The organism is Robbsia betulipollinis (assembly GCF_026624755.1).
GTDB lineage: Bacteria > Pseudomonadota > Gammaproteobacteria > Burkholderiales > Burkholderiaceae > Robbsia > Robbsia betulipollinis.
On record NZ_JAPMXC010000013.1, the window covers coordinates 1 to 57,671 of the forward strand.

Here is a 57,671-nt window from a genome sequence, read left to right on the forward strand (position 1 = left end):
CAGGGTATTATCCCGAGCCTTTTCTTCCCGAACAAAAGTGCTTTACAACCCGAAGGCCTTCTTCACACACGCGGCATTGCTGGATCAGGCTTTCGCCCATTGTCCAAAATTCCCCACTGCTGCCTCCCGTAGGAGTCTGGGCCGTGTCTCAGTCCCAGTGTGGCTGGTCGTCCTCTCAGACCAGCTACAGATCGTCGCCTTGGTAGGCCTTTACCCCACCAACTAGCTAATCTGCCATCGGCCGCCCCTATAGCGAGAGGTCCGAAGATCCCCCCCTTTCCTGCGTACAGCGTATGCGGTATTAATCCGGCTTTCGCCGGGCTATCCCCCACTACAGGACACGTTCCGATGTATTACTCACCCGTTCGCCACTCGTCAGCGGAGCAAGCTCCCTGNTACCGTTCGACTTGCATGTGTAAGGCATGCCGCCAGCGTTCAATCTGAGCCAGGATCAAACTCTTAAGTTTAATTCCTGTTACTGTTTTCTATTCTTTCGAATAGGTCGCTCAACTCAAGAATCAACAAGGCTTGAACATTGACCGAGGCCAACATTCTTTCCTTACTTTTTCTCTCGTGTGAGACTTCTTGATACTTTCGCATTCCCGCCACTCCGAGGAGCGGCGGGTGCGTCGCCATCAAGCGCCCACACTTATCGGCTGTAAATTTTTAAAGAGCAATGCAGCGCCAGGGACTTCGTCACCTGCCTACTGCTTGCTGCCGGTTAAGTACCGTGCAGCAGAGAAGCGAGATTATGTACCGCTTCTGCAATTTCGTCAAGCATTTTGTTTCGGCTTTCGCTGCCACATCCTGCTCGACCCGGCGGGTTCGGCATCCTGCCGGTCAAGCGTCAAACACCCGCTCCACCGTTGCCAAACCCCCGTCCCGCCTCGCTTTCACCGCCTGCGCCGCGCCGCTTTCGCGACACTCGCTGGTCTGTTTCTGCAGCGGGGAGGCGAATATTAGATCCGTTCCGCCATCCGTGCAAGCGGTTTTCGAAAAAAGGGGAAATTCGTGGAAATCGGCAGGGATCGCGGTCCGAGGCCGCTGTCGCCGCCTCAACGTCTCCGACGGTGATTGAACAAAACAAACAATCCCATCAGTACCAGAAAGGCCAGCACCAGCATCGCGGCGTTGAACAGCACGTCGGGATAGCCCAATTCCGCGACGTCGATGAAAAAGTAGGGATAGAAGTCCGAGCGGCTGCCGCGCCATAGCGTGATGAACAGGTAGGCCAGCGGGTAGACCAGCCACAGCAGACATTTGCGCAGGTCCAGGTGAAAGCGCGGGACGAACAGCACCCAGTAGAAGGCGCATAGCAGCGGCAGGATGCTGTGCAGGCTCTCGTTCAAAAGCCGTCGATAACCGGTAGGGGTCCACAGCCCGCGCAACAGAACGTTGTAGGCGAGGCCGACGAAAACGATATAGAGCACGATCGCGGTCACCACCGGCGGCCGGGAGACGAACCGCGCCGCCCGCCCGCGTCCGTCCTCCCGCGACACCAGGCATGTAAAACCGACGGCGACCACGAAAACGGTGAGATTGGTGAGATAGCTGCTCAGCCAGGCAAACGCGTCGAGCAGGCCGAGGCCGCGTGCCAGGGTCCGCTCGATCGTGAGGATCGTCTGCGCCGAGAAGGCCAGCCAGGCAACCGCGGCGATGAGGGCCGCCATCGCACGCGCGGCACGGCCACGCGGGGGTCTCGCCGTCCCGGGCGCGCGTTCCGTTTCGGATGACGCGGCGTCGGGTGTGACCGTCGATGGAGACGATGGCTTTGGCGAGAACGAGGGCGTCGGCATGCTTCGGTCTTATAGAGAGATGTCGTCTTCCGGTGCCGCACCGGGCATGCCTGGAATCGGCGCAAGCAGGGCATCCAGTTCCGCCACCGAAAGCGCGGGCAGCACGTTGCCGTCGTCCGTAAGGAGTCGCCCGGCGAGGGTCGCTTTCCGTTCCTGCAGGGCGACGATCCGCTCCTCGACGGTTCCGGCGGCGATCAGCTTGTAGACGAACACCGGCTGGCCCTGGCCCAGACGATGCGCGCGATCCGTCGCCTGCGCTTCGCTCGCCGGATTCCACCACGGGTCGTAGTGAATCACGGTATCGGCCGCCGTCAGATTCAGACCCACGCCCCCCGCTTTCAGACTCGCCAGGAACAAGGGAACCTCGCCGCGCTGAAAGCGCCCGACCGGCGTCGCGCGATCGCGCGTCGCGCCAGTCAATGTGACATATCGCAGACCGGCATGCTCCAGGGCCGTCGCGATCAATGCCAGCATTTGCGTGAATTGCGAAAACAGCAGGACGCGATGGCCTGCGGCGATCAGGGACGGCAGCATCGCCATCAGGTGATCGAGCTTCGCGCTTTGCCGCGTCGCGCCGGCGCCGTCGAACCTGACAAGGCGCGGATCGCAGCAAACCTGTCGTAATTTGAGCAGTGCGTCGAGCACGGCGATATGCCCATGCGCGGCGCCTTGTGCAGCCACCGCAGCGCGCACTTTCGCGCGGACGGCGACACGCACCGTTTCATAGAAGTTGCGTTGCGCGCCTTCCAGCGCGACCGAGCGCACGATCACGGTCTTGGCCGGCAACTCGCGCGCAACGGTATCTTTATGTCGTCTCAATAAAAACGGACGGATGCGGCATCGCAACAGGGCCAGCCGCACCGCGTCGCCATCCTGCTCGATCGGCTTGCGCCAGTACCGCCCGAACTCGCGGGCATTTCCCAGAAAACCGGGCATCAGGAAATCGAACAGCGCCCATAGCTCGCCCAGGTGATTCTCGATCGGCGTGCCGGTCAGACAGAGACGATGGCGCGCCCGCAATCCGCGAACGGCGCGCGCCGCATTGCTCCTCGCATTCTTGATGTACTGGGCTTCATCCAGGATCAGGAAATGGTATTCGTGCTGCGACAGCACCGCGTGATCGCGCCACAGCAGCGCATAGGTCGTGATGACTACGTCGTGTGCGCCGATCTGCGAAAAACGGCGCCGGCGCAACGGGCCCTGCAGAGCGAGCACCGACACACCCGGCGCGAAGCGGCACGCCTCGTCCCGCCAGTTCTGCACCAATGTCGTGGGAACGACGATCAGCACGGGCCGGTCCAACCGCCCTTCCGCTTTTTCCGTCAAGATATGCGCGAGCGTCTGCACCGTCTTGCCCAGGCCCATGTCGTCGGCGAGCACTCCCTGCATACCGCGGCGACGCAGACATTGCAGCCAGTCGAGGCCTTCGCGTTGATAGGTCCGCAAGGTAGCGTTCAATCCCGGGGGCGGCGGCATGAGTCCGGCGTCCTGGCACGGCACGCCTCCAGGCAGTCCTTCACAAGACGACTCCCCCTCGGGAAACCGCCAGCAACCGGTAGCGGTCAACTCGGCGATGCGCCCCAGATCGCGCGGATCCACGCGTAGCCGACCTCGCGCCATGTCCTTGCCGAATGCAGCAAACAGATCGATCAAAGAACGTATCACCGGCTTGAGCCTGCCAGCGCCAAGCAGCAGACGCGCGCCTTCCCCGGTGCGAAGCGCGACGGCCTCGTCATCGCCGATGCTTTCAAGGCCGCCGCCCAGCCAGCGCCGGTCGCGCCGAAATAGCTCGGCGAGCAGCGGTTCGAGACGTACTTCGTGCCCGTCCAGCAGGATGCCCATCTCGAGATCAAACCAGCCATCCGGTGCGCGTGCGATGCTGCCGCTCCATTCGTCGACAGGCGTCACGTCGAACGGGAAATCGGCCGAGATCCGCACCTGCCAGCCGCCGCGGCGCAGTTCCGGAACGACCCCGCGGACGAATCCGGTCCACTCGGCCGGATCGGCGAAGTACCATGCATCCACCGCCGTTCCGTGCGTCGGCACCGGACGCGTCGCGTTCGACGTCATGCCCGCAGCGAGCAGGGTCGCGATGCCGCGCCGCTCGGCATCCTGGTGACGCGTTATCTGGACCATCGTCCCGTCCGCGGTGGCGAGCAAGGTCGCCTGACTGTACGGCCTGACATCGATGCCCGCATAGTCGAACGAGAGCGTCCCATACGCTGCGCGACCGGCAGGGCGCACGGTGTATCCCCTCGCCCGCCCGGACGCGGCGTGCATCGCAAGCGTCAGTACGGGTACCGGCAGGACATCGACCCGGCGAATCGGACCCCGCCGAGATGCATCGGTTCGCATCGTCAAGCCGGCGAGCAACACCGCCACGACATGCTCGCAATTTACCTGCACCGCGCAACTGCACATGCCGTCGATGCCCCATGCGCCATCACGCTCCTCGATAAGCACCTCGACCCGATAAGGCTCCGGCGCCTCACCCTGGACACGGGCGCGCAAACCGCCACGTCCGGCATGGAAATCGGTCACCGCACGAGCGTACGCTCCGGCCTGTCTGATGCGCGCCGGCCCGTAGCTGTCGAGAAGCTGCGATTTCGTATAGGGAATCTCGGGAAACGACATGGCGGAGAGATCGGGTAATTGCTGCAAGGGATGAAGCCGTTTTTCAAATAGCGCCGCCGGACAGGACTTTTTTCTTCGATGCGGGTGCTCCCGGCAATCTGGAATCGCATGCTTTCGCTGCGCTATCCACAGGAAAACCGAATTTTTCGCGGCGGGCACGGCGCGTGCGGCAATGAAGACGGTTTCTCCTATACCGCGCGGCGTCCGCCGCGTAAACCCGTCGCACAAGCCAGGGCTCCGGTTTCCTGCCCTGAGACGTGAAGCAGCGCAACCAGTTGCTTCAACACGCAATGTCCCGGCACGTACCGCTGCGCTTGCTTGTTTGCAGGCGCGACCCGACCACGCGGACGATCGCGTGCGGCGCGACCGGAACGATCAGGAGAATCACATGTTCATCCATAATAAACGCCTCCAATACACTGTTCGCGTCGCGGGCCCGAATCCGGGACTCGCCAATCTGCTGCTGGAACAATTCGGCGGTTCGCAGGGCGAACTCGCGGCCGCATGCCGTTACTTCACGCAGGCTATCGCGGAAGACGATCCAGGCCGCAAGGACCTGCTGTTCGATATCTCGACCGAGGAACTCAGCCATCTTGAAATTATCGGTTCGATCGTCGCGATGTTGAACAAGGGAGCGAAAGGCCAGTTGGCGGAAGCGGTCGAGGAAGAAGCCGTTCTGTACCGCTCGATGACCGGCGGCGGAAACGATTCGCACACGACCGCCCTGCTTTACGGGGGCGGCCCGGCTCTGACCAGCTCGGCCGGCGTACCCTGGACTGCGGCGTATATCGATACGATCGGCGAACCCACGGCGGACCTGCGTTCCAACATCGCGGCCGAGGCACGGGCAAAGATCATCTACGAACGGCTGATCAATGTCACGGACGATCCGGGCGTCAAGGATGCGCTCGGTTTTCTGATGACGCGTGAAATCGCGCATCAGAAATCGTTCGAGAAAGCCCTGCATGCCATCCAGCCGAACTTCCCGCAGGGCAAGCTACCGGGCAAGCCGGAATTCACGAGCGTCTACTTCAATATGTCGGAAGACGACCCGAAGAAAGGGGAGGCAACCGCCTCGCCGCGCGGACCCTGGAACGAGGGCCCAGAATGGGAATACGTGGCGAAACCCCAGCCGGCCGTCGATGGCGGTGACGGTTTGGCGACGGTGATGGTCGCAGCGAACGACGCCGAAGTGCTGAAGGCGATGGCTGCGCGTACCGCATCCGATCCCGCCGCGGATCCCCTGACCGGCGCCGACCTGGGACAGGGCGCGGCAGTGACGAAGTAAAGGTCACGACAAAAACCTGGCGTCACCCGGTACGGCATCCCATGCCATACCGGAAAAAGAGAGGGGCCCGGAATCCTTATGGAATCCGGGCCCCTTTTTCAGGCGGAAGGTCAGAACGGCGAGCCGACGTGCGCCCTGCCCGTCCTGCCCCTTCCTGTTTGGCTTAAACCGGCTTGATCGTCGGGTTCGGCTGCAACGCGCTGGGCGTGCCCACGTTCGTCGTGCCGCCGACCGTCGTGCCCGGCAGGCCGACGCCCGTCGTCACGCCCGCGGTTTCGACGCCTGAAGTTCCCAGGTCCACTTTATTGACACCTGTTGCGCCACGCAGCTTCTCGCCTTCGACACGCTCGACTTCCACATCCGTACCGTGCAGGGTTTCGTTGATCGTCTCGGTATGTTCGGTGGACGTTTTGCCGACCACGACTTCCTCGACGACACGCGATGTCTTGCCGACCACAGCCTCTTCCGCCGTTTCACGGATTTCCACCGAGCCTTCACGCAGATCGGCGGCAGTCACCGGACGGTCCACCGGGCGACGCTCGATCGAGGCATGCTCTTCGCGCAGCGTGACCGACTCCGAGACCGGGGTCGACGTGGCACGCGAGTACACGCGGAAACCGCCCGTCTCGACGGCGCGCTTGCCCACCACGAGATCTTCCTTCACCACGGCAAATGCCTGGCGCTCGGCGTCGATCTCTTCCGGGGTGTAGGGCTTCGCGGTTGCTTCGTAGCCCTTGTAACCCGTGGTTTCCCAATGCGCGACGCGCGAATCGATGTCGACGGCACCGGTGCTTTCCAGCACGTTGCGAACGGAAGCCAATTGCGCCTCGTCGCGCACGTCGACCGACAGCAACACACCGCCGCGGCGAACCGCCTCGTGATAATGGCCGACTTCGTCCGGGCGCTCGTCGTTGCCGAACATATTGGCGAAAAACCGCTCGACGCCGGCCATCATGCCGTGGCCGGTATCGCCGGTGTGGTCGGGGGACGTCACGACGCGCGCATCGTTGCCCGCCAGCGAAGCGTCGCCAGCGCGGTCATCTTCATGCGTCTGAATGTCCGAGCGGGAAATACCGTTTTGTATCAGGCGTTCCTTCGCAACGTCCGCATCGGCAAACGAGTCAAAAATTCCAACGATAGTTTGAGCCATGATAGTGCCTTCCTGTTAGGTATTAAACCGTGAACATCAATTAGTCGAAATATCGTTCGTCGCCCGCTGCGGTGCCGGTACACCAAGTGGCAGGTCCTGTTCCACCCATTCGCCAGCCGTACCCTCGCGCCGCTCGACAAGCAGCTTTTCCTTGCGTACCTTCATTTGCCGTGTGGCGGTCTCGGCCACGACGGTTCGTGTGATACGCACTTCTTCCTTCAACATCAACCGCATTTCCACCACCGGCTGGTACTCGAACACGGGAATGACGAGTGTGTCGCCTTCCTGGCGCGGTTCGAACTCGGCGTCGACCACGCGGTTGATCACCACGCGCTCCACGTTGACGCTTTCGGTGCGCAAGGTGACGGGGATTTCCTGCATTTCCTCGTGGTCCACCTTGCGTACCCGCACCGCCCCGGTTTCCCGCTTTTCGATATCGATCACCAGCTGCTCGTCGATAACCGAAAAGGTGGTTTCGTCCGTGGTGTTCGACCGCGCGGTTGCTTCTTGCTCAATCGTCATGTTCCCTCTCCCGCAGCCGCCCGGATGCCGGTCACCGCAATACCCAGACTATTGCAATCGCCGTGCCTGCCGGCGAACATATCCGAAGAAGGGTTTGGCGAAACGTTCCAAAGGACCTCCCCAACTTGCTGAATCGACCGTGCAGCCGAGCGGAGACGCGTGATGGAGAAGGGGGAAAAATTTTCACTATTCTGTTTTTTTGTGAGCGCAATAAAAAAACGCCCCGCAGGTTTTCACCTGGGGGCGTTTTTTGCAGCGCATGCCAGTCTTCTTTACATCAATCCGGAATCTTGTCTACCGATGCCGGTTCGATCACCGCCACACCATTGCGTTGCTGGCGGAATGCCACCAGCGCCTGATAGGTCTTCAACCGGGCGCGCATGACGGACCCGAGCGGCCTGTGCGCAAGCAGGCTGTGCGCTGGCCGGAACGACAGCGCGTCGTTGAAGTAGGCGGCACGCGCCTCGCTGTGCGAGTTCTGAGCCGGCAGGATCAAGCGTGCCACCGCGACATAGGGACTGTCCGCTTCCGGCCATTCCTTCGATGCATCCTCGATCGGCATCTTCTCGGAATCGATGCAGAGCTGCACGCGCAGCTCGAACTCCGCGCCCTGCGCAGCGAAGAATTCACTGACGGCATGACGAAACACATCCGGATCGTCGACGTCCAGCGGTCCATCGCCCAGGGCGACCACCGCCGCGGAGAGAGGGAATACGGCGACTTTTGCAACATAGTCGCCGAAGCGCAGCGGCGCCTGGCTGTAGTACGGCTCGGATAGCGGGTGCCGGGGCGGATGTCCGAAAAAGTCGAGCATGGCGCTGTCCGCGCCCACCGCATGCAATACCTTGTTCGCCACTTGCGCGGTCACCGACACCGCGTGCTTGAGGGCCTCCGGCTGCGAAGTGCCCTTTTCCAGCCCTTTCATGCTGCGCAGGAAAGCCGCCGCGTCCGGATTGGGAAATACCGGGCCCGAGGCCAGCACGAAGTCCTGAGTGGCATCGTGATGTCCCGGGAGTTTCTCTCCCTGGACCCCGAACACCTTGATCGCCATGCCACGATGCGTCGAGACATTGTCCTTGAGAAGCTCGCCCGGGCCCTGCGCCAGGCGCACCACCACCGGATAGCTCTCCGGCATGGCGAACAGACCCTGGCGCAACGCTTCGGGGAGATCGTCGAGCACGCGCAGTTCGCCCTTCAGCAGGCCAGTGCTCTTTGCATGCGATGCGCGGACCGCATGGTCGTACCGGCCGGCGGTGATTTCGCTTTCGTGCGTCATCGAAGCGATGATCTTGTCGATCGTTTCCGCTTCATCGGGCTTCGGCTGCTCCAGGTCGTCACGATAACGAAGATAGGGACGCGTGGTTTCTGACATGCTCTTCTCTCGAAATGACGCTCAGGCCGCCGGCTTCAGGATGACTTTGGTCCAGCCGTCCTTGCGGGCATCGAAGTTTTCGTAGGCGCCCGGCGCGTCTTCCAGCGGCAATTCATGCGAGATGATCTGCGACGGCGAGGCCTTGCCCGCGGCGATAAGATCGCGCAACTTGCGGTTATAGGCCTTGACGTTCGCCTGACCCGTGGCGATGCGCTGCCCCTTCATCCACATCGAGCCGAAATCGAAGGCCAGCTTGCCTTCCTTCATCAGGTCGTCCGGCGAGCCCGGATCTTCCGCGACGAATACGCCCACCACGCCGATGCCGCCCGTGGGCTTCACGGCCTTGACGAGATTGTTCATGGTCAGGTTCGGCACTTCGTGGCCCTTGCAGCTGCACTGGTAGCCCACGCATTCGCAACCGCGATCCGCGCCCTTGCCCTTGGTCATTTCCAGGATTTGTTCCGCGGAGTTGCCTTCCGAATCGTCGATCGGAATGGCGCCCATCTTTTCCGCCAGCGCCAGCCGGTCCTTATGGGTATCCACCACCATGACCTTGCTTGCGCCCTTCAGATTGGCGGACATTGCCGCCATCAAGCCCACGGGGCCGGCACCATAGATCGCGACCGTATCGCCCGGTTCGACGCCCGCAAGCACGGTGGCGTGATAGCCCGTCGGAAAGATGTCCGAGAGCATCACGTAGTCGTTTTCCTTTTCCTCGGCGTCCGGCGGCAGCACCAGGCAATTGAAATCGCCGAACGGCACGCGCAGATACTCGGCCTGGCCGCCGCTGTAGGGCCCCATACCCGCAAAACCGTAGGCCGCGCCGGCCATGCCGGGATTCGCCGTCAGGCAGAAACCGGTCAGACCCTTCTCGCAGTTTTCGCAGAATCCACAGCCGATGTTGAACGGCAGACAAACCCGGTCGCCCACCTTGATGCGCTGCACGCCCGGGCCCACCTCGGCGACGACGCCCAGGTTTTCGTGGCCGAGGATGCGTCCCGTTTCCATATTGGTACGGCCCTCGTACATATGCAGGTCCGATCCGCAGATATTCGTGGTGGTGATCTTCACCAGCACGTCGGTCGCCTTTTCGATCTTCGCGTCCGGCATTTCCTTGACGGTGACCTTGCGCGGGCCTTCGTAGACGAGTGCTTTCATCGGTTGCTCCTGAGACGTTGAGGATGGCCGCCGCAGAAAACGCGACGGCGAATACGGGTTCTGTTGCAAACGCCGTACCCGCTCCGCGGCCATCGGGCTCAAGGCGCCGCAGGAAGATGCGGAGGGTCCGTGACGATCGACTTCAGCGCGGCAACGGGGTACGCGAGGGCGGACAGATCCGGACATGCGCGCTTCAAGGCGTCGTCGCCGCCGAACGCGGATTCCAGCGCCTGCGCGATATCGAGCAGGCGCCGGTCGCCGCGAAAAGGACCGACGAGTTGCAGCCCGAACGGCATACCCGCGTAATCCGTTCCGCACGGCAGGGACAGGGCCGGATGAGTCGTGAGCGTGACGACGTAGGTCAGCCCCAGCCAACGATAATAGTTCGCGAGGGGCTGACCATCCATGTCGGCGAGATGCGGCTCCGACCACGGGAAAGGCGAGATCGAGCAAGCCGGCGACACGATCAGATCGTAGTGCGCGAAGGACTTCTGGAAGCGCCGGAACAGACGCGTCTGCTCGGCGTGCGCCCAGACCCCGTCGGCCAGCGACATCGCCCGTCCCATTTCGTAATTGACGCGCGTATTGGGCCCGAGCAGTTCCGGGTCGCGCTCGTAGATCTCCTGGAAGCCCGCGATGAAATTCTGCGCGCGGATGATGTCGAAACACCGGTCCGCCTCGCCCAATTCGAACGCGACCGGCTCGCATACCTTGACGTAGCGCGACACGGCGGCGATTTTCCGGCGAAAGGTCTCGCGCATCGCGCCGGCGACCGCGCACACGCCGAAGTCCTCGGTATAGCCGATGCGCAATGACGCCAGATCGACCTCGCGCGCGCGCAGCAGCGCGAGCGGATCCCCTTCGGCGCCCAGCGGCTCGCTGCCGTCCAGGCCCGCGTTCGCCGCCAGTTGCAGGCGGGTGTCGGCGACGGTTCGCCCCATCGGTCCGGAGACGGTCAACGGCGACCATCCCAGCGGGCGGGTGTCGCCCGGCACCATGCCGGGCGACGGACGGAAACCCACGACCCCGCACAGCGCGGCGGGAATGCGCAGGGAGCCGCCCGTGTCGGAACCCGTGCACACCGGCAGCATGCCGGTCGCCAGCGCGACCGCGGAACCGCCCGAGGATCCCCCGGCATTCAGCATCGGGTTGAAAGGATTGCCGGTGGCGCCCCAGACGGCGTTACGGGTATTCGCGCCCGCGCCCATTTCCGGCGTGTTGGTCTTGGCCGTGAGAATCGCGCCCGCGGCCCGCAACCGCGCCACCATGACGTTGTCGTGTACGGGAACATGGGCGCGGTAGATCGGAGAACCGTACGTGGTCAGCACATCGGCGGTTTCCTCGAGATCCTTGACGCCCAGCGGCAGGCCATGCAGCAGGCCGAGCGCGTCGCCGCGCATCACCGCCTGCTCGGCCAGCCGCGCCTCGGCCCGCGCCCGCTCGAAACAGGTCGCGGCAACAGCGTTGACCGCCGGATTGAGAGCCTCGATTTGCGCGATGCACGCATCCAGCAATTCGACCGGCGACAGGCGCCGGCTGCCGATCAGGCGCCGCGCCGCGACCGCCGAGAGGGAAGTGAGTGATGTGTCCATGTCCAACCTTGTAGTGTGGTGTGAGGCACCGGGCGCGGGCATGGGCGCGGGCATGGGCGCCGGGCGCGAGGCGCGCGCCGCGCGAGGCTCAGCCGGCGGCGCGCGGCGCCGCCCATTGATCGACGCAGGCCACCAGCGCGTCGCGCGTATTTTCCAGATGCGAACGCGTCTGCGCCTGCACGGCCGACGCGTCCCCGTCCCGGTAGGCCGCGAGCAGCGCCGCGTGCTCGCGATTGTTGCTTTCCATGATTTCCCGGTCGACATGCATCGATAACGCCACATACGGACGCGCCACGCGCGACAGCGACGCGACCATCTCGAAAAGACGCGTGCGCGCCTGACTGGCGACGAAATGGTCGTGAAACGCCTCGTTCACCATCGACCACTGTTCCGGCGAATCGGTCGCGCTCATCGTTTCGTGACAGTGCGTCGCCGCCGCGAGATGCTCTTCCGTCATGTGCAGGCAGGCGCGCCGGGCGAGCATCGGCTCCAGCGTGATGCGCAGCTCATAGATTTCCGTCACGTCGGCGATCGTCAGGCTGCGCGTCACGACGCCCTTGTTGGCATCGATCGATACCAGACCCTCGGCACGCAGGTCGCGAAACGCCTCGCGCACCGGCGTCGTGCTGACGTTCAGGCGCCGCGCCACTTCCTCCTGCCGCAGATGCGTATTCTCCGGGTACCGCCCCTTGAGAATTTCCGTGCGCAGCGTCGTCAACACATATTGCCGGGCGCTCTGGAAGTATTTGCTCAAGGGCTATCTCACGACGTTCTCGACCCAGGCGGCGATCCGCAGCAGGGCCAGGTCCGCACCCATGTCTCCCACCAGTTGCAGACCCAGCGGCAACCCCGCCGCGCCGCGCCCGGACGGCACCGATACGGCCGGCACGCCGAGGAAGCTCCAGGGCGCGCAGAACGTCGCGTCGCCGGTATCGCTCAGACCCTCGGGCGCTTCGCCAGCCGCGGGAATCGTCACGAGCGCGTCGCAGCCGTCGAGGAAAGCGGGGAAAGCGCCGCGCAGGCGGCGCTGCATATCCAGCGCCGCCCGGTACGCTTGCGGCGGCACCGCAGCGCCCGCGGCGGTCAGGGCTTTCATGTGGTCGCTGAGCAGGTCCGGGTGCGAGGCGGCGAGCGGGCCGATGCCGGCGAACGCCTCGGCGCGCAGCACCGTTTGCAGCGCGTCGAGGATGGCGGGCATGTCGTCGAAAGGGTCGCGCTCGACCAACGTCACGCCGGCCGCGCGCAGACGCGCGAGCGCCTGCGCGAAGTTGGCCTGTTGCGCGGCGCTGGCCTTATCCCAGAAAGGCGTGCGCACGACGCCCAGCCGCAACGGCTGCGCGGCGGTGAAATACGCCTGCCATGCCGCGGCGCCAAGCAGCGCGTTTGCCTCGGGCCGTGCATCCGCATCGACGAACAATGCATAGGCGAGCGCGACGTCCTCGACGGTTTTCGCAAAAAACCCGACGTGGTCGAGCGACGGCGCCAGCGGATGCACGCCGTCGGTCGGCACCCGGCCATGGCTGGGCTTGTAGCCGACCACGCCGCAAAACGCGGCGGGCCGCAGGACCGAGCCGACGGTCTGCGTGCCCAGGGCGAGCGGCACGATACCCGCCGCCACCGCCGCGGCCGAGCCGCTCGACGAACCGCCCGGCGTATGCAGCCGGTTCCAGGGATTGACCGTCGGCCCCGGATGCCGCCAGGCGAACTCGGTGGTCACGGTCTTGCCGAATACGACGCCGCCGAAGGCACGGATCCGCGCGACGATCCACGCATCCGCGGCGGGCCGGAAATCCGCATAGATCGGCGACCCATACGTGGTGGGCATGTCGGCGGTCGCGATCAGATCCTTCACGCCGATCGGCAGGCCCGCCAGCGGCAAGGGCGCGAGCGCATGCGGGTCCTGCGCGCTGTAGTCTGCCGGCCGGAAGTAAAACGCCTTGAGCCAGGGTTCGACGGCGGCGGCGCGTTCCTGTGCGATGGCCAGCCGCGCGAGAGTGGCCGCCGCATCGCCCCGGGTCGCGTTCAACGTCGCGGCGAGAGAGGACGCCGGGCCCGTCGCCGGGTGTGGATCGTCGATGCGCATGGTGGAATCCGTGTTCCCTGTAGGCTCGCTTCCCGTTGGCATCCGGTTCACTGCGTCGCGCGCGGCACCCATCACTTCGCCGCCTGCGCGAAGGAATTGTCGACGGCACCGGCGTACGTCACGCTGCCGGGCTGGATGTTGCCGATGTATTCCTGGAGTTCGAGCGCGTTGCGAAACGCCTGTTCCGAGATTTCGGGGGTCGCCGCGTAGATCTTCTGACCAATCAGCCGCGCCACCGCGCTGTCGACGATCTTCTTGTCGAGCGTCGGGAATTCCGCTTCCGCGACGGCCCGGGCCGTGTCCGGCGACTGCTGGATCAGCGCCTCGGCCTCGCCGATCGCCTTGACGAAGGCGGCAACCATCTTCGGCCGGGTCTTGATCGTCGCCGCCAGCGTATCCATCGTCGAGAACGCATAGCCGCCCGGGTAGGCCTTCGGGAACGCGTACAGGATCTTGTATCCCGACGCGATGCCCTGGTCGACCTGCGGTTCGTACAGGGCGGCGGCCACCGCGCGTCCCGCGCTCACCGGCGCGAGTTCGGTGCCCAGTTGCACGGTGTTGACGTTCAGGTTCGCGAGCTTTTCCTGTTTGATCAGCCGCTGCAGCAAATAGGTGCTGGTCGACGGCGGCAACGCGGTCGACACCGTCTTGCCCGCGAGGTCCGCCACCTGCTTCAGACCGGAATTCGGCGGCGTGATGACCCACACCGGCACGCCCGCGACGATGTTCGCGACATTGACCAGGGTCGCGCCCTTGAGGTTCGCGAGCACCGCCGTCATCGGATCCTGCAGCGAGAAGTCGGCATGTCCGCCGATCACCGCGGCGACGCCCGACGCGCCGCTGCCCGCGGTGACCTTCTGCACGTCGAGGCCGTTCTTCGCGAAAAACCCCTTGTCGATCGCCACATACAGGGGCAGATACTGAATCGACTGGAAGGCCTGATACACCACCACTTTTTCCGGTGCGGCGGCCTGGGCGGCCGGCATGCCGAGGGCGGCGGCCAGCGGCACGGCGCAGCATGCCCGCAACAGCTTCAACGTTGTGTTTTCCATGAGACGATCCTTGCTTCGGCGAGTTGAACGATCCAGGTGAGCAGCGTGGCCATCAGCGTCAGGACGATGATGCCCAGCCACACCGTATTGAGGTCAAACAGGGAACCGGCGACGAACACCTCGTGGCCGAGGCCCGCCTGCGAAGCGATGTATTCGCCCACCACCGCGCCGATCAGCGCGAAACCGATGTTGACGCGCAGCGTCGAGAAGATCCAGGGCAGTGCGCCCGGCACGATCAGCTTGCGAAAGATCATGGCGGGTTTCGCGTTGAACGACAGAAACAGGTTCAGCAGATCGCGGTCGACTTCCCGGGCCGCCGCACACGACGAGATCATCGCCACGGCGAACGTGGAAATGCCGGCCAGCCAGACCTTCGAGGTCATGTCCGAGCCGAACCAGATGATGATCAGCGGACCCAGCGCGATTTTCGGGATGCTGTTGAGGATCACGGAGAAGCCCTCGGCCACGCCGGAGACGCGTGGGACGAACCAGAGCAGCAGGCCCGCGGCGATGCCCAGGCCGCTACCGATCAGCAGCCCCATCACCGTCTCGTAGAGCGTCGTCAGCGTGTCCGACACCAGCGTGCCCTGCGTCAGGCCGATCCGCGCGGCCCCGTAGATGCCCGACGGCGAACCGAACAGCTGCCCGTTGATCCAGCCGCGCGCGGCGGCCACCTGCCAGAGCACGACCAGCGCGATCATGATGAGCGTCACGATGCCCGCCGCCCCGGCCTTGTCGAAACGCCGGGCGCGCGTACGCCGCCTGGGCACGCCTGCCGCCACCGCTGCTTCGCTCATGCCGTCGCTCCCGCGTGCTGGATGGTGTTGCTGCGCAGTCCGCCCCAGATGCGGGCGTGATAGGTGCGGAATTCGGGCGCTTCGCGCGCCGATACCGCCGTGCGCGGGCCGTGCGTCGACAGCACGATGTCGATCTCGTCCTCGATGCGCGCCGGGCGACCGCCGAGCAGAATGACGCGGTCGCTCATCGCGATCGCTTCCTCGATATCGTGCGTGACCAGCACGACGCTCGTGCCGCTGCTGTCGCGCAGGGCCATCACGTCGTCCTCGAGCGCGAGACGGGTCTCGTAGTCGAGCGCCGAGAACGGCTCGTCGAGCAGCACCAGGGTCGGCTCGACCAGCAAGGTGCGCGTGAGTGCCGCGCGTTGCCGCATGCCGCCGGAGAGCGCGTGCGGGTACGCGTCGACGACCCCGCCCAGGCCGTAGCGCGCGAGCATGTCCCGGGCGCGCGCGACATCGGCCGGCGTGACCTTGCGGTACAGTTCGATGCCGAGCAGCGCGTTCTGCAGAATCGAGCGCCACGGCAGCAGCAGGTCCTTTTGCAGCATGTAGGCGATCCGGCCGGCGCTGCCGTCGGCACGCGGGCCGACGGCCACCCTGCCCGCCTGCGGCCGCAGCAGGCCGGATATCAGGTTGAACAGCGTGCTCTTGCCGGCGCCGCTACGCCCGACGATCGAGACGATCTCGCCGCTGCCCACGTGAAAATCGAGCTTTTCGAAGATGGCAACACGCGTGCCGTCCTCGGCCTCGAAAGCGTGACTGAGATGCGCGACCCGCAGACGCGCGTCTTCGCTCGCAAGGGCGCCGGCGAGCGGCCCGGCCCTGCGTGAGGACGCGGGTGAGGACGTGGGTGCGGACGGCGGAATCGTGTTCGACGGGTTCGTTGGCAGCGTCATGAATGGCAACCGATCCTTGCGATTGAATGCGTTGTGCACAATGCACAATGCGATCGCAAAAACCCGCTGGCAAGTCGCCATAAATGAAATGCCGACCCTGCGTCAGTATGACGCGCGGCGGCGTCCGTTCTCAGCCGGGCGGCTGGAAAGGGTGATGCCGGCGCCAATGCTGCGCGATGTCGATGCGACGCGTCACCCAGACGCGGTCGTGCCGCTCGATGTGATCGAGAAAGCGCTGCAGCGCGCGAAACCGACCGGGCCGGCCGAGCAGGCGGCAGTGCATGCCGATCGACAGCATCTTCGGTTGCGTCTCGCCTTCCACATACAGCACGTCGAACGCGTCGCGCAGGTAGACGAAAAAGTCGTCGGCGTTGGTGAAACCGGGGCTGACCGCAAAGCGCATGTCATTCGTGTCGAGCGTGTAGGGCACGACCAAATGCGGAACACGGGTTCCGGAGGCGGTGGCGACCTGGGTCCAGAACGGCAGGTCGTCGCCGTAGGAATCGGCATCGTAGGCGAAGCCGCCCTGCTCGACGACCAGACGGCGCGTGTTGATGCTGTCGCGGCCGGTGTACCAGCCCAGCGGCCGCACGCCGCACAGCTTTTCGATCGCCGCGATGCCGCGCGCCATGTGCTCGCGTTCGACCTCTTCCGGCACGTCCTGGTAGTGAATCCAGCGATAGCCGTGACAGGCGATTTCATGGCCCAGTTCGACGAAGGCGCGGGCGAGGTCGGGGTGTCGTTCGAGCGCCATGCCGACGGCGAACACGGTCAGCGGCAGACCGCGGCGCTCGAATTCGCGCAGGATGCGCCAGACACCGGCGCGCGACCCGTATTCGTACAGCGATTCCATGCTCATGTGTCGCGCCGGGTAAGACGCCGCGCCGGGGATGTCCGACAGAAATTGCTCGGAGCCCGCGTCACCATGCAGGACGCTGTTCTCCCCGCCTTCTTCGTAGTTCAGGACGAACTGCACGGCAATCCGGGCATTGCCGGGCCAATCCGGATGGACGGACTTGCCGCCATAGCCGATCAGATCGCGCGGGTAAGAAAGGTGCATGCGGGAATCCATGCCCATCGCGGGGCGCTCCTCGGTCAGGAAGGAAGAGGACGCGACGTGTCCGTCCCAGGCTGGGTATTCTGCAACCGCGACAGCACCCGGTCGAGCTTCGCGAGATCGACGGGCTTCGCGAAATGGGCGCGGAATCCCGCCAGCGTGGCGGCCTCCTTGTCCTTCTCGCTCGCATAGCCGGTGATCGCGATGAAGGCCGTGCTCGCGGACGGATTCATCGCCCGGAGTTTCTGCACCAGCGCGTAACCGTCGGTATCGGGCAGCCCGATATCGCTGAGCACGACGTCGGGCTGCTGCTCGCCCAGTCGCGCGATCGCATCGCTCGCCCGGTTCGCCACCCGCACGCGATGCCCCGACATCTCGTAATACAGCGCCAACGCGTCGGCGGTGTCGGCATTGTCCTCGACGATCAGGATGTCGAGCGGGCGCATCGTCTTCTGTCCCACGACATTGGCCGATACCATCGCCTCTCCCGGCACCGCGCGGCGCAGGGTCAGCAGGAATTCGCTGCCGCACCCGGGCCCGGCGCTGCTGGCGGTCAGCGATCCGCCGTGCCACTCGGCGAGACGGCGTGCCAGCGGCAGACCGAGCCCCATGCCGCCCTTGGAGCGGTCGAGCGGCTGCTTCGATTGCCCGAAGATCTGGAAAATCTCGTCCATGTCGGCCGGATCGATGCCGATGCCGGTATCCCGCACCCGTACCGTCACGATCTTGTCGCTCGCATTCGCCACGATATCGATGCGCCCGCCGTTCGCTGTGTACTGCGAGGCGTTCATCAGCAGGTTCGATATCACCAGCGGACACTGGGTCCGGTCGGCGGCCACCCACGGATCTCCGTCGATCTCGCAATGCAGCACCTGATGCCGCTCGTCCAGCGTCGCCTGGTGCATTTCCACCGCCTGCTCGATCAGCCGCGCAAGCGGGGTGGGCTCGAGATGCAGCTCCACCGAACCGAAAGACACCAGCGAGGCCGACAGCAGGTGATCGACGATCTCGCTCATGTGCCCCACATGCCGGTAAATCAGCTTCTTCGCCCATGCACGCTGGTCTTCGGTCACCTCGGCATGATGGAGTATCCGCACGCCGGTGAGAATGGGCGCGAGCGGCGCGCGCAACTCGTGCGCCAGCATCGCCAGGAATTGATCGCGGTGGCGCTGCGCGGCGTCCAGCTGCGCTTCCAGGTCGGCGACACGGGCGTCGGTGCGCCGTGCCTCCAGATGCTTGACCACCTGCTGGGCGACGAGTTGCAGCGCCGCCAGGTCCTGCTCGTCCATTTCGCGAGCGATCCGGTCGGCGACGCACAGGGTACCCAGGCGCACGCCGTCGTCGGTTTTCAGGACGATGGCGGCATAGGAGGCGACTTTCAGGTCGCCAACCTTACACGGGTGCGTCTTGAAATGGGCGTCTTCCCGCACATCGGGGAGAACGAGGGCATCGCCGCGCAGCAGCGCGCTCGCGCACAGGGAATGGTCGCGTACGATGCTCCTGCGTTCACAGCCCCAGGCCGCCTTGCACCAGGTGCGCGCCTCGTCGACGAAGTTGATGAGCGCCATGGGCATACGCACCAATCGCGCGGCCATTTGCGCCAGAGAATCGAAATGCGGTTCCGACAGAGTGTCGAGGATGCCGAAAGCACGCAGGCGCTCCAGTCGGATCGGATCATCCAGGATAGCGGCGGCTGACATTCGGGAAGCTCACAAGAGTGGAAGACAAGTGCGTTCAGCAAAAAACGTTCCTTGCTACCACTGGAAGATACCACGCGATGAATAGCAATTCAGAGGAAATACCGGCAAAATCCTTACGGCCTTCCCACTTTGTTCCACCATGTGGAACGGATGCGAATCCGTCCGTCGGGCTGGGTCAGCGCGGACCGGCATTCCTTCTTCCACGCCAAAACCAGGAGAAACCATCACATGTCCATCAGCGATCGCAGCGAAGTCACCAAGATGATCGTTTCAGCAAAGGTGCGTAAAGGCCTGAAATGGGCCCACATCGCGACACGGCTGGGCACCAGCAAGGAATGGGCGACCGCCGCCTGTCTGGGCCAGATGCAATTCAGCAAGCAGCAGGCCGAAACCGCGGCGGAATTGTTCGACCTCGACGACGAAGCCTGCGCCTGGCTGCAGATCGTCCCGTACAAGGGCTCGCTGCCCAGCGCCGTGCCGACCGACCCGCTCATCTACCGCTGGTATGAAATCGTCAGCGTATACGGGACGACGATCAAGGAACTGATCCACGAGGAATTCGGCGACGGCATCATGAGCGCGATCGATTTCTCGATGGACATCCAGCGCCAGGCCGATCCGAAAGGCGACCGCGTGAACGTCGTGCTGTCGGGAAAGTTTCTGCCCTACAAGACCTATTGAAGAGGCGGCGTCGGGGCAGGCGCGCGCCGCATCCCGTGGCTGCCGACGTCGGCGCCCGTCCCACCATCTCAGAATTTGGCGATCAGGAACAGTCCCACGATCATGCAGGCACCCCCAGCCAGGCGGCCGATGCCGGCCTTGTGGACTTCGAACCCCATCCAGCCGTAATGATCCATCGCCAGCGACGTCGCGATGGCGGCCGTCACCGTCAGGGCCTGGAAGATCGCGGCGCCCAGCTTGTCGGCCATCGTCAGCATCGTGAAGATATAGAACGCGCCGAATGCGCCGCCCAGCCAGGCCCACCACGGCACATGCGAAACGGCGCCGGGCGCCGGCAGGCGCACGCCCATGAAGGGTGCGGCGACGGCGATGGCGAGCAGGCCGACGACATATACGATGACCGCCGCCCAGACGGGCTGACCTAGTATCTTGTGAAGGGTGACGTTGCTGCCGGACTGCACGGTATTCAGGACACCGGCGGCGACTGCAAACAAGACGGCCATCCATTGCATGACGTGCTCGCTGGGGTTGGTGGAACGCGGGCCGCGGCGGGGGCAAGCGCGGCAATGAACGTCCTGCTCCCGTATGTCAGCAATCCCTATACCCACGCGCCAACACGCACGCCATCACGCCTTACGCCATCACGCGAAGTGGCACGCCGCGGCGTGGCCGTCGGCGACCCGACGCAACAGCGGCACCTCGACCGAGCACCGCGCCTCGGCGCGCGGGCAACGGGTATGAAAAACGCAGCCGCTCGGCGGATTGATCGGACTCGGAATGTCGTCGCCCAGAATCTGCACGACCTTGTTGCGCTCGATCGCGGGATCCGGAATGGGCACCGCCGACAGCAGCGCGCGCGTGTACGGATGGCGCGGATCGGCATACAACGCGTGTTTGTCGGCCAATTCCATCACGTGCCCGAGATACATCACCATCACCCGGTCGGCGATATGCTTGACGACCGCGAGATCGTGCGCAATGAAGATCACGGCCAGCCGCATTTCCTGCTGCAGGGATTTCAACAGATTGACGATCTGCGCCTGGATCGAGACATCGAGCGCGGACACCGGCTCGTCGCAGACGATGAGCTTCGGCTCGATGATCAGCGCGCGGGCGATGCCGATGCGCTGGCACTGGCCGCCCGAGAATTCGTGCGCGTAGCGGTTGATCATCTGCTCGCGCAGCCCGACCTTCGCCATCATCGCGCGCACGCGACGCGAGACCTCGTCCTTCGACAGGTCGCGCCGGTGTTCGCGCAGCGGCTCGGCGATGATCTGGCCGACGGTCATGCGCGGGTCGAGCGACGCAAGCGGATCCTGAAAAATCATCTGGACGTCGCGGCGCACGGCGTGCCAGTCCCGCGTGGAGGCGTTGGCGAGCGAACGGCCCATCCAGACGATCTCGCCGTGCGTGGCCGGAATCAGGTTCAGGATCGCGCGCGACAACGTCGACTTGCCGCAACCGGACTCGCCGACGACGCCCAGCGTTTCCCCGGCACGCAGGTCGAAACTGACGCCGTCCACGGCCTTCAACGTGCGCACCGGCGCCCAGGGCAGCCGGCTTTTCGCCTTCACCTTGAAATGCACCCGGACATCGCGCACCGACAGGATGGGCGCTTCGTCCGCCCTGCCCGGCACGCCGTCCGGCATCGCTTCCCGCGGCGCTTCCATGAGGACATCACGCATTGCTCGTCTCCCGGATATCGCCCGCGCGGCCCGTGTATTCGCGCATGTCATACACCGGGCGATAGCAGGCGCGCAGCCAGTCCGGCTTCTCGCCGAACGGAATCAGGGGCGGCGGACCGTCGCCGCAATGGTCGGCGGCATCGATGCAGCGTTCCTGGAACGGGCAGCCCGAGGGCGGACGCGCCATGTTCGGCGGATTGCCCGGAATACCGACGAGCGGCGCGTCGGAGCGATCGAGCCGCGGCAACGCACGCAGCAGGCCGATCGTGTAGGGATGCGAGGGCCGCGCGAACAGATCGTCCGCGTCGCAGTGCTCCATCACGCGCCCGCCGTACATGACCATCACCTTCTCGCACAACCCGGCGACCACGCCCAGATCGTGCGTGATCAGGACGATCGCCGTGCCGAAGTCATGCTGCAGATTGCGCAGCAGTTGCAGGATCTGCGCCTGCACGGTCACGTCGAGCGCCGTGGTCGGCTCGTCGGCGAACAGCACCTGCGGCTCGCACAGGAGCGCCATCGCGATCATCACGCGCTGCCGCATGCCGCCGGACAATTCGTGCGGATACTGATCGATGCGGTGCGCGGCCTCGGGGATGCGCACGGCTTCGAGCATCTCGATCGCACGCTTGCGCGCCGCGCGGCGCGTCAGATTCTTGTGCAGTTGCAGCACCTCGGTCATCTGGCGCTCGATCGTCAGATACGGGTTCAGCGACGTCATCGGATCCTGGAAGATCATCGACAGCCGGTTGCCGCGGATCTTGTTCAGCGCCTGCGCGGGCATGCGCAGCAGGTCCTGCCCCTGATAGAGCGCGGAACCGCTCGCCGTGCCGTTGCCCGCGAGCAGACCCATCATCGCCAGCACGCTCTGGCTTTTTCCGGAACCCGATTCGCCGACGATGCCCAGCGTGCTCCCCTCCTCCAGATCGAAGCTCACGCCGTTGACCGCGCGCACCGTCGCATCGGGCGTGGCGAACGCCACTTCGAGATTGTTCACTTGCAATAAAGGCATCGCCATCACCGGTCCTTCGGGTCGAGGGCGTCACGCAAGCCGTCGCCGACGAAATTGATACAGTACAGGGTCATCGACAGCAGCGCCGCCGGAAACAGCAGGATCCACGGCGCGGCCTCCATATTGCCCACGCCGTCCTGGATCAGCACGCCCCAGCTCGTCATCGGCTCCTGCACGCCCAGCCCGAGGAAGGACAGCACCGACTCCGTCAGGATCACGCCCGGCACGGTCACCGTCGTGTAGATCGCGACGATGCCCAGCAGATTCGGCACGACGTGGCGCAGGATGATGCCGCCGGTCGACACGCCGATCGCGTGCGCCGCCTCGATATACTCGCGCGAACGGATCGCCAGCGTCTGGCCACGCACCACGCGCGCCATGTCCATCCAGGAAAAGACCGTGATCGTCAGCACCACCAGATAGAAATCGCGCCCCAGCAGCGTGACCATCAGGATGGCGATCAGCAGATAGGGAATCGCGTACATCATGTCGACGACGCGCATCATCAGATTGTCCACCCGTCCGCCGACGAAACCGGCGACCGCGCCCCAGACGATGCCGAGCGTCACCGACGTCAGCGTCGCGAGCGCGCCCACCAGCAGCGAGATGCGCCCGCCGATCAGGCAGCGCACCAGCAGGTCGCGGCCATTCTGGTCGGTGCCGAACAGGTGCCAGTTCATCCAGGTCGGCGGCGTGTTGATCGCGCTCCAGTCCGACGTCTCGAAATCATTGGGCAGGACGAATGGCCCGACGATGCACACCAGGGTGATCAGGGCCAGCAGCGCCAGGCTGGCGACCGCCGCCTTGTTGCGCACAAAGCGTGTGCGTGCGTCCTGCCAGGGGCTGCGCCCCGCGACCGGCAGCGCCGTGACCGCCGCGCCGAGTGCGGGCGCCAACGCGCGTCGTTTCATGTGGACCTCGTGCTTGCAAGCGGGATGCGTAGGGGGATTCGCGAAATGATCGGTGACTGCCGTGTCATGACCGGCATCAGTAGCGAATTTTGGGATCGAGCCAGGCGTAGGCGAGATCGACCAGCAGGTTGAGCAGCACGGCGAAGATCGTGACCAGCACGACCAGCCCGAGCACCAGCGTGTAGTCGCGGTTCGCCGCGCCGTTGACGATCAGCTTGCCGATCCCCGGCAGCGCGAACACCGATTCGGTCACCACCGCGGCGGTGATCGAACTGATCGCGAGCGGCCCCAGCACCGACACCACCGGAATCAGCGTCGGCCGCAGCGCGTGGCGCAGCACGATGGTGCGGCGCGACAGGCCCTTCGCATAGGCGGTGCGGATGTAGTTGGTGTTCATCACCTCGATCAGACCGGCGCGGGACAGCCGGCCGATCGTCGCGACGTTGACGATCGTCAGCAGCACGATCGGCAGCACCATGAAGCGCACCTCGTAGTTGTTCCACCCCCCGGCCGGCAGCCATTTCAGGATGATCGAGAAGATCAGGATCAGCACCGGGCCGATGACGAAGGACGGGAACGCGCTGCCGGCGTTGCCGATCAGCATCAGCAGATAGTCCGCCGGACTGTTGCGGTACAGCGCCGCGACCATGCCGAGCGCGATGCCGATGACGATCGACAGGAGCATGGCCACGCCGCCGATCAGCAGCGATACCGGCAACGCCTGCCGCACCAGGGCGTTGACGCTCCAGTCCGCATAGCGGAACGACGCGCCCAGGTCGCCGTGCAGCAGGCTGTTCAGGTAGAGCAGATACTGCTTCCACAGCGGATCGTTGAGATGATACTTCTGCTGGAGGTTGGCCAGCACCGCCGCGGGGACCTGTCGATCGCCGTCGAACGGACCGCCGGGCGTGAGGTGCAGCAGCAGATAGCAGACCGTGATGACGATCAGCAGCGTGGGCAGCGTGAACAGCACGCGCCGCAAGGTATAGGACCACATGAAACGTCTCCCGCGACGCGCGCGGGCTTCAACCCCGCGCGTCGCATCAGAACCGGAAATCGCGCCGAACGCGTCGCGCGGGCCGCGCCATCAATGCTTGATGATGTACAGGTCCTTGCCGCGGAAGCGGTCCAGCGGATTGTCGTTGGTGTAGCCGCCGACATAAGGCTTCACGAGGCGCGCTGCGGTGTATTGCATCAGGGGCAGGATGGGATAGTTCGCCATCGCCAGCTGCGCCGCCTGCGTTTGCAGCTTCTGACGCAGCGCCGGATCGTTCGACTGCGAGGCCTGCAGCATCAGCGCGTCCGCCTTCGGGTCACAGCCGTGGCTGTCGTTCTGTTCGGAACCGCATTGCACCAGCGTCAGAAAGGCGCTCGCATCGTTGTAATCGGCGATCCAGCCGTTGCGGGCCACCTGAAACTGGCCGGCATGCCGCTGGCGCAGCAGCACCTTGAATTCCATCGAATCGATCTGCGCGTCCAGCCCGAGCTTGGATTTCCATTCCGAGGCAAGGAAGATCGACATGCGCTTGTTGAAGTCGCTGGTGTTCATCGCGATATGCAGTTGCGTGCCCGGCTTCACGCCGGCGGCGGCGAGCAGTTGTTTGGCGGTGGCGACGCGTTTCGCCATCGGCCAGGCGGCCCAGTCGTAGTTGCCGACATCGGCGCCCTTCATGCCCTTGACGATCAGCCCGTACGCGGGCGTCTCGCCGCTCGCGGTCACGTGCTGCGCGAGTACCTCGCGATCCACCACCATCGACAAGGCCTGCCGCACCCGCACGTCCTTCAGGAGCGGGTCCTGCATGTTGAACGTGAAGTAGCGCAGGCCCAGCATCGGGGTATTGCGGATGTCCTTGGGATAGTCCTGTTTCAGACGCGGGTAGGCGCCCGGCGGCAGCTGATACTCCCAGTCCTCGCTGCCCGACTGGAACATCTTGACGTCGGCGTCCTCGCTCTCGATCGGCAGGAAGGTGATCTGCGTCAACTGCACATTGGCGGCATCCCAATATTGCGGGTTCTTGACGACCACGATGCGGTCGTTGACCTGCCAGGTTTTCAGCATGTAAGCGCCGTTGCTGACCAGGTTGCCCGGCTTGGTCCAGTTCACGCCGTATTTTTCGACGCCCGCCTTGTTGATCGGGCCAAGGTTGCCGTTGGCCATCACGTCCGGAAGGAACGGCACCGGATACGGGGTCTTGATCTCCAGCGTGACGGCGTCGATCGCCTTCACGCCCAGCGCCGTCGCCGGCTTCCTGCCCGCGATGATGTCGGTGCCGTTCACCAGAAAGCCGCCATAGGTGCTCGCGTACGACGAGGCGGTCCTGGGATCCACCAGGCGCTGCATGCCGTAGACGAAATCACCGGCCGTCACCGTCTCGCCGTTCGACCACTTCGCGTTCTTGCGCAGGTGGAAGATCCAGGTGGTCGGGTCCTTCTGCTCCCATTTCTCCGCGACGCCCGGAACCGTTCCACCATGATTGTCGTTGGCGGTCAGACCTTCGAAAAGATCCATCAATATGGCATGCGCCGGCACCGTCTCGGCCAGGTTCGGGTCGAGCGTTTCGACTTCCGAACCGTTATTGCGAATCAGCACCTGATTCGGGGCGAGCATCACGCCGGGCGGAATACTTGCCGCGAGGGCGAGGGTCGGGACCGCCAGCGCGCCCGACATGACGCCGGCGGCGAGCCAGGCCGCCGCGCGGCGGTATGGGGGAAACTTCACGTTACGCATACTTCCATCCTGTTGAAAAGCGCTCGCCATCGGGTAAGGGCAAGGCAGTTGCCGGGGCGCCGTGCCGCTGGCGCCCCGGCTCACCGAAAGCATGCCGCGGACGGATTGCCGGATCACGGCGCCTCGCCCGCGGCACGCCTGGCGGCACCGCCTTGACCGGATTGATCATAGCGGCAACCGCCACGGCCTGAAACCTTGTCTATTCGTCGTCGCTGCCCGCGGTCGTCTTGAACGAGAAGGTCACCTCGCCCACGTACGCGATCGCGTTTTTCTCGCAGCGGTACGATTTCGCCGCCGTGATCACCGCGTCATTGAAGACCGAGGTGGGCGGGGAACTCCGCACGATCTTCACGTCGCCCACACTGCCGTCCGGATTGATCGACAGGTGCGCGGTCACGTCCGCGGAGATGCCCTGCTGCAACGCGCGCTGCGGGATCACCGGCTGGACCGACTGACAATGACCACGGCCGTCGACGACACCGTGCAGGGCGGGCGGCGCGGGCGGTGCGACGGGCGCGGGGGGTGCCGGCGGCGCCGGTGTCGGCGCCGGTCCGGTCGCGGCGGTCGGGGGCGACGGCGTCGTATCGGCCGGCGCGGTCGCGATCGCCGGCGCATGCGCGGCCGGGTGCGCGGCCGCGGCGATCTTCGCCGGCTTGGGCACCGCCGCCGGCTTGGCCGGTGGCGGCGGCTTCGGCGTGGGTTGTTTCGGCTGCGCGGGCGGTGGCTCCAGTTTCTTTACCACGGGCGGCGGCGGGGGCGGCGGCGGCGGCGGCGCCATCCGCACGCGCATTTCCTTCGGCGGCGGGGGCGGCGGTGCAATGCTGATATGCGAGATGCCGAAGATGATCGCGCCTTCGACGATCAGCGCGCCGAGCAGCGCCACGTACATCGCCTTGCGGCTATGGCCGGGCGCCTGCTCCTGCGACGCCCATAACGCGCCGCCCAGACGGGGGAGTGATTCGCTCATGTTGGGGATCCCGGCGTCATGTCGCGGGATTGGTCACCAACGCCACCGAACTGATGCCCGCGGCGCGGACCACATCCATGACCCCGATGATCTTCTTGTAATCGACGCCTTCATCGCCGGCGATCGCCACGTCGACGTTGCTGTTGCCCTGCACCAGGCCCTTGAGCCGCGCCGACAGCGTGTTGGCATCGATCGGCTTTGCATCCATATACAGCTCGCCGGTCTTCGTGACGCCGATCGATACCTTGACCGTCTTCTGCAACTGCTCGGCGGTGCTGGACTGCGGCAGGTCGAGCTTGATGCCCGCGCCCTGGATCATCTTCAGCGTCGCCAGCATGAAGAAGACCAGCAGGAACATCATGATGTCGATCATCGGAATGATCTCGATGCGTGCCTTCTCCTCTGCGCCCAGATAATGACTGCGGTGATTTCTCATCTACGACCTCTCTATCTCAATGGCCTGGACCGGTCTGGCTTCAGGCGGCAAACCGCGACACCAGCATCGACTTGATCAGATCGAACTGATTCACCGTCATCCGGATGCGCTTGTTGAAATAGTTCAGGAAGATCACGCAGACGATCGCGATGATCAGGCCGCAGGCGGTGGCCGTCAGCGCATGGCCGATACCGCCGGTGACGCCATTCGGGTTCGACGTGCCGCTCGCGCCCAGGACGTTGAACGACTGCACCATCCCGAAAATCGTGCCCAGCAGTCCCAGCAGCGGACCGAGCGTCACCGCCGTGTCGAGCACCCACAGGTTGCGGTCGAGACGCGGCATCTGAAACATGATGGTTTCCTCGAGTTCCCGCTCGACTTCCGCCTCGGGCTGCCCCTTCACCTTGAGCGCCGAACGCACCAGCTCGGCCTGCACGGTCGACGAGTAATGCGTCACCAGCTTCTCCGCGTCCACGGCATTGTTCGCCGTGACGTGCTTGAGGTCGTACTCGATGGTCCTGCCGGTGCGCACGGCGCGCGCGAAGAATACCAGCCGCTCGATGATGATGGCCACGCCAAGCAGAAAGATCAGTGCCAGCAAGGGGATGAGGCCCATCGACTGGGACGAATAGTTAATCAGGGTTTGCAGCACTGCGGACTCCATTAGGACAGGTGACGGTTCAGCGTGAATAACGGATGGTCATCGCGCGGGCGGGTTCCGGGTAAGAGCCGTTCCGAGAAGCGGCACCTTAAAAGCACCGTCTGTGCCAGTTCGCGACACGCGCAGGCGGAGGTGGGAACGACGCGACATCCAACTCCATGATCTTACGGATCATTTATAAACTTTCGAGGGTAAACCATCAAATCGCCCACCCGACACGGTGGGTCCGGGAATCCCGGGCCCGACCGCCGCTTTTCTTTTTCAAAAAAATTTTCGCTCGCCCGCCATCGCGGTTTTTGTGCATTTTTGCGCGATGTTGGTGCCTTGTAAGTAATATGTAATATCAGGCACTCAAACGGTGCCGAGCCGCCATGGTAGCACCTTCCCCACCAGGTTCTTTTCTCTTTTATCTCTTTGTATATGAAGGAAAAATACAAAGAATTTCCATTTTTTAAATTACGCTTCCTTCCTTGCGAAACACAGCGTCCGGCACCACCGAAGTCCTGAACGGCGTCCGCACCGACTTTGTGTTTACCGAATTCTTTTGGTGCATTACACGCACCGTTAAAAGCATCGCACGCTCCACAAAACTTCTACAAACAATATGAAAAGATAATTTTTGTGATAGCCGGGCTGAATATTACGTTTCCGTAAGGCGTGCGTCGCATTACAAAACGTTACTTCAATTCCCAATCATTTCAAATTGTTACGGTGAAAAGAATGAAGAGGTCGTTCGATTTTTCGGAATTTCGCCGGGAGTTGGCATACCTCATGCATTTGATGCCACCGCTTTGATGACCGGTCCTGTCGACACAATCGGCGGGGCTTTCGCCAACGATGCGATGCGACGGCGACCTGAGACCCGGCCCCCACATACGACAAAAGCCGTGTCCCACCGCACTGCATGAGCTGCCCCGCGACGATCGTGGCGGCATAGTTGGTTCACCAAAATATGGGATTTCAGACCTGAAGGGGTAGCACGTGAAACAGAAGAAACTGGTAACGGCAATCAAGCGGATCGTGGGTGCCGAACTCTTGTTGAGCGCGGCATTGAGTCCGCTCGCGCAAGCACAATCCGCGGCGTCGACGGATACCGGTCTGGCCGGGACGACCTCGACCACGTCCGCGGCGTCGCCCGCTACCTCGGCGTCGACCCCGGGCGTGAGCCAGTTGCAGCGCGTCGAGGTGACGGGATCGCTGATCCGCACCGCCGACAAGGTGGGCAACACGGAAGTGCAGACCGTCACCGCCCGCCAGATCCAGGAATCGGGCTACACGACGGTCGCCGATTTCCTGCGCGGCGTGTCCGCGAACTCGGCGAGCAGCTGGTCGCAGGCGACCTCGTCGACCACCGCGCCGGGGGGCGCGGGCATCGCGCTGCGGGGTCTGAGCGAGAAGTACACGCTGGTGCTCGTCGACGGTCAGCGCGTGGCGAACTACGCGAAGGCGGTGAACTTCACGGATACGTTCTTCGACGTCAACACGATCCCGATGAACATGGTCGAGCGCATCGAGATCGTCAAGACCGGCGCCGTCTCGCAATACGGCTCGGACGCGATCGCGGGCGTCGTCAACATCATCACGAAAAAGAATTATCAGGGTCTGCAGATCGACGGGCAGTTGGGCAAGGCGCAGCACCCGGGCGACGGCCAGGGCAATTTCAGCGTGCTGGCCGGCAAGGGCAACGTCAACACCGACGGCTGGAACGTGACCGCCGCCGCCAGCTGGTATCGCGATTCCGGCTCGACGCTGGCCGACCGCGACATGACCGCGAACAGCGATTTCACGCAGTACGGCGGTGGCACCAATCAACCGCCCAACCAGAAGCAGCAGTATTGGACCTTGCCCGACGGCACCACCGCGCCGGCATCGAACTGCGTTGGTGGCAGCACCACGCTGACGGGCGGCGCGTCGTGCTCGTACAAGACCACCCAGGACACCTCCCTGAACCCGGCGATCACGCGTTTGAACGCGAAGATGCGCGGCACGTTCCGGATCGACGACACCACCCAGGCGTACGTCGATCTGTGGGGCAGCCGCAACGAGACGTACCAGATGTCGGGCATCGCCTCGCTGACCAGCCTGTCGAACGTATACAACCCCACCACCGGTACGGTCGCACCTATTTCGCGCGTCGTGCCGGCCAGCAACCCGTACAACCCGTACGGCGTACCGACCACGCTCAACTACGCGTTCCCGAACGCGACGACGAGCAACGACACGGTTTCCACCTACTGGAAGGCATCGACCGGCGTCAAGGGATCCTATTCGATTCCAAAGGCGGGCGACTGGGACTGGAACGTCGATGCCGGCCATTCGCAAAGCACGGTCGACACCACGTACACCAACGTCCTGAACACCGCCGCCGTCAATAACATCATCAACAACGGCATCCTCAACTTCGCCAACCCGGCGCTGACGCCGAACGGCGAAAACGGCCTGTTCCAAAACGATTACCAGCAGGCCATCTCGAAAACCGACGCGGTCTCGGCCACCACCTCCACCGGCAATCTGTTCCATCTGCCCACGGGCGATGTGGGTCTGGGCTTCGGCACCGAGTTCCGTCACGAAAGCTCGGTGATCAACCCGCAGACGTATTCGTCGCTGGGCATCACCGCGCCGGCGAACGTGCAGTCGGTCCAGGGTTCGCGCAACGTCGCCGCCGTCTATTACCAGATGCAGATTCCGCTGCTGCACAACCTGGTCTTCACGCAGGCCGGCCGCTACGACCACTACAGCGATTTCGGCGGCGCGTTCTCGCCGAGTTTCGCACTGCGTTATCAACCGGTGCAGGCAGTCACGACCTACGCATCGTATTCGCGCGGCTTCCGTGCGCCGACGCTGGTCGAGAACTCGCAGGCAACCTACATCGGCCACCAGACGCTGCTGGACCCGTATGCGCCAGGCGGTTCGACCAAGGCGTTCACGACCGAGGACACCAACGGCAACAAGAATCTGCAGCCGGAGCACACCAAGAACTACAACATCGGCTTCGAACTCTCGCCCGACCGCTCGCTCGATATCGGCGCGGCCTTCTACAAGGTCCGCATCGATGGCGTGATCGGCACGGCCGACCCGGAAGCGCTGATCGTCGCGAACAATCCCAGCGTCGTCATCCGGGACGCGGCGGGCAATATCCAGTACATCAACCAGCAGTTCGTCAACCTGGGCGCGCTCGACACCGACGGTTTCGACCTGAACTTCCGCAAGACGGTGGGTTCGCCGGCAGGCAACTTCACGCTGGCGGCGGACTGGACCTATGTGTGGCACTTCAAGCTGCACAACACGGACGGCACGACGCAGGACTTCGCGGGCAACAACTATGCGTTGAACCAGCCGTTCGGTGCGAGTAACCCGCGCTGGAAGGGCAACACGACGCTGACCTGGGGCTACAAGGGCTTCACGACCACGCTTACGTGGCAGTACACGGGCCCGTACACCAACGCGATCGCCGAGGAATACGGCGACGGCGGCAATCACCAGGTCGCTTCGTACAGCCAGTTCAACCTGTTCACCGCCTACCGCGGCTTCAAGAACTGGACGATCTACGGCGGTATCAGCAATCTGATGGACAAGCGTCCGCCGTTCGACGTCGAGTGGCAGGGCTACCCCTACTACACGGGCTACGACCAGTCGCTGTACACCTACATCGGCCGGACCTTCCAGGTGGGCGCGACGTACCGCTTCTAAGCGGCATGCACGCGGGCGTTGCCATCACGGCCAACGCCCGTCACGGTGCCACGCAGCCCGCGTCGATGATCGATGCGGGCTGCGTCACGTCCGTCTTCATGACGTGTCGTCTTTACAGCAGGTTCTCGTACCGGCAATTCACCAGGATTTCCGCCACGCTCGCGGTGTTGGGCAACGCCACCGTGTCCGCGACGATCCGCGCCACGTCCCCGGGTTGCGTCATGGCCTCGGGACCGATGTCCGCGATGCCGCTCGCCATGTCCGTGTTGACGTAACCCGGACAGATCGCCGTCGAGCGGATGCCGTCCTGCCATCCGGCGCGCCGCACCGCGTGATTGAGCGCGATCACCGCATGCTTGGACATCTGATAGCCGACATTCAGGTTGCTGACCCGTTTGCCCGAGAGCGACGACAGCAGCACGACCCGCGCATCGCCCGGCTTGCGCAAATGCGGCAACGCGGCCCGGACAAGACGAAACGGCGCCTGCACGTTGATGTCGAGCGTTTCCTCGAGCAAGTCGTCGCTGCCCTCCTCCAGGCCGATATGCTTGCAGATACCCGCGCTGCATACCAGCACGTCGATGCGGCCGAAGCGTTCGAACGTGGCCGCCACCCAGTCGCGTCCCGCGTCGCGTGCGCGGGCCTCATACGGGAACGTCAGGGCGTCGTTCCCCGCGAACGTCGCGAACGTGGCCGCCGCCGTCGCGGGATCGCGCGCGCCCAGCGACAGGCGATAGCCGCGCCGCGCGAACTCCCTGGCGATCTCCAGACCGATGCCCCGGGTCGCCCCCGAGATCATCGCGACCTTGGCCGTTCCCCGGCTCATGGATCCCCGACTCATGGATTCCTGACTCATGGATATCCCCTTAAAATCCCGCATCGATGACGATTTTCGTGCCGTCGCTGAAACGGTTCAGGCGAAACGCCCGCGGGTCGACAAGCGGCGTGTCGTTGGTCACGAGATCCGCCATCAACTTGCCCGCGGCCGGTCCGATGCCGAAACCGTGTCCCGAAAAGCCCGTGTTGATGAAGAGGCCCGGCGTCTGATCGACGCCGGAAATCACCGGAATGGCATCGGGCGTCACGTCGATATACCCGGCCCAACGCTGCGCGATCCGCGCGGCGCGCAGATGGGGGAAGGCCTGGATGAATTCGCGCAGGCCCGCATCGGTGAAGGCCACGGTGGGTTCCGGGTCGAGCGTGCGGATCTGTTCGAAGACCGTCGGCCGGTCGAGCGCCCAGTGCCGGGCGCGCCGCCACTCTTCGAAAAACCGCGCGCCGATTCCCACCCGCATCGCGCCCATCTGGCTGCGCAACGCCGGCAGGTACTGGAACAGCAGGCGAAAGCAGTCGGGCGTCAGATCGGTATTGGTGCGAAAACCGGGGGCGATCGTATAGCCGCCGTCGGCGCGCTTGCGAAACGCGAAGGACTTGTTGCTCGCACTGACGGTGGGACCGCCCTCGATCGGCGCGGTGCGCAGCACCGACGCGCGCACCAGCAACTGCGGCAACGCCACGTCGAGATTGCCGCAGAAGAGCCGCGACCACGCGCCGCCCGCCACCACCACGCTCTGACAGCGGATCGTGCCGTGTTCGGTCACCACGGCGCTCACGCGCCCGGCGCTGGTTTCGATGCCGCGCACCGCGCAGGGCGTGAGGATCTTCACGCCGCGCCGACGCAGCGCGTTCGCGATCGCCGGTGCCGCGCGCTGCGGTTCGGCGCGGCCGTCCCCCGCGGTGTACAGACCGCCCCTGAAAGACATGCTCGCGCCCGGCAGCAACGCCGCGACCCCCTTCGCATCCACTTCCACCGTATCGAATGCGTCGCCCGCGACGTGCCGCGCCCGCTCGAGCCACGTGCGGTGGCCGGCCATCGTCGCGTCGTCGTCGGTCATGTACAGGATGCCGCACTGCTTGAAACCCGTCTCCACGCCCAGCGTGCGATCGAGCGTGCGCCACAGCTTCAGGCTCTCGATGCTCAACTGGAATTCGCGCATGTCCCGGTGCGTCATGCGCACCCAGCCCCAGTTGCGGCTGGATTGCTCGCCCGCGATGTGACCCTTCTCGCACAGCGCCACGCGCTGCCCTTTCTCGCTCAGATACAGCGCGGTGCTCAGGCCGATGATGCCGCCTCCCACCACCACCACGTCGACTTCGTGGGGCAGGGTCTGGTCGTCGGCGACGGTGTCTACTTGCGGTCCCATGGTTCTCTTGCCTGAAAATGGGCGGCATTGCCCGGAATGATCCTGCCCGCGGGCGTGTCGTCGGGGCCGTTCTGGCGCCCGGTGTTCGGCCCGCCGCGCGTTACGCGCTTCGCCCGTCTGCCTTGCCGCCCGGATGTCGGGTTCGCATGGCGGTTGGTCCAGCGGTCCAGATGATTGATCGCATGCGTGAGCGGAATGGTGATCACCAGATACACCACGCCCGCGGCCACCAGCGGCGACAGATTCGCGGTATTGACCGACGTATTCTGCCCGATCGTGAACAGGTCCCGCTGCGACATCAGCAATCCCAGAAAATACACCAGGCTCGAATCCTTGACGATCGAGATGAACTGATTCGCCAGCGCCGGCAGGATGCGGCGGATGCCCTGCGGCACGATCACGTGCCGCATGCTGCTCCAGTACGGCATGCCCAATGCCTGGCAGGCGGCCAGTTGCCCCTTGCCCACGCTCTGGATGCCCGAGCGGAAGATCTCGGCGATATAGGCCGACGAGATCAGCCCCAGCGCGACGATCGCCAGCGGATAGGGATTCGGCCCGAAGAGCGACAGCCCGAGCGGCGCCAGGCCCTGCCCCACCAGCAAAATGACCAGCGCCGCCGGCAGGCCGCGGAAGACATCGACGAACACCCGTGCCGGAAATTCCAGCCAGCGCTGGTTCGACACCGCCATCAGCGCGATCCCCATGCCCAGGATGATGCCGAGGACCGTCGAGAACAGCGACAGCACCAGCGTGTTCACCAGCCCCGTGCCGAGCAGCGCCGGCAACGAACCGATGATCAACGGCCAATCGAGAAAATTCGACAGGAAGGCATTCATCGCATGCTCCTCAACCCGCCGACTTCATCGTGTACGGCGGCAGGCTCTGGGGTTTCGGGTAGCCGGGATTGAACTGCATATAGAGCTTGAGCCAGGTGCCGTCGGCGACGAGTTCGTTGATGGCCTTGTTCACGGCCGCCTCCAGTTTCGCATTGCCCTTGTGCATCGGGAAGCCCGCCGGCAGGTTCGCCGCGGAGATATCCAGCGGCGTGGCGATGTGCAGGTCCGGATATTTGCCGCGCAGACCGTCGGCCAGGGTCTTGTCGATGAAATAGCCGTCGATGTATTTCGAGCGCAGCGACAGGAAGCCCGCGTTCACGTTCGGGAACCGCACGATATTGGCGCCCGGCAGATAGGTCTCGGAATAGGTGTCCTCGATCGTGCCCTGGACCACGCCGATGCGCTTGCCCGTGACGGACGCCTTGTCCGCCGTGATGGGGCTGCCGGGCAAGGCCGCGACGCTCAGCAGGCCGGTCAGATAGCCCTCGGAAAAGTCGACCATCTTGAGCCGGTCTTTCGTGATCGAGATCGATCCCGCCGCCAGGTCGAGCTGCTGGTTCGCGACGCTGGGCAGCAAGCCGCTGAAATCCTGCGCGCGGAATTCGGCGCTCAGCCCGAGCTTCGCCGCGATCGCCCGGATCAACTCGACGTCGAAGCCCGTCATCTTGCCGTTGTCGACATAGGAGTAGGGCTTGCTGTTCGAATCCACACCGGCCATCAGCTTGCCGGGCGTCAAGGTGCCGACGTCCTCCGCATGCGCCAGCGCCGTCACGGCCGCGAAGCTCAGGGAAACGAGGAGCGAGGCAAGCCTCAGCGAGGGACGAAAGCGCATCATGTTTTCTCCATTGAAGTGTGACCTGCATTCGGAACGACGATTTCGACAACCCCGGGCGCGCCCGAAATGGGGCGCATCAAGCCGGGCGCATCAATACAGCGCGCCCCGTGCGCGCGCGTCCCATCGGTCGTCGAGCGCGTACAGCGCCGCGCCCACCGGCACGGTGACCTGCTTGAGCATCCCCCCGGGGCTGATTGGAAACGCGCCCTCGCCGAACGCGCCGAAGCTGCGTTCCAGGCCGAGCAGGCAGCGCGCGACACGGCTGCCGAGATAGCTCATCAGCGCCACGCCGTTGCCGTTGCATCCGGTTGCGAAATGCACGCCGTCGCGCACGCCGATGTGCGCGAGCCGGTCGCCGGTCATCGCGACATAGCCCTTCCATGCATGCGTGATGCGTACGTCGCGCAGCGCCGGCCAGAGTTCGACCATTTTCGCGTGCAGGATCCGCGCGCCGGCACGCTCGTCGACTTCGCGAATCGCCGGGCGCGAACCGAACAGCATGCGCGTGCCGTCCGGCGACGGGCGGGTATAAAAGAGATTGCGCTTCGAGTCGCTGATCATCCGGCGCCCCGGATTCAACACCGCCATCAGACCGGCGGGCAGCGGTTCGGTCGCGATCTGATAACTGGCGACCGGCAGGACGCGCCGCGCCAGGAAGGGCAGCAGCGGCCCGGTATAGCCGTTGGTGGCCACCAGCACCTGCTGCGCGGCGATCGCGCCGCGCGCGGTATGCACCACGAAATGCCCGGCGCTGCCCTCGATGCGTGTCGCCGCCGCGTGCGAATACAGGCCCGCGCCGCGCCGCCGCGCGAGGTCTCGCAGCGCCCGGTGATACTTGGCGGTATGCAGACCGCCGTAGTCGTCGACGATGATCCCGCCGTAGTAGAAATCCGACCCCATCACGGCGCGCTGCCCGGCGCGCGAGACCCGATGCACCGTGACGCCGGTCTTCTCCCGCAGCAGGTCGCCCTGGCGGCACAGCCGCTCGAAATGCGTCGGCGTGTAGGCACCGAAAAAACGGCCCGTGAGCTGCAGGTCCGCGTCGAGCGCCTCGTCGGCCACGAGCCGCTTGAGAAAATCGAAACTCCTCAGGGACTCCGTCATGAGCCGCGCGAGGCGCTCCGGCGACACGCCGCGGATCGCATTGGTCAAGGCCAGCTTCTGCCCGCTCGACACCATCCCCCCGCTACGCGTGCTGCCCCCGGCGCCGATCTCCCCGGCGTCGAGCACCGCGACCGAGCGGCCCGCCCGCGCCGCCTCCGCCGCCGCCGACAGACCGCAGTAGCCGCTGCCGACGATCACCACGTCGGCCGCCGCGGGCAAGGCCGCGCGCGCCGTCTCGGGCGGCGCCGCGTCCCACCAGTACGGCGCGATGCGAAAATCGTCGTGGAACAGCAGGGTGTCGGGTCGCATGCGGTTTTTCGGGAAAAGAGGCTGTCAAGGCAGTCTAGGTTTGCGGGGACCATCCGGTCAAATACGGTCAAAAACGTCTGCCATTCATTTTTGATATGACATGCTGGCCGGATTCCGGAACACGCGAGGCGGGGGAAGCGAATGAACCAGAAGCAGATCGAGGCATTCCGGGTGGTGATGCTGCGCGGTTCGATGACGGCCGCGGCCGACGAACTCGGCACCTCGCAACCCAGCATCAGCCGTTTGATCGCGGAACTGGAAGCCTCGACCGGGCTGGCCTTGTTCACGCGCAGCGGCGGCCGTATCCAGGCGACCGATGCCGGCAGCGCGTTCTATCGCGAGGTGGAACGCAGCTTCGTCGGGCTGGAGAAGCTCGCGCACTCGGCGCGCGAGATCCGCCAGTTCGGCACTGGCCGGCTCCGGCTGGTGGCGGTGCCCGTGCTCGCGCTTTCCTTCGTGCCGCAGGTCATCGAGCGCTTTCTCGCCGTCTATCCGAATATCGCGGTGTCGCTCGAAATGCGCAGCGAGGGGACGATCCAGCGCTGGGCCTCATCGGCGTACTGCGACATCGGTTTCGCCACCACCACGCCGGAGGCATTCGGCGTGACGAGCGCGGCGCTGTATCGGCTGGCGGGCGTCTGCGCGCTGCCGGCGGCGCATCCGCTCGCCGCGCGCAAACGCATCCAGGCAAGCGACCTGAAGGACCAGCGGCTGGTCCTGCCCTCCTATCTCGACGATACCCGCGCGGCGCTCGACCATGCGCTCAAGCAGGCGGGCGTGCACCAGGCGCCGGTCATCGAGACGCCTTACGGCGCGACGATCTGCGCGATGGTGTCGCGCGGCCTGGGCATCGGCGTCGTGAACCCGCTGGCCTGCGTGGATGCCGATCCACGGCGCATCGTGTTCCGGCCGTTCGCGCCACGCATCGTGTTTCGCGGGTTCACCGTCTGCCCGCAGATGCAGCAGGCCAATCCGATCGTCGCGGCGTTTCTCGAGTTGACCGGGGCGACGATGCGCGACGCGACGGCCGGCCTCAGCGACAAATAGCGATCTGCGTATAATCGTCGAAGCAGGCCGACATTTTTATCTCGACCATTCTCAAGGAATTCGATGACTGATCCCCGTAATGTCGCGCACGACAAAAAAGTGCAACAAGAGAAGAAGAACCACGGCGAAGCGATCGCCCCCGATGCCGAGCACGCTCCGCAGCCGGGCAAGAAGCCGCATCTGAAGCATGACGAAGACCACACGCCGGCACCGGCGGCCGATGCCGACAACGGCGCGACCGCGGTCTGACGCCTGTTCGTCGAAAAAATCGTCGTACCCCGAAGCGCGCAGTCCCGTCCTCGACGTCGGGCCTGCGCGCTTCTTTTTTGGCATTCTGTTCTTGATTTCCTATTTTTGATTTCCCGAGCGCCGCGCCGAACGCATCGCCGCGTCCAGCACGCGGATGACCCGGTCGTCGGCTGATTGCGAGACATTGAAGCGCAGAAAGCTGCGCGCCGTCTGCGCGACGCTGAAGGCATTGCCCGGCGCCAGCACGACGTCCTCGGCCAATGCGCATCCCGCCACCGCGGTGGCGTCGAGCCCATCCGGCAACGCCGCCCAGACGAACATGCCGCCGCGCGGCTCGACCCAGGGCACGATGCCCAGCGGCTTCAGGCGCGCGCGCGTCTCGGCCATGGCCTGCGCCAGGCGGCCACGCAAGGCCGCCATGTGCCGCCGGTAACTGCCGTCCTTCAGCACGCCGTGGACGATCTCGGCCGACAGCCGGCCCCCGCCGAACGACGTCGCGATCTTCAGATCGATCAGACCCTCGATCCATTCGCGTCGCGCCACCACGTATCCGCAGCGCGTCGCCGCCGACAGGCTTTTGGAGAAACTGCCGATATGGACGACCCGTTCGAGACCATCGAACGCCGCGAGACGCGGCGCGGCGTCATGTTCGAAATCGCCGTAGATGTCGTCCTCGACGATCGTGAGGCCCGTCTGCTCGGCGAGCTTGAGCACGCGGTGCGCGACCAGGGGCGACAGCGTCGCGCCGGTCGGATTGTGCAGCGCGGAATTGGTCACGTAGAGACGCGGCCGATGCTCGGCCAGGGCCTGCTCGAACCGCGCCAGATCCGGCCCGGTCGGCGTGAAGGGAACGCTGACCACGCGCACCCGGTGCGCGCGCAGCAGCGCCACGAAATTGAAATAACACGGGTCGTCGACCAGCACCGTATCGCCCGGCTCGACGAGCAGGCGGCACAGCAGATCGATCGCCTGCGTGCCGGATTCGGTCAGGAGGATCTGGTCGGGCGCCGCCTCGATGCCGTGCTCCGCCACGCGGCGGGCCAGCAGCTGGCGCAGCGCCGGCATGCCGAGCGCCGTGCCGTAATCGGTCAGGCTGGCGCCCGGCGCGCGCGCCAGGGCCCGCAACGCGCGGCGCACCGCCGGCTCCGGCATCCAGGCAGCCGGTAGCCAGCCGCAACCCGGTTTCAAGACAGCGTCGCCCGCGTCGAGCGACTGTCTCGAAATCCACAGCGGATCCACCGCGCGGTCGCGCCGCGCGCCGCTGCCGGCGAGCCCGGCCAGCGAGAGCCGCGACGCGTGACCGCCGACGTAGAAACCGGAACCGCGGCGCGCCTGGATCACGCCTTCGGCGGCAAGACGTTCATAGGCCTCGACGACCGTGGACGTGGACACCTGCAACGTATGCGCGAAGCTGCGGATCGATGGCACTTTCGTCCCCGCGCCCAGCTCGCGCGAGGCGATGCGCTGCCGCACCGCCAGCATCACTTGTTCGACGCGCGTCGCGGCGCGGATGGGAGGAATCGTTTCGTCGGTCATGCCTGCCTGGAACTCCGCCAGCGAAAGTGTCGCCATGTGTACTGGTTTTTATGCCATACAGTTTCGCCCAACTGTAATGCACTGTCCCTGGAAAGAACAGGCCCCGCGCGTCAATACTGGCAGGCCAATCCCCCACCGGACGATGCAATGGACAAAACCACCCGCGGCTGGATCGACGGCTTCCTGGGCATGGTGATCTTCAGCGGTTCGCTGCCGGCCACGCGGGCTGCCGTCGCGGCGTTCGACCCGGTCTTTCTCACACTCGCGCGGGCCGCCGTCGCCGGCCTTCTGAGCCTGGCGCTGCTGCTGGCTTTTCGGGAAAAACGGCCGGCGCGCGGCGACCTGCCGTCGCTCGCGCTCATTGCCGGCGGCGGCGTCATCGGCTTCCCGCTGTTGACCGCGCTCGCGCTGCGGCATGTCACCGCCGCGCACTCCCTGGTCTTCGTCGCCCTGCTGCCCCTGTCGACCGCCCTCTTCGCGGTGCTGCGCGGCGGCGAGCGGCCGCGCCCGGCGTTCTGGATCTTTTCGGGACTGGGCGGCGCGATCGTGGCGGGCTACGCGCTGCTGCTGGGCCAGGGCGGCTCGCGCGTGGGCGACGCCCTGATGCTCGCCGCCATCGTCGTCTGCGGTCTCGGCTATGCCGAAGGCGCCCGGCTCGCGCGCCGGCTCGGCGGCTGGCAGGTGATCTGCTGGGCGCTGGTTCTGTCGCTGCCGGCGATGCTGCCGCTCGCGTTCGCCGCGCGGCCGGCGTCGTGGCACGCGATCGGCGCGAGCGCCTGGCTCGGCTTCGCCTATGTCTCGATCTTCAGCATGCTGATCGGTTTCATTTTCTGGTACCGGGGACTGGCGCTGGGGGGCATCGCCGCGGTGGGGCAACTGCAATTGCTCCAGCCCTTTTTCGGGCTTGCGCTCGCCGCCCTCCTGCTGCACGAACCGGTGGGCGCGCGCATCGTGGGCGTGGCGGCGCTCGTCGTGCTGTGCGTGCTGGGCGCCCGGCGTTTTTCCCGGGCCGCGCCGGTGGCGGCGAGCGTTTCGCGCTGAGGACGACAAACGTTTCACCCCCGGCGCACGCCGGGCTACAGGGGGCTTACAGGAACAGGCCTTGCTGCCCTTGATCCGATCCCGCCCCCCTCCGAGCCCGTGATGACCCTTCCCCCCGATACTTTCCGCGCCCCTCCGATTCCGCTCCGGCCACGCCGGGGGAGGCCGTCCGGGCACCCGTCTCTCCCCAGCGCCGCTCGATCCTGACGGCGGCCGCATCCGGCGGGATCGGTTTGCTGGCCAGTCGTCTCGTCGCCGCGCAGACCGCACCGGCGGGAACGTCGGGTGCGGCCAGCGTGACGGGCACGACCGGTTCTGACAACAACACCGCGCAGTCGTCCTTTCCGGCCGCCCCGCCCGTGCTCGACGCCGCCGACAACCTGACCACCGCCGATGTCATCGTCGAGACGCTGATCGCCTGGAACGTCGATCATGTCTTCGGCATCGTCGGCGACGGCATCAACCCCGTCATCGAAGCCCTGCGCAAACGCCGCGACAAAATCCGCTTCGTCGGCGTGCGCCACGAGGAAGCCGCCGCCTTCATGGCATCCGGCTGGGCGAAGGCCACCGGCCGGCTGGGTGTGTGCCTGGCGACCACCGGCCCCGGCGCGGTGCATTTGATGAACGGTCTCTACGACGCCCACTTCGACGGCGCGCCAGTACTCGCGATCACCGGCCTGACCTTCCACGATCTGCAGGGCACGCGTTTCATGCAAGGCGTGCAGACCCCGTTGCTGATGGAGGACGTCGCGCTCTACAACACCGTGGTCACCGGCGCGCGGCACGCCCTGATCGTCACCGACATCGCCTGCCGCAGCGCGCTCGGCCGGCGCGGCGTCGCGCATCTCACCATCGCGAAGGACGTTCAGGCGATGACGATCGCCGACGACAAACCGTCGATGGAGAATCACGGGATGCGCACGTCCACCGCCTGGCGCCGTCCGGCGCCGGCGCCATCCGCAACGGACCTGCAAGCGGCCGCGGACCTGATCAACGCCGGCAGCCGCGTGGCGATTCTCGCGGGTCAGGGGGCGCTCGGCGCGCGCGCCGAACTCGAACAGCTTGCCGCGCGCCTGAACGCGCCGGTCGCCAAGGCCCTGCTGGGCCGCGCCGCGCTGCCCGACGATTCGCCCTTCTCGACCGGCGGCATCGGTCATCTCGGCACGCTGCCCTCCAAGGAAGCGATGCACCGCTGCGACACCGTGCTCATCATCGGCTCGACGATGCCGTGGGTCGATTTCTATCCCACGCCGGGCGCCGCGCGCGGGGTGCAGATCGACCTGATGCCGGAACGCATCGGCCTGCGCTACCCGGTGGAGGTGGGCCTGGTCGGCGACACGCAGTCGACGCTGCGCGGCCTGCTGCCGCTCCTGCGCCAAAAGGACGATGCCTTCCTGCGCGAAACCCAGGGACGCGTCGCGCAATGGAACGCTCTCCTCGACCAGGTCGCCGCCACGCATCGCGTGCCGCTGCGCCCGCAAAGCGTCGTCCGCGCGATCAGCGACGCGCTGGCGCCCGACGCCGTCATCTGTCTCGATTGCGGGGCGAACACGCACTTCGCCGCGCGGTTTCTGACCGTGCGCCGCGACCAGCAACTGGTGGCCACCGGCATGCTCGCCACCATGGCCCCCGGCCTGCCGTTCGCCATCGCCGCGCAACTCGCGTATCCGGGGCGGCAGGTGGTGGCGATCGTCGGCGACGGTGGGCTGGCGATGCTGATGGCGGAGTTGTCGACGGCCGCCTTCAACCGGCTGCCCGTCAAGATTTTCGTGCTGCGCAATGACGTGCTCGCCGAGGTGCTGTTCGAGCAGCGCGAAGCCGGCTACCCGAACTACGGGTGCGAGCTGGGCGCGGTCGATTTCGTGCAGGTCGCGAATGCCTGCGGCGTGAAGGGCTTCCGATGCGTGCGGCCGGGCGAGGTCGCCGATGCGATTCAGGCGACGCTGCGCGCGCCGGGGCCGGCGCTGCTGGAGGCGCACGTGGACCCGATGGAAGTGGTGACGATGCCGGACAAGTTGAAGGTATGAAGGGCGGCCATCGATTGCTCGTCCCTGCCACGACGAAAGCGCGCTTTCCTACAACTGCCCGTCGATCAACGGCAGCACCCTCTCGATCAATTTCTCGAAAATCGACCGCCGCTCCCAGTCCGCGAGCGTCACCTGCTTCGACCGTCCGATGTCCGCGTCGAAAATCGCATTCTGCCGCGCGGCGAACGCGCGGTCGTAGATATTGAGATTGGCTTCGTCGTTCAGCTTGAAAGAACGGCTGTCGAAATTCGTCGATCCGGCCGATACCAGGTACTCGTCCACCACCAGCAGCTTGACGTGAAACATCGTCGGCTGGTATTCGAACATTTCCACGCCGGCCTTCAGCAGATCGCCCCAGCAACCGCGCGAGGCCTCCCGCACCGTATGCGTATCGATATGCTTGCCCGGGGTGATGATGCGCACCTTCACGCCGCGCTTGCGGGCCTCCACCAGCGCGTTGATCGCCAGCGCGTCCGGCACGAAATACGCGCTCGCGAGATTCAACGTGGATGTCGCCGCGGTGATCGCCATCAGGTACATCAGTTCCATGTCGTCGCTGCCGCTGGTGGGCGAACTGCTGAACATGTGCGCGGTGCTGTCTCCGCGGGGCGCGAGTTCCGGAAAATACTCGCCGCCGTGCAGCACGTCGCCCGTCGCCTTGATCCAGTTGTCCATGAACACCGACTGCATGTGCGCGACCGCCGGCCCCTCCAGCCGGAAATGCGTATCGCGCCAGTGCTGCGGATCCTGCGCGTGCCCGGTCCATTCCTGCGCGATGCCGACGCCGCCCGTGAAACCGATATGCCCGTCGATGACCAGCAGCTTGCGGTGCGTCCGGTTGTTCATGCGCCCCAGCCCGGACCAGTGCGGCTTGTGGTACTGGATCACCTGGGCGCCGGCCTGCTTGAGCTGGTCGAGATAACGGCGGTCCATCTTCGAGCTGCCGACCCAGTCGAGCAGCACATGCACCGCGATGCCGGCACGCGCCTGGTCCGACAGCGCATGCGCGAATTGCTCGCCGATCTCGCCCGACCAATAAATGAAGGTTTCGAACGTGATGGTACGTTTCGCGGCACGGATGCCTGCCAGCATCGATGGGAAAATCTCCTCGCCGTTCAACAGAACCTCCACCTGGTTGCCCTCGGCGACCGGCGGCCCGAGCAGCGCGCCCATCGAGCGGAGAAACTGCGGATCGCCGCTCGCGTACAGACGGTCGATATTGTGTTCGACCTTTTTTTCCCCGCTCGAAAAATTCGCAACGATCAAGACAGCGATGAGCGTGACGACAACGGTAATGGCGATCGTGATCGATATGACAAACATGGATAAGCGGGTCCTGGAATGACGATTCGGGGTGTGCTTTCGGGCCGTGCCGGTGTGCAAACATACCCCATCCTTACAGCGGGCTCTCCGGACGGCAAGCCAATGGCCGGAAATAATGTCATGTCGCGCAATCTGAAACGGCGGTAATCTCTAGATGACTGGAAAAACAATAACCGCAAAAGCAGCTCATCATGGCTCGTGCTTCATTTTTTCTTGATTTTCTTCTGGCGACACCCGTCAAGGGGCCTCAACCCGTCTCGCCCGCGGTTCGCGCCACGATGCTCGCCACGATGGTGTCGGGATCACGCTCCCTGGTACTGGCGGGCACGGCGGCCATTTTCCTTGCATCGGTCACCCTCATCCAGCTCGAGCAGCGCTGGGCGTTGTTCTGGCTGATCTGCGAAGTCGTCGCCCTCGCCGCGCGGATCGGGCTGATCCAGGTCTACACGCATCGCAATCAGATCACGCCGACGCTGCCGCATCGCTGGGCGGCGGCGTATGCGCCGTTCTCGGCCCTGGCCTGCCTGCTCCAGGGATCGGGGACGATCATGTGCGTCTTCTCCACCCACACCCCGCTTGCCAGCCTCGCCCTGATGACGATCGCCGGCACGCTCGGCGGAGTGGCCTCCCGCAACTCCGTGCTGCCCCGGCTTGCCGTCTTCCAGCTTTTCCTGGGCATCCTGCCCATCGGCATCGGCGCGGCGATACGGTATGGCGACGGTTACTGGATCCTGATCCCGCCGCTCTTCCTGTATCTGGCGGCGATGACATTGGTCGTCAAGCGTCACTACACGGGACTCATCGCGCTGATGATGGCCGAGCAGCGCAACGCGGAACTCGTCGCGCGCTTCGACGCCGCGCTGATGCACATGCCGCATGGGCTGTGCACGATCGATGAAGACGGCAAGGTGATCATCGCCAACCGCAAGGCAGCCGAGCTGTTCGGCGCCACGGTGGAAGTGCTCAAGCTGAATGTGTCCCTGCCGGAATTCATCGGCCAGGTCGGACTCGCCAAGTTCGGCGACGCCTTTCGCAAGCAATTGATGGACCGGTGCGCGCGCTGGCTCTCGCACGACGGCCGCTCCCTCGACCTGAACCTCGGCGACGGCGATTATCTCGAAATGACGCGCAATCCGGTCCCCGACGGCAGCTCGGTCATCATCATCCAGGACGTCAGCGAGCGTCGCCGCCTGGAAGCCGAGATGCGGCACCGGGCGTTGCACGATCCGCTCACCGGGCTGCCGAATCGCCGTTACCTGAGCGACCGGGTGGGCCAGTTGCTTGGTGAACCCATGGAAAGCCAGGCAATGGACCTTGCTGTCATGTATCTCGACCTGGACGGGTTCAAGAGCGTCAACGACCTCTACGGCCACAGCGCAGGCGACGAGGTATTGAAGGGCGTGACCGACCGCCTGAGCCTGACCATGCACGACGCGGAAATGATCGCGCGACTGGGCGGCGACGAATTCGTGATCGTCTTCCACGGCCGCAGCACCAGCGAGGCCGCCACCCTGTCGCGCCGCATCATCGAGGATGTTTCGCAGCCTTACGCGCTTTCGAACGGGATTCAGGCGGTCGTCGGCACCAGCATCGGCATCGCTTTCGCCGTGCGCGCGGAATCGTTCGAGATGTTGATGAACCGCGCCGACACCGCCTTGTACAAGGCCAAGACTTCGGGAAAATCGACCTTTCATTTCTGGGATGCGCATGACATGCGGGTCTCGTAAGAATTGGCGAGGTACGGGAACGGGCACTGGCACGGAAGGTGCAAGCAGTAGTGTTTTCCACCTTGCCGAGAAAACCATGAGCCGCCAACATCGTTTGCTGATTCGCCGTCCCGCCCTCCTGAGCGCCCTGGGCGCGGCCGGCGCCGCCCTGGTCCTGAGCACGACCGCGTTCGCGGCGGACACCCTGTCCGCCGGCGATCAGGCATTCGTCGCGAAAGTCTCGCAGGGCGGCATGTTCGAAGTCGAGGCGAGCAAGGTCGCCGTCGACAAGGCCCAGGCGCAGGACATCAAGGACATGGCGAACACCGAGGTCCACGACCATGAAGGCGTGGGCGCGAAGCTGAAGAAAATCGCTTCCGACAACGGCGACGACTTCCCGACGGACCTGAACGCGGACTTCACGCACCGCATCGACAAGCTCAAATCGCTCTCGGGCAGGGCCTTCGACATGGCCTACGCGGCGGAAATGAAGCGCATCCACGCCCTCGACGGCGCCGCCTTCATGAAGGAAGCAAGAACCGCCCAGAATGCCGACCTAAAGGCGTTCGCCGCGGAAACCTCGGGCATCGTGCAGATGCACATCGGCGCGTGGCAGAAATCGAAGTAGAAGGCGAAGTAACCCGCTTCCCCACGGCACGGCGTCCGGCGGCGCCGTAATCCGGCGAAACAACGCCAATGCGAATCATTTCCGTATTGCGGTTAACATGCTGGCTTCTCCATCGACGGGCCGCCGTCACGACCGGGAAGTCACGTGAAGAGGTTCACCACCGCCATTCTGTCCATCGCCTCGCTGCTGATGGCCGCCGTTGCCGCCCCCGCGCACGCCACCCAATACCCCGTCACCGTCACCGATACCGCCGGCCGCACGGTCGTCATCGCGCAGGAACCCAAGCGCGTGGTCATCCAGGACGGACGCGATATCCTGACCATGGCGCTGCTCGACCGCAACGACCCGTTCCAGCGCGTGGTGGCCTGGAACAACCTGATCGCCCGGGGCGATCCGGGCCTGTGGAAGGTCCTGTCGACCCGCTGGCCGGACGCGAAATCCGCCGTCGACATGAAGTTCTCCGATCAGGGCAACATCAATCTGGAAGCGGTCATCGCGAAGCAGCCCCAGTTGATCATCGCGCAATTGCGCGCCAGGCCCGCGTTCGAACAAAGCCATGTGCTCGAACGCATGGCGCAGTTGAAGATCCCGGTCGTCTTCGTCGATTCCGAGCAGGACCCGATCGGCCACACCGCGACGAGCGTCGCGCTGCTCGGCACCGTGCTGAACCGCGAGAAGGAAGCCAGGGAATACGTCGATTTCTACGACGCGCACCTGCAACGCCTGCGGCAAACGATCGCAGCCCTCCCCGGCCCGCGGCCGCGCGTGTTCATCGAGGCCAAGGCCGGGTTCACCGGCGGCAACGACTGCTGCTTCACCCATGCCACGATGGGCTGGGGACGCCTGTTGCAGGCGGTCGATGCGCATAACGTCGGCGCGGACCTGCTGCATGTCCCCTCGGGCGACGTCACGCTGGAGAACCTGATCGGCGCGCGGCCCGACGTCTACATCATGACCGGCGCGAACCTCTCGGGCAACAACAATGCCGCCGTGCCTTTCGGGTACGGCACCAGTGCGTCCCGTATCGGCGCCGCGTTCGCGAAACTCGCGGCGCGCCCCGGCTTCGCGCAACTGAAGGCGGCGCGTGACGGCCAGGTCTACGGCATCTACCACGCGTTCTACAACCACGCGTACAACATCGTCGGCGTCGAATATCTGGCGAAGATCCTCTACCCGGCCGCCTTCGCCACGCTCGACCCCACCGCCGACTGGAACGCGATCATCGCGCGTTTCACCCAGATCCCGAGCGCGCCGTTGATCCTGGAAGCGAAGGCACCGGCGCAATGAGGCAAGGGCACGTCACGATGGCGGAAGGACACGCAGCGCACACTCCCCCGACGCTCGCCGCGCGCTACCGGCACGGGATGCACCGCCGGCTGCTGCTGCTGGCCGTCGTCGTCGTTCTGGGCGGGCTGGCGATTCTCGCCGACCTCGCCATCGGTTCCGGCACGCTGACCGTGCGGCAGGTCGTGGAGGCGCTGCTGCATCCGTCCGAGGTCGATGCCGGCACGCTGGTCATCCTGCGCGACATCCGCATGCCGATCACCTTCACCGCCGCGCTGTCCGGCATCGGCCTGGCGCTGGCCGGATCGCTCATGCAGACCTCGCTCGACAATCCGCTGGCCGAACCGTTCACCATCGGCATCTCTTCCGCGGCGGGATGCGGCGCGGCGCTGGCGATCGTCTTCCAGACCTCGCTGGCCGGGTTTCTGCCCTGGCTGCCGCCCGACCTTTTCGTCTCGCTGAACGCCTTCCTCTTCGCGCTGTGCACGGTCCTCTTCATCAGCCTCTTCGCCCGCAGCGACGGCCTGGGCATCGAGACCGTGACCTTGCTCGGCATCGCGATCCATTTCGTGTTCGCCTCGATCCTCGGCATGATGCAGTACTTCTCCGACGCCGATCAATTGCAGACCCTGGTCTTCTGGCTGATGGGCTCGCTCCTCAAATCCAGCTGGCTCAAGGTGGGCATCAACGCCGGTCTCGTCGTCGTGCTGCTGCCGCTGATCTTCCTGAACAGCCGCAGCATCACCGCGCTGCGCAGCTTCGGCGATCAGGCCGTCACGCTTGGCCTGAACGTGCCGCGCATGCGCTTCCTGATGCTCTTCGCCGCCGCGCTGCTCGCGAGCAGCATCACCGCGACGATCGGCGTGGTCGGCTTCGTCGGACTGGTCGCGCCGCACATCGCGCGCCTGCTGGTGGGCGAGGACCAGCGCCTGTCGCTGCCGATGACCGCCGCCTGCGGCCTGCTGGTGATGACGCTCGCCTCCATCGCCAGCAAGATGATCCTGCCCGGCGGCATCCTGCCGATCGGCATGGTCACGTCGCTCCTCGGCGTCCCCTTCTTCCTCGCGCAGATCCTCTGGCTGAAAAAACGGAGCCGACGCTGATGCTCGAGATCCACGGACTGAACGTCGCCTTCGGCCGCAAACGCATCCTCCACGACGTGCGCTTTCAGGCCCGCGACGGCGAATGCCTCGCGGTGCTGGGCTGCAACGGCGCCGGCAAGACGACGCTGATCCGCGCGCTCGCCGGCCTGCTCGGGCACCGGGGCGACATCCGGCTCGACGGCCGGGCGCTGGACCGCCTGCCGCCCTACGAGCGCAGCGCGCTGATCGGTTATGTCGCGCAGAGCCTCGCGCACGGCAATGTACGGATGAGCGTGTTCGACCTGTTGCTGCTGGTGCAGAACGGCAGCGCCGGCGGACGTTTCGGGCATCACACCCTCGCCACGCCGCCCGAACACCTGGCGCGCGCCGAAGACATCCTGCAACGCCTCGCGCTCGCCCCGCTCGCCCACGCCTGCCCCGACGAACTCTCGGGCGGCCAGCGCCAGATGGTCGCGCTGGCCCTCGCGCTGGTGCGTTCGCCGCGTCTGCTGCTGCTCGACGAACCCACCTCCGCCCTCGACCTGAACAACCAGCTCCACCTGCTGGAATACGTCCGGAACCATACCCGCGAACATCGGGTCATTACCCTGATGATCCTGCACGACCTCAACCAGGCGAGCCGGTACGCGGACAAGGTGATGCTCATGGACCAGGGGCAGGTCAGCGCGATGGGCACGCCCGCCGACACGTTGACCGAAGCGAAGCTGCGCGCGGTCTATGGGGTGGAGTGCGAGATCATCGGCATGTCGAACGCGCAGCGGGCGATCTACCCGCTGCGCCGGATCGAACCGGGAACGGCCTTCGGGTGACGGCGGGCCGAGGCGGATGCTCCCGGGCGCATTCACTCTCAAGGAGTCCTGTCCGATGACGCACGCCTCGTTCTCTTTCCCACCTGCTCAGCCGACCCCGCGCATCGTCGTGCAGGAACCCGACGCCGTGGCGGCATGGGCCGAACGCTGGCTCGCCGTGTTCGGCGCCGACCGGCGAGGCATCGGCGCGCAATACTTTCTGTGGCACATCTTCTCCAACGATCGCTACCCCAGCGTCTGCGGCCACCCGGCGTACGACCACTACGCGCGGCACGCCGCACCGGAATACATCGTGCTCACGAACGACCGCAAGCATGCGGTCGCCGTCGACTGCCGGCCGGACGTGCCGCCCTTCTCCTCCTTCAACGGCTGGACCGACTTTTATGTCTTTCCGACCAATCTGGCATGGACGCTGGCGCGCACGCACGAAGAGATCTGGCTCGGGCCGTATTTCGCGCGACATCCCGATTACGACGCATTGAACCGGGAGAATCTCGTGGCGCTGGAGAAGGCGCGGATGATTCGGGAAGCACGGGGCAAGGGATGGTTGTGAGAGGCGCCTCAGCTGCTCGAAGCGCACGGATCGCCGGTCGCATCGAGCAGCGCCGCACTTTCCTGGGTAACGCTCTCCCACGCCACCTGCTGCAACCGCACCGCCGCGGTGGCGGGAATACCCAGCTGTTGCGCGGCCTTCTCGGCGGCGCCCAGGGTCCGCACGTCCACGCCCGTGATCTGCTGGAACAACACCAGACCGCTCAGGTAGGCGCCATAGATGCTGGGGTGATGCAGGTCCGCCTGCGTGATGGCCGGATCATTGGTCGCGTTGATGTCGTACCAGAGCAGCGGCAACGACGACGTGACGAGCGGATCCGGATTGGCGATGCCCTCGTTCCACGCACGCTGCCAGGCATCGCCCGCCGGCGCGACGCCCGCGATCGCGCCATCGTGCGCCGCCGCGCTGTAATACGCATTGTGGTCCGCATCGCTGAGCGTGACCAGATTCGCCAGGTAGCTGGCGTGATAGCCCGACGTTCCCGGCGTGCCGCTGAGCGTCTGCGCCGTGTCGCCGCTCGCCCATGTCTCGTACAGGAAGACGTTCGCGGCGGGCGCGACTTGGTGCACGCCCTGCTCGATGGTCGCGACGCTCGAACAGAATCCGGCGGGATCGCTGACAGTGCTTACCGTGAGCGCGTACGGCAGCGGCTTCGCGCTGATTTCCTGAAGCACCACCGCGTTCCACTTCGATTGATCGATGACGCCGGACGCCGCGGCGTAATTCTTTTCGAGACTCGTTTCGGAGATCGCCTCGATGTGCACGTCGTAATCGAGCCCTTCTTCCAGCGCGAATTCCGCGAAAATTCCCGGAATGCCGCCCCACGGCCCGGTCTCGAGTTCCGCTCGCGCGCCGGTTTGCCCGTAGTTTTCGTCGTACACCAACGCGGAACCGGTGACGGGGTCCAGGGTACCGCCCGAGTTGTAGGTTCTCACGGGGGTGTATCGGCCGTGCGTGAAGCTGTCGCCCACGAAGAGAATGCGTTGCAGGGTGGGAGTGGCGGTTTGCGGGGCGGTGGTCGTCCCGGTGGAACCGCCGCTGGCGTTGCCGCCGCCATTGCCACTGCCGCCGCCGCATACCGCGAGCATGAGAGGAATGCAGAGCACGCAGCCCCATGCAATCCGACGCGGCGAACGCGGTTCGGGCGCGAACGGCTTTCCTGTTTCGTTATCGATCTTCATCGGTTTTTCAAAGTGACAGGCGGAGGCTGCGGCAAACGATGAAAACCAGTATGGAAAGCTTTCTGCCAAATGTAAAATACGCTTTATATACACGTGACATAGCTATTATGTATGTCACGTCGCCGATGGCGAACCGTTCGATGGGCGGCAAGCCGCATCGACGGCGAACGCTACCGGGTTTCCCGTCTCGCCGGCCCGCTCCGCATCATCGCTGCGATGTGAACGCCTCGACGAACCATTGACCCTCGTGTGCGCGAAGGCGCTCGCGTATGGCGTCGGCCGTTGCCCGCGCGCCCACGAGCGTGGGATGAAATGCGGTACCCGCCCGCTTGTCGGGATAGGGGCCATTCACCCAGGGCACGGCGCTACAGACATCGTGCCCGACCGACAGCGTGGCCATGTCCACCAGCATCGCCCCCGCCGCCCCGGCCGCCGCGCGCGTGGTCTCGGCGAGCGCATCACTCACCGGCCGCATCATATTCGCCTGGTCACCGGTCAGTCCGAGTCGGGGACACCCCGCATCGACGGGCAATACCGTCGGATAGGTCGCCACCACCACCTGCGCTTTCGGCGACCGGCGCGCAATCTCGGCAAGCGTCGCGTCGAAATCGTTCCGCAACGCGGGAAAACCCCGTTCGTCGATGGGTTTCGGGCCTTTCCAGAAACGCTTCACCAGAAAGCCGATCACGCCGCCGCGGTTCCGATACGCCAGCGCCACCAAATCGCCGATATATTTCACGTCGTTGCCACCCGCCGTGAGCGTCACGAGCCGCGTATCGGGACCGAGCGCATCGACCTGGGGGCCGAGATGGAATTGACCGCCCTTCAACACCTGCCGAAGCGTCGCGCCGGACGACGTCATGTCCGTGAAGGACGGCACTTTCAGCAAACGGGCCAACTGCTGCGGATAACCGTTCTGACTGCGCTGCGACACGATCGGGCTGTTTGGCGCGCGCGGACCGAGACCCAGACCGGCGGCGAAGGAACTGCCGAGGGCCACGTAGAAGGCACCGGGTTGGGGGCGGGTCATTGCTTCCCGGCCTCGTGGAACCTGCCGCTCGTACGTTCTTTCATTTTCTGCGCCACGTTTTGCCTGGGGTTTTATTGTAACCGGGCGCGTGTTGGGGATTGGCGGGGGATGACCGTGTCGCTGCTGCCGTCGCCGTGTCGTACAGCAGGCAACGGTTACCGGTCCGCATACAGTTGCCGGAGCCGGGCGAAGGCCTTCATGACGCGGCCTACGGGCAGGAAATGTCGCCAGAACACATCCTTCAGCGGCCGTGCCGGCAGCAGGGGCAGCGGCAGTACCGCGAGACTGAGGGTCCAGCCCGGGCGCCAGCGAAACGCCACGCGCTTTCGAATGGTCAGCGACAAAGTGGGAATGCCGAAGTTCGACGCGAGGTGCGCCATGCCGGAATCGTTGCCGATGAACCAGCCGGACTCGTGAATCCAGCGCGCGGTTTCGCTCAGCGAAGCGAACGCCGGGACCGCGAAGCCGTGCTCCTCGAGATAGAGCCAGTCTCCGCGCTCATGGGGCGCCACCGTAAACGCCGGTTCATACCCCAGGCGCCGCAGTGCGTGCGCCAGGGCCAGGAACCGTTGCGGGAACCACATTTTCACTTTCGCGCTGGCCGTGGGATGCAGGATCACGCGCCGCGCATGCTTGCGGCCCTGGCTGCCGGCGGGCGCCGACCAGCCGTTATCCTCCACGACATCGGCGAGTCCCAGATCCCGGCGGCACAGATCCGCATGCAGGGCGACCATGTTTTTCGGTTGCCTGAAATTCGGCCACTCCTCCATCACGAGGCACGCGGGATGCCACGCCCGGACGTCGCCGACGACATTGCGCGGGTAGACATGCAACACCACGTCGAACGCCGCGAGGACCGTCCTGGCGTCTTCCGGCTGCACTGACGGACGAATGACGAAACGCGAAAACCAGGGTTGCAACGCGTGAATGTAGTCGCCGAATACGACCACCGCGTAGCCGTTACGCGCCAGATTGTTGACGACGATCATCGCCAGCAACGAATCGCCGAGGCACTGCGACATCTGAAAGGCAATGCGTTGGCCAGGTTCGATACGCATGACGTTCCCGTTGACGGCGATGCCTTTACGCTGGATTCGTCCCGCTAGCATCGCGCGAAATTATACTACTCGCGGGTCCTCCGTCGGCCACGTGGTCCTTCCCGCCGAGGGACGTGTCGCGTGCGTCTCGCCTCGATTTTGCGATCGGGCTTATCTCCTATAACCCGAAAACCGGTTTTTATCGGATGACTGGATAAGAGACGGTTTCTATCCCCGGCAGTGCGCAGTGGTAGCGAAGCTCGGTCAGCGAAACGCCGCCAATTTGAATCTGTTTTTTACTCGGGTCGTCCGCATTGAAACCGTTTCGCTCGTAAAAAGCGCGAGCACGAAAATTTTGCTCCAGCACCCACAGTGCGAGAAACGAGTACCCCGCTCCAAGAAGAAGATCGCTAGCCGAATGGGTGAGGCGCCGACCGACGCCCGTGCCCCATGCGTCCGGAGCGACGTACACCGCTTCGATCTCGGCCCAATTACCATCCTTGTCGGAATCTCGGCATGGTCCAAAAGCAATCCACCCGACCACGGCCGGCCCTTCACAAGCGACAAGAAGCTGAGGCTTCCCATCGCGAAGTGCCTGTTGCCAATAGATCGAACGTTTTTGTACTGAAAGGTCTTTCAAAAACCGTTCGGGGAATATTCCGGCATAGGCCGCACGCCACGACTCGACATGAATTGTTGCGACAGCTTCTACATCTGCAAACGCCGCATTCCGTATGTCTAATACCATCCGCCGAACTCCCAATAAAATTTTCCCGAATATATCAACAGGTGTTCGGTGGAGTGTGCACGCCTGCCGCTTATTGGACACATGAGAACGGGACGATTCAGGCAGGTAAAAATGCGAGGCTCTTGCCAACTTTCTCGACCGCCTGCTTGGCCGGCGATTCAGCAGTGTCGATCACAAAGTGCCCTGAAGCGCGCGAAGAACATTGAAATTCAAGCACACTTTCCGATAGTGGGCAGCTTGAAGTTGGGGCTAGCCGCGGGTCGCCCTGCGACTCGCCAGCGATGCTTCTCTTTGTTTCGGAGCAAATCAGCTCGATCTTAAGAATCTGTACGCCTGTTTCTAACGAGACAGCCCCCCATGCGCTGAGGGTGAGCAGCGCACAAGAAAAAGACTGAAGCCGCACTTTCACACGGCCGCAAAAGCAAACGGGCTAGACGAACATCGTCTAACCCGTTGTTTTACTTGGTGCCGGCTGCCGGACTCGAACCGACCACCTGATGATTACAAATTTTCTGTTGAATCGATAAGTTGCTGATATTTAATAGAAAGTGAGCGTAATATTGCACAAGAGAAAGATATTTAGATTCAGTAACTTAGCGAATTTTGGCGAAAGCGCAAAAAACTGAATCGCGTACCGATAATGTACCGATTCAACGACCGTGTGGGCGAGTGATATCCCCAAGAGTGCCCGCAGACGATTTTGTACCAACAGGGGTAACAACAGAATACGTTTGCATCTCGTTCGATTTCTACAAGCTTACAAGGATGGAGTCACCTCCACAGCTTCTCAAATCTGCCGATCGTTTAGGTTTGCATCCTGCGACCTGCTCAGTTGCGAGACAGAGGAAATAAGTTGCTTAAGCGGAATGCAGCTCTCTCTCGCCACGAACTTGGTGTGACGCTCTTCTGATGGCTGCATGTAAAGCATGTGGAGCGGCAAACTCTCCCCTGCGCATTGAATTTCCTTCTTGAGCTTCGCCAACAGATCGCCGCCCGGGCCCACGATGAGAATATCAATGTCTTGGCCAATACCGTGCAGGGTTGAGCCGAACATGTACGCATCGAAATGCTCCAGCGAGGCACACGTACCCAAAAGGTGGGCTGCGATCTCGCTGGCCGTCATTAGGCCTTGCTCAAACGATCCTTCAAATCGTCCCATTTCATCACCTCGCATCCGAGCTCACGCCCCGCCTCCGCCGCTTCAGGCTGCGGCGTACCGTTAGGATTGATGTTCCACACGATGTCGACCGGGCCGAACCGCGCCCAGAGACTGCGGACCTCATCAGCTGTCGGTTCATAATTTGCGATCATGCCGATTCGAAAGGTTGCCCCGCTGTGAAGTGTGACTCGGTGAATACGATCAAACTCGCGATCGATTTTCGCTATCTGGCCACATTGCCGTAACAGCCTGTCCGAGAATCTATATACCTTGTGCGGTGCCGAGTTAGCGTCACCCTTCAGCACCGCTGAAGTCAGCGTACTGAAGCTCCCCCAGCCTATGTGGTTCTCTTCGAGATACTGGATGGCCTCGCCCTCCCAGACGCATTGAACGCGATAGCCGCACAGAAAATCGAGCCCTTCGGTCTGCTTTCGGTAGTGAGCTGCCGTCGTCTGATCGATCGTACCGGCGGCCGTTATCGCGGCCAGCACGTCCGGACGATCCCGAGTCGTAATCTTAATAACGTCGCCGCCGACATGCTCGACGGTCGAGTAATTGTCTTCTGCGAACGAGGCGAGCGCATATCTAATCTGCCAATTCACGCGAACAATCCCTCCATCGTATCTGGGAACCGGATGGCGCGGCCAGAAACGCCGCAAACGTGGCGCTCTGACAGGCCCCGCACATGCTCCTGATATTCGGCAAAGGTGCCCCGGTCGTCTTCAGTGGCGAGTCTCAGATTAGCCTCGACGATTGCCAGAGCTCGGTAGTGGTTGGGCAGAATCACGCTCCTTACCCGCTGGTTCCAAGCTTCTGCGGTACCGGACTCCGGATCGTATTCGAAATCCGACCCATGCTCCGGTGCAAATTTCTCCCAAATGGCCCTGTTTTCAGCCAGGATGCCAGCGATCGCCGTCCGTACTTGTGCTCGATTGTCATAAGCCTTTATGCCTTGTTTGAGCATCAGATGTGCCAGATGACGTGCCTTCCAATCGAGCAGAAGATGGCGTGGATACGCATCAGGATTCTTGTCGATCTTCGTATGGCAGGTTGGGCACAACAAGACCAGATTCTCGAACGTATCGGCATCAAAGTCATCGGCTGGCCGGTCTTTATATCGTGGCCCGGTATCGCCATGCGGAATGACATGCGCCATTTCGGCTATGTGCTTATCCCCCCCCATTTCAGCAGGAAAAAGGACATCGAGGCAATCGGGATTCTGACAATGCCCCGATGCGTCAGAAAAGAGGCGCAGTCGTGTCCCAATTGGTATCGCCTTACGATCTGCCATTCGATCCCCCGTTTTTATCGAAAGCTGTGCACTAACTTGGATCCCAAGAATCCCCCGAATTATCCCACTACCAAAGCCTCAGCCCGCCGCGACACCAGTTTCACAGCTTCTGAAGCCAAATCTGGCGTATAGCCATGCCGATGTAAAATCCGCTTAATTACGACGCGCATCTTGGGCTTGGCATTCTCCCGCTCCCATAAGTCCACTCCTGAATTGTTGCGCACCAATCTCGTTCGTGCTGATTGCACACGTCAGATGTGAGTCCGCCTTCGGTTAATGGTGAATCAAGTCCGAAGGCAGCTGCCACTTAAAATTGACCAAATGGATCAGGCTTTTCGATACTAAGCAGGAAGTGATCAAACTGTTGACGATCATTGTCGCGAATCTTTCTCAGCACAAACTTTGCAAGCGACGCGATCTCTGTGCAATCGATTGGCTGCGTGCTCCGATCGATAAATTCGCCCAGATGTGAAAATTCATTTATCAGCCTTTGGAGGAACGCTTCTGTATTCGATCCATCACCAAAAAAAAGTCTTACGCGCTCGTCATGATCGGCGCGGTCGTTCCGTGCCGATGGAAATTTGAAGAAGAGAAAAGCCTCAAGGAATTTCCGTAAATTGTTACCGAAATTGTAAAAGCTATGAAACTGGTGATTCGTATTGGCGTCATCTGAGCAACAATATATTTCTCCAAACAAATAGTTCAGCTCGGTCACATAGTTGCGTAGGTAATGTGGCATCAGTCCGATTGCGCTTGAGGAATC

General features: G+C 64.1%; 52 protein-coding genes and 1 rRNA gene (1 of these 53 running past the window's edge). 13 read left to right on the top strand and 40 right to left on the bottom strand.

What is annotated here, in order from left to right:
• The 3 genes from OVY01_RS21970 to OVY01_RS21980 all read right to left on the bottom strand — a co-directional run.
• Positions 1-467: ribosomal RNA gene (locus tag OVY01_RS21970) — 16S ribosomal RNA — on the bottom strand; the annotation flags it as partial.
• Positions 468-1,055: 588 nt separating this feature from the next.
• Positions 1,056-1,670 (bottom strand): Pr6Pr family membrane protein, encoded by a 615-nt coding sequence (locus OVY01_RS21975; RefSeq protein ID WP_267849750.1) that lies wholly within the window; start codon positions 1,668-1,670, stop codon positions 1,056-1,058.
• A gap of 135 nt (positions 1,671-1,805) precedes the next feature.
• The gene (locus tag OVY01_RS21980) at positions 1,806-4,430 is read right to left on the bottom strand and encodes a DEAD/DEAH box helicase (protein WP_267849753.1); all 2,625 of its coding nucleotides are present in this window, start codon (positions 4,428-4,430) and stop codon (positions 1,806-1,808) included.
• A gap of 388 nt (positions 4,431-4,818) precedes the next feature.
• Between OVY01_RS21980 and OVY01_RS21985 the strand changes: the two genes are divergently transcribed.
• Positions 4,819-5,718 (top strand): manganese catalase family protein, encoded by a 900-nt coding sequence (locus tag OVY01_RS21985; RefSeq protein WP_267849755.1) that lies wholly within the window; start codon positions 4,819-4,821, stop codon positions 5,716-5,718.
• A gap of 163 nt (positions 5,719-5,881) precedes the next feature.
• Here the strand turns inward: OVY01_RS21985 and OVY01_RS21990 are convergent, their stop codons facing one another.
• From OVY01_RS21990 to OVY01_RS22045, 12 genes are all read right to left on the bottom strand, one after another.
• On the bottom strand, positions 5,882-6,868 hold the full coding sequence (locus OVY01_RS21990; RefSeq protein ID WP_267849756.1) for a YsnF/AvaK domain-containing protein: 987 nt from the start codon (positions 6,866-6,868) through the stop codon (positions 5,882-5,884).
• A 36-nt stretch (positions 6,869-6,904) separates the two neighbouring features.
• Positions 6,905-7,390 carry a YsnF/AvaK domain-containing protein gene (locus tag OVY01_RS21995; protein WP_267849757.1) on the bottom strand — a complete coding sequence of 162 codons (486 nt, stop codon included), beginning with the start codon at positions 7,388-7,390 and terminating at the stop codon, positions 6,905-6,907.
• A gap of 277 nt (positions 7,391-7,667) precedes the next feature.
• Positions 7,668-8,762: a catalase family protein gene (locus OVY01_RS22000; protein WP_267849759.1), complete on the bottom strand. Its 1,095-nt coding sequence runs from the start codon at positions 8,760-8,762 to the stop codon at positions 7,668-7,670.
• A 21-nt stretch (positions 8,763-8,783) separates the two neighbouring features.
• The gene (locus OVY01_RS22005) at positions 8,784-9,920 is read right to left on the bottom strand and encodes a glutathione-independent formaldehyde dehydrogenase (RefSeq protein WP_267849760.1); all 1,137 of its coding nucleotides are present in this window, start codon (positions 9,918-9,920) and stop codon (positions 8,784-8,786) included.
• Positions 9,921-10,018: 98 nt separating this feature from the next.
• Entirely contained in the window at positions 10,019-11,512 is a 1,494-nt protein-coding gene (locus OVY01_RS22010) for an amidase (protein ID WP_267849761.1), read from the bottom strand.
• 88 nt (positions 11,513-11,600) lie between these two features.
• The gene (locus OVY01_RS22015; protein ID WP_267849762.1) at positions 11,601-12,266 is read right to left on the bottom strand and encodes a GntR family transcriptional regulator; all 666 of its coding nucleotides are present in this window, start codon (positions 12,264-12,266) and stop codon (positions 11,601-11,603) included.
• A gap of 3 nt (positions 12,267-12,269) precedes the next feature.
• Positions 12,270-13,595 carry an amidase gene (locus OVY01_RS22020; protein ID WP_267849763.1) on the bottom strand — a complete coding sequence of 442 codons (1,326 nt, stop codon included), beginning with the start codon at positions 13,593-13,595 and terminating at the stop codon, positions 12,270-12,272.
• Positions 13,596-13,666: 71 nt separating this feature from the next.
• A complete protein-coding gene (locus OVY01_RS22025) occupies positions 13,667-14,647 on the bottom strand; it encodes an ABC transporter substrate-binding protein (protein ID WP_267849764.1) in 981 nt (326 codons plus the stop codon).
• Positions 14,629-15,444: an ABC transporter permease gene (locus tag OVY01_RS22030; RefSeq protein ID WP_267849765.1), complete on the bottom strand. Its 816-nt coding sequence runs from the start codon at positions 15,442-15,444 to the stop codon at positions 14,629-14,631. The genes OVY01_RS22025 and OVY01_RS22030 overlap by 19 nt, the downstream gene beginning before the upstream one ends.
• Positions 15,441-16,340, bottom strand: a complete 900-nt coding sequence (locus OVY01_RS22035) for an ABC transporter ATP-binding protein (protein ID WP_267849766.1) — start codon at positions 16,338-16,340, stop codon at positions 15,441-15,443. Before OVY01_RS22035 ends, OVY01_RS22030 begins: the two co-directional genes overlap by 4 nt.
• Before the next feature lie 130 nt (positions 16,341-16,470).
• Positions 16,471-17,400 carry an allantoinase PuuE gene (puuE, locus tag OVY01_RS22040; RefSeq protein WP_267849767.1) on the bottom strand — a complete coding sequence of 310 codons (930 nt, stop codon included), beginning with the start codon at positions 17,398-17,400 and terminating at the stop codon, positions 16,471-16,473.
• Positions 17,401-17,435: 35 nt separating this feature from the next.
• A complete protein-coding gene (locus OVY01_RS22045; RefSeq protein WP_267849768.1) occupies positions 17,436-19,097 on the bottom strand; it encodes a hybrid sensor histidine kinase/response regulator in 1,662 nt (553 codons plus the stop codon).
• 228 nt (positions 19,098-19,325) lie between these two features.
• Between OVY01_RS22045 and cynS the strand changes: the two genes are divergently transcribed.
• The gene (gene cynS / locus OVY01_RS22050) at positions 19,326-19,778 is read left to right on the top strand and encodes a cyanase (protein ID WP_267849769.1); all 453 of its coding nucleotides are present in this window, start codon (positions 19,326-19,328) and stop codon (positions 19,776-19,778) included.
• Positions 19,779-19,846: 68 nt separating this feature from the next.
• Here the strand turns inward: cynS and OVY01_RS22055 are convergent, their stop codons facing one another.
• The 9 genes from OVY01_RS22055 to OVY01_RS22095 form a co-directional block, all read right to left on the bottom strand.
• Positions 19,847-20,272 (bottom strand): DMT family transporter, encoded by a 426-nt coding sequence (locus OVY01_RS22055; protein WP_267849770.1) that lies wholly within the window; start codon positions 20,270-20,272, stop codon positions 19,847-19,849.
• A gap of 147 nt (positions 20,273-20,419) precedes the next feature.
• The gene (oppF, locus tag OVY01_RS22060; RefSeq protein WP_267849815.1) at positions 20,420-21,427 is read right to left on the bottom strand and encodes a murein tripeptide/oligopeptide ABC transporter ATP binding protein OppF; all 1,008 of its coding nucleotides are present in this window, start codon (positions 21,425-21,427) and stop codon (positions 20,420-20,422) included.
• Positions 21,428-21,455: 28 nt separating this feature from the next.
• Entirely contained in the window at positions 21,456-22,475 is a 1,020-nt protein-coding gene (locus tag OVY01_RS22065) for an ABC transporter ATP-binding protein (protein ID WP_267849772.1), read from the bottom strand.
• Between the two features lie 5 nt (positions 22,476-22,480).
• Complete coding sequence (locus tag OVY01_RS22070; protein ID WP_267849774.1) at positions 22,481-23,386, bottom strand: ABC transporter permease; 906 nt, start codon at positions 23,384-23,386, stop codon at positions 22,481-22,483.
• 76 nt (positions 23,387-23,462) lie between these two features.
• A complete protein-coding gene (locus OVY01_RS22075) occupies positions 23,463-24,383 on the bottom strand; it encodes an ABC transporter permease subunit (RefSeq protein WP_267849776.1) in 921 nt (306 codons plus the stop codon).
• Positions 24,384-24,473: 90 nt separating this feature from the next.
• A complete protein-coding gene (locus tag OVY01_RS22080) occupies positions 24,474-26,105 on the bottom strand; it encodes a peptide ABC transporter substrate-binding protein (RefSeq protein WP_267849777.1) in 1,632 nt (543 codons plus the stop codon).
• Positions 26,106-26,313: 208 nt separating this feature from the next.
• Positions 26,314-27,081: an energy transducer TonB gene (locus tag OVY01_RS22085; protein ID WP_267849778.1), complete on the bottom strand. Its 768-nt coding sequence runs from the start codon at positions 27,079-27,081 to the stop codon at positions 26,314-26,316.
• Between the two features lie 16 nt (positions 27,082-27,097).
• Positions 27,098-27,517, bottom strand: a complete 420-nt coding sequence (locus OVY01_RS22090; protein ID WP_267849779.1) for an ExbD/TolR family protein — start codon at positions 27,515-27,517, stop codon at positions 27,098-27,100.
• A gap of 40 nt (positions 27,518-27,557) precedes the next feature.
• On the bottom strand, positions 27,558-28,169 hold the full coding sequence (locus OVY01_RS22095) for a MotA/TolQ/ExbB proton channel family protein (protein WP_267849780.1): 612 nt from the start codon (positions 28,167-28,169) through the stop codon (positions 27,558-27,560).
• Positions 28,170-29,159: 990 nt separating this feature from the next.
• On the opposite strand from OVY01_RS22095, the gene OVY01_RS22100 reads away from it, so the two are divergent.
• Positions 29,160-31,868: a TonB-dependent receptor gene (locus tag OVY01_RS22100; protein WP_267849781.1), complete on the top strand. Its 2,709-nt coding sequence runs from the start codon at positions 29,160-29,162 to the stop codon at positions 31,866-31,868.
• A 112-nt stretch (positions 31,869-31,980) separates the two neighbouring features.
• Here OVY01_RS22100 and OVY01_RS22105 read toward each other — a convergent pair whose 3' ends face one another.
• From OVY01_RS22105 to OVY01_RS22125, 5 genes are all read right to left on the bottom strand, one after another.
• Entirely contained in the window at positions 31,981-32,709 is a 729-nt protein-coding gene (locus OVY01_RS22105) for an SDR family NAD(P)-dependent oxidoreductase (RefSeq protein ID WP_267849782.1), read from the bottom strand.
• A gap of 25 nt (positions 32,710-32,734) precedes the next feature.
• A complete protein-coding gene (locus tag OVY01_RS22110; RefSeq protein WP_267849784.1) occupies positions 32,735-34,072 on the bottom strand; it encodes an NAD(P)/FAD-dependent oxidoreductase in 1,338 nt (445 codons plus the stop codon).
• A complete protein-coding gene (locus tag OVY01_RS22115; RefSeq protein WP_267849785.1) occupies positions 34,057-34,908 on the bottom strand; it encodes an amino acid ABC transporter permease in 852 nt (283 codons plus the stop codon). Before OVY01_RS22115 ends, OVY01_RS22110 begins: the two co-directional genes overlap by 16 nt.
• Before the next feature lie 10 nt (positions 34,909-34,918).
• On the bottom strand, positions 34,919-35,740 hold the full coding sequence (locus OVY01_RS22120; protein WP_267849787.1) for an ABC transporter substrate-binding protein: 822 nt from the start codon (positions 35,738-35,740) through the stop codon (positions 34,919-34,921).
• Between the two features lie 93 nt (positions 35,741-35,833).
• The gene (locus OVY01_RS22125; protein WP_267849788.1) at positions 35,834-37,156 is read right to left on the bottom strand and encodes an NAD(P)/FAD-dependent oxidoreductase; all 1,323 of its coding nucleotides are present in this window, start codon (positions 37,154-37,156) and stop codon (positions 35,834-35,836) included.
• 141 nt (positions 37,157-37,297) lie between these two features.
• Here OVY01_RS22125 and OVY01_RS22130 point away from each other — a divergent pair, with 141 nt between their 5' ends.
• Together OVY01_RS22130 and OVY01_RS22135 are read left to right on the top strand one after the other, a co-directional pair.
• A complete protein-coding gene (locus tag OVY01_RS22130; protein ID WP_267849789.1) occupies positions 37,298-38,203 on the top strand; it encodes a LysR substrate-binding domain-containing protein in 906 nt (301 codons plus the stop codon).
• 63 nt (positions 38,204-38,266) lie between these two features.
• Complete coding sequence (locus OVY01_RS22135) at positions 38,267-38,452, top strand: hypothetical protein (protein ID WP_267849790.1); 186 nt, start codon at positions 38,267-38,269, stop codon at positions 38,450-38,452.
• Between the two features lie 99 nt (positions 38,453-38,551).
• On the opposite strand, the gene OVY01_RS22140 is transcribed toward OVY01_RS22135, so the two are convergent.
• Positions 38,552-40,024: an aminotransferase-like domain-containing protein gene (locus OVY01_RS22140; protein WP_267849791.1), complete on the bottom strand. Its 1,473-nt coding sequence runs from the start codon at positions 40,022-40,024 to the stop codon at positions 38,552-38,554.
• Positions 40,025-40,135: 111 nt separating this feature from the next.
• On the opposite strand from OVY01_RS22140, the gene OVY01_RS22145 reads away from it, so the two are divergent.
• Positions 40,136-41,029, top strand: a complete 894-nt coding sequence (locus tag OVY01_RS22145) for a DMT family transporter (RefSeq protein ID WP_267849792.1) — start codon at positions 40,136-40,138, stop codon at positions 41,027-41,029.
• A gap of 233 nt (positions 41,030-41,262) precedes the next feature.
• Positions 41,263-43,056, top strand: coding sequence for a thiamine pyrophosphate-binding protein (locus OVY01_RS22150; RefSeq protein ID WP_267849793.1), 1,794 nt, complete (start codon positions 41,263-41,265; stop codon positions 43,054-43,056).
• 48 nt (positions 43,057-43,104) lie between these two features.
• Here OVY01_RS22150 and cls read toward each other — a convergent pair whose 3' ends face one another.
• Positions 43,105-44,379, bottom strand: coding sequence for a cardiolipin synthase (gene cls, locus OVY01_RS22155; RefSeq protein ID WP_267849794.1), 1,275 nt, complete (start codon positions 44,377-44,379; stop codon positions 43,105-43,107).
• 191 nt (positions 44,380-44,570) lie between these two features.
• On the opposite strand from cls, the gene OVY01_RS22160 reads away from it, so the two are divergent.
• The 6 genes from OVY01_RS22160 to OVY01_RS22185 all read left to right on the top strand — a co-directional run bounded on the left by OVY01_RS22160 (position 44,571) and on the right by OVY01_RS22185 (position 50,462).
• Positions 44,571-46,106, top strand: a complete 1,536-nt coding sequence (locus OVY01_RS22160; RefSeq protein ID WP_267849795.1) for a sensor domain-containing diguanylate cyclase — start codon at positions 44,571-44,573, stop codon at positions 46,104-46,106.
• Positions 46,107-46,182: 76 nt separating this feature from the next.
• On the top strand, positions 46,183-46,713 hold the full coding sequence (locus OVY01_RS22165) for a DUF4142 domain-containing protein (RefSeq protein ID WP_267849797.1): 531 nt from the start codon (positions 46,183-46,185) through the stop codon (positions 46,711-46,713).
• Between the two features lie 144 nt (positions 46,714-46,857).
• Entirely contained in the window at positions 46,858-48,000 is a 1,143-nt protein-coding gene (locus tag OVY01_RS22170) for an ABC transporter substrate-binding protein (RefSeq protein WP_267849798.1), read from the top strand.
• Positions 47,997-49,100 (top strand): FecCD family ABC transporter permease, encoded by a 1,104-nt coding sequence (locus tag OVY01_RS22175; RefSeq protein ID WP_267849799.1) that lies wholly within the window; start codon positions 47,997-47,999, stop codon positions 49,098-49,100. The genes OVY01_RS22170 and OVY01_RS22175 overlap by 4 nt, the downstream gene beginning before the upstream one ends.
• Positions 49,100-49,909 carry an ABC transporter ATP-binding protein gene (locus OVY01_RS22180; protein ID WP_267849800.1) on the top strand — a complete coding sequence of 270 codons (810 nt, stop codon included), beginning with the start codon at positions 49,100-49,102 and terminating at the stop codon, positions 49,907-49,909. The genes OVY01_RS22175 and OVY01_RS22180 overlap by 1 nt, the downstream gene beginning before the upstream one ends.
• A gap of 55 nt (positions 49,910-49,964) precedes the next feature.
• Entirely contained in the window at positions 49,965-50,462 is a 498-nt protein-coding gene (locus OVY01_RS22185) for a DUF4275 family protein (protein ID WP_267849801.1), read from the top strand.
• An 8-nt stretch (positions 50,463-50,470) separates the two neighbouring features.
• On the opposite strand, the gene OVY01_RS22190 is transcribed toward OVY01_RS22185, so the two are convergent.
• The 9 genes from OVY01_RS22190 to OVY01_RS22225 all read right to left on the bottom strand — a co-directional run.
• A complete protein-coding gene (locus OVY01_RS22190) occupies positions 50,471-51,643 on the bottom strand; it encodes a hypothetical protein (RefSeq protein ID WP_267849803.1) in 1,173 nt (390 codons plus the stop codon).
• 205 nt (positions 51,644-51,848) lie between these two features.
• The gene (locus OVY01_RS22195; protein WP_267849804.1) at positions 51,849-52,673 is read right to left on the bottom strand and encodes an SGNH/GDSL hydrolase family protein; all 825 of its coding nucleotides are present in this window, start codon (positions 52,671-52,673) and stop codon (positions 51,849-51,851) included.
• A 155-nt stretch (positions 52,674-52,828) separates the two neighbouring features.
• On the bottom strand, positions 52,829-53,731 hold the full coding sequence (locus tag OVY01_RS22200) for a glycosyltransferase family 9 protein (RefSeq protein WP_267849805.1): 903 nt from the start codon (positions 53,729-53,731) through the stop codon (positions 52,829-52,831).
• Positions 53,732-53,909: 178 nt separating this feature from the next.
• The gene (locus OVY01_RS22205) at positions 53,910-54,458 is read right to left on the bottom strand and encodes a GNAT family N-acetyltransferase (protein ID WP_267849806.1); all 549 of its coding nucleotides are present in this window, start codon (positions 54,456-54,458) and stop codon (positions 53,910-53,912) included.
• A gap of 787 nt (positions 54,459-55,245) precedes the next feature.
• Positions 55,246-55,581, bottom strand: coding sequence for a nucleotidyltransferase domain-containing protein (locus tag OVY01_RS22210; protein ID WP_267849807.1), 336 nt, complete (start codon positions 55,579-55,581; stop codon positions 55,246-55,248).
• Positions 55,581-56,219, bottom strand: coding sequence for a hypothetical protein (locus OVY01_RS22215; RefSeq protein WP_267849808.1), 639 nt, complete (start codon positions 56,217-56,219; stop codon positions 55,581-55,583). The genes OVY01_RS22210 and OVY01_RS22215 overlap by 1 nt, the downstream gene beginning before the upstream one ends.
• The gene (locus OVY01_RS22220; RefSeq protein WP_267849809.1) at positions 56,216-56,908 is read right to left on the bottom strand and encodes an HNH endonuclease; all 693 of its coding nucleotides are present in this window, start codon (positions 56,906-56,908) and stop codon (positions 56,216-56,218) included. The genes OVY01_RS22215 and OVY01_RS22220 overlap by 4 nt, the downstream gene beginning before the upstream one ends.
• A 59-nt stretch (positions 56,909-56,967) precedes the next feature.
• Positions 56,968-57,156 carry a type I restriction enzyme endonuclease domain-containing protein gene (locus OVY01_RS23395; protein ID WP_432422299.1) on the bottom strand — a complete coding sequence of 63 codons (189 nt, stop codon included), beginning with the start codon at positions 57,154-57,156 and terminating at the stop codon, positions 56,968-56,970.
• 59 nt (positions 57,157-57,215) lie between these two features.
• Positions 57,216-57,671: the 3' end of an AAA family ATPase gene (locus OVY01_RS22225; protein WP_267849810.1), read on the bottom strand. 1,965 nt of this gene lie beyond the right edge of the window; the window shows 456 of its 2,421 coding nt (coding positions 1,966-2,421); its start codon lies off the right edge, out of view — the gene reads right to left on this strand; it ends in the stop codon at positions 57,216-57,218.

Bases quoted from the DNA above. Each gene is read 5' to 3' on its own strand.
- OVY01_RS22145 (WP_267849792.1), top strand. From the start codon at position 40,136: ATGGACAAAACCACCCGCGGCTGGATCGACGGCTTCCTGGGCATGGTG.
- OVY01_RS21975 (WP_267849750.1), bottom strand. From the start codon at position 1,670: ATGGCGGCCCTCATCGCCGCGGTTGCCTGGCTGGCCTTCTCGGCGCAG.
- OVY01_RS22035 (WP_267849766.1), bottom strand. From the start codon at position 16,340: ATGACGCTGCCAACGAACCCGTCGAACACGATTCCGCCGTCCGCACCC.
- OVY01_RS22045 (WP_267849768.1), bottom strand. From the start codon at position 19,097: ATGTCAGCCGCCGCTATCCTGGATGATCCGATCCGACTGGAGCGCCTG.
- OVY01_RS22140 (WP_267849791.1), bottom strand. From the start codon at position 40,024: ATGGCGACACTTTCGCTGGCGGAGTTCCAGGCAGGCATGACCGACGAA.
- OVY01_RS22120 (WP_267849787.1), bottom strand. From the start codon at position 35,740: ATGCGCTTTCGTCCCTCGCTGAGGCTTGCCTCGCTCCTCGTTTCCCTG.
- OVY01_RS22090 (WP_267849779.1), bottom strand. From the start codon at position 27,517: ATGAGAAATCACCGCAGTCATTATCTGGGCGCAGAGGAGAAGGCACGC.
- cynS (WP_267849769.1), top strand. From the start codon at position 19,326: ATGTCCATCAGCGATCGCAGCGAAGTCACCAAGATGATCGTTTCAGCA.
- OVY01_RS22110 (WP_267849784.1), bottom strand. From the start codon at position 34,072: ATGGGACCGCAAGTAGACACCGTCGCCGACGACCAGACCCTGCCCCAC.
- oppF (WP_267849815.1), bottom strand. From the start codon at position 21,427: ATGCCGGACGGCGTGCCGGGCAGGGCGGACGAAGCGCCCATCCTGTCG.
- cls (WP_267849794.1), bottom strand. From the start codon at position 44,379: ATGTTTGTCATATCGATCACGATCGCCATTACCGTTGTCGTCACGCTC.
- OVY01_RS22005 (WP_267849760.1), bottom strand. From the start codon at position 9,920: ATGAAAGCACTCGTCTACGAAGGCCCGCGCAAGGTCACCGTCAAGGAA.
- OVY01_RS22130 (WP_267849789.1), top strand. From the start codon at position 37,298: ATGAACCAGAAGCAGATCGAGGCATTCCGGGTGGTGATGCTGCGCGGT.
- OVY01_RS22190 (WP_267849803.1), bottom strand. From the start codon at position 51,643: ATGAAGATCGATAACGAAACAGGAAAGCCGTTCGCGCCCGAACCGCGT.
- OVY01_RS22205 (WP_267849806.1), bottom strand. From the start codon at position 54,458: ATGGTATTAGACATACGGAATGCGGCGTTTGCAGATGTAGAAGCTGTC.
- OVY01_RS22000 (WP_267849759.1), bottom strand. From the start codon at position 8,762: ATGTCAGAAACCACGCGTCCCTATCTTCGTTATCGTGACGACCTGGAG.
- OVY01_RS22200 (WP_267849805.1), bottom strand. From the start codon at position 53,731: ATGCGTATCGAACCTGGCCAACGCATTGCCTTTCAGATGTCGCAGTGC.
- OVY01_RS22165 (WP_267849797.1), top strand. From the start codon at position 46,183: ATGAGCCGCCAACATCGTTTGCTGATTCGCCGTCCCGCCCTCCTGAGC.
- OVY01_RS22085 (WP_267849778.1), bottom strand. From the start codon at position 27,081: ATGAGCGAATCACTCCCCCGTCTGGGCGGCGCGTTATGGGCGTCGCAG.
- OVY01_RS22185 (WP_267849801.1), top strand. From the start codon at position 49,965: ATGACGCACGCCTCGTTCTCTTTCCCACCTGCTCAGCCGACCCCGCGC.
- OVY01_RS22115 (WP_267849785.1), bottom strand. From the start codon at position 34,908: ATGAATGCCTTCCTGTCGAATTTTCTCGATTGGCCGTTGATCATCGGT.
- OVY01_RS21985 (WP_267849755.1), top strand. From the start codon at position 4,819: ATGTTCATCCATAATAAACGCCTCCAATACACTGTTCGCGTCGCGGGC.
- OVY01_RS22125 (WP_267849788.1), bottom strand. From the start codon at position 37,156: ATGCGACCCGACACCCTGCTGTTCCACGACGATTTTCGCATCGCGCCG.
- OVY01_RS22010 (WP_267849761.1), bottom strand. From the start codon at position 11,512: ATGGACACATCACTCACTTCCCTCTCGGCGGTCGCGGCGCGGCGCCTG.
- OVY01_RS22195 (WP_267849804.1), bottom strand. From the start codon at position 52,673: ATGACCCGCCCCCAACCCGGTGCCTTCTACGTGGCCCTCGGCAGTTCC.
- OVY01_RS22020 (WP_267849763.1), bottom strand. From the start codon at position 13,595: ATGCGCATCGACGATCCACACCCGGCGACGGGCCCGGCGTCCTCTCTC.
- puuE (WP_267849767.1), bottom strand. From the start codon at position 17,400: ATGCACCTTTCTTACCCGCGCGATCTGATCGGCTATGGCGGCAAGTCC.
- OVY01_RS22180 (WP_267849800.1), top strand. From the start codon at position 49,100: ATGCTCGAGATCCACGGACTGAACGTCGCCTTCGGCCGCAAACGCATC.
- OVY01_RS22105 (WP_267849782.1), bottom strand. From the start codon at position 32,709: ATGAGTCGGGGATCCATGAGCCGGGGAACGGCCAAGGTCGCGATGATC.
- OVY01_RS21995 (WP_267849757.1), bottom strand. From the start codon at position 7,390: ATGACGATTGAGCAAGAAGCAACCGCGCGGTCGAACACCACGGACGAA.
- OVY01_RS22030 (WP_267849765.1), bottom strand. From the start codon at position 15,444: ATGAGCGAAGCAGCGGTGGCGGCAGGCGTGCCCAGGCGGCGTACGCGC.
- OVY01_RS22065 (WP_267849772.1), bottom strand. From the start codon at position 22,475: ATGCCTTTATTGCAAGTGAACAATCTCGAAGTGGCGTTCGCCACGCCC.
- OVY01_RS21980 (WP_267849753.1), bottom strand. From the start codon at position 4,430: ATGTCGTTTCCCGAGATTCCCTATACGAAATCGCAGCTTCTCGACAGC.
- OVY01_RS22135 (WP_267849790.1), top strand. From the start codon at position 38,267: ATGACTGATCCCCGTAATGTCGCGCACGACAAAAAAGTGCAACAAGAG.
- OVY01_RS22160 (WP_267849795.1), top strand. From the start codon at position 44,571: ATGGCTCGTGCTTCATTTTTTCTTGATTTTCTTCTGGCGACACCCGTC.
- OVY01_RS22220 (WP_267849809.1), bottom strand. From the start codon at position 56,908: ATGGCAGATCGTAAGGCGATACCAATTGGGACACGACTGCGCCTCTTT.
- OVY01_RS22025 (WP_267849764.1), bottom strand. From the start codon at position 14,647: ATGGAAAACACAACGTTGAAGCTGTTGCGGGCATGCTGCGCCGTGCCG.
- OVY01_RS22070 (WP_267849774.1), bottom strand. From the start codon at position 23,386: ATGAAACGACGCGCGTTGGCGCCCGCACTCGGCGCGGCGGTCACGGCG.
- OVY01_RS22175 (WP_267849799.1), top strand. From the start codon at position 47,997: ATGAGGCAAGGGCACGTCACGATGGCGGAAGGACACGCAGCGCACACT.
- OVY01_RS21990 (WP_267849756.1), bottom strand. From the start codon at position 6,868: ATGGCTCAAACTATCGTTGGAATTTTTGACTCGTTTGCCGATGCGGAC.
- OVY01_RS22210 (WP_267849807.1), bottom strand. From the start codon at position 55,581: ATGACGGCCAGCGAGATCGCAGCCCACCTTTTGGGTACGTGTGCCTCG.
- OVY01_RS22075 (WP_267849776.1), bottom strand. From the start codon at position 24,383: ATGTGGTCCTATACCTTGCGGCGCGTGCTGTTCACGCTGCCCACGCTG.